Origin of the sequence: Roseovarius sp., from assembly GCF_027019125.1 — a bacterium.
In the GTDB taxonomy this organism is placed as follows: Bacteria; Pseudomonadota; Alphaproteobacteria; order Rhodobacterales; family Rhodobacteraceae; genus Roseovarius.
Genome location: NZ_JALUXE010000002.1, coordinates 1 through 56364, shown reverse-complemented (window position 1 = coordinate 56364; position 56364 = coordinate 1). Strand labels below are relative to the sequence as shown.

The following is a 56364-nucleotide window of genomic DNA, read 5'->3' as shown; positions in this document are numbered from 1 at the left end:
GGGACATGGAACCCTTCGGTATAGAGCTTGAAGTGATGAATCAGCGCTTCCATCGAACGCTTCATCTCACCACGCTTCGGCGGGGTGATCTTGCCCCGCGCCAGAATATCGCCTTGGCCCTCGGGCGCGCGCAGCTTGGCAATCGCCTGATGGATGATCCGCAAGGACTGCCGCATTTCCTCCATCCGGCAGAGGTAGCGATCATAGCAATCGCCGTTCTTGCCGACAGGAACAAGGAAATCGAACTCGTCATAGCATTCATAGGGCTGCGCCCGACGCAAATCCCACGCCATGCCAGAGCCGCGCACCATGACGCCGCTAAAGCCCCAGTCGAGCGCCTCTTGCTGGCTGACAACGCCAATATCGGCATTGCGCTGCTTGAAGATACGGTTCTCGGTCAAGAGCCCGTCGATATCATCCAGCACCTTGGGGAATTCATTGGCCCAGGTCTCGATATCGTCGATCAACTCGGGTGGCAGGTCCTGATGCACACCGCCGGGCCGGAAATAGGCCGCATGCAGGCGCGCGCCACAGGCCCGCTCATAGAACACCATCAGCTTTTCGCGCTCTTCAAAGCCCCAGAGCGGCGGGGTCAGCGCGCCCACGTCCATCGCCTGCGTCGTGACGTTCAGGAGGTGGTTCAGGATCCGGCCAATCTCGCAATAGAGCACACGGATCAGGCTCGCACGGCGCGGCACCTCGACGCCGGTCAGCTTTTCGATGGCCAGACACCAGGCATGTTCCTGGTTCATCGGCGCCACGTAATCCAGCCGGTCGAAGTAAGGCAGGTTCTGCAGGTAGGTGCGGCTTTCCATCAGCTTCTCGGTGCCGCGATGCAGCAGGCCGATATGCGGATCGCAGCGTTCCACCAATTCCCCGTCCAGCTCTAGCACAAGACGCAAAACGCCATGCGCCGCAGGGTGTTGCGGACCAAAGTTGATGTTGAAATTGCGAATCTTCTGCTCGCCGGTCAGGGCGTCATCGAACCCTTTGGTGCCGTCCATTATCCACGTCCCCCGTCCAGCTTGTCACGGAATGCCATGATCCAGAGAAGCACGAGCGCGCCAAGCGGAATGATCGCTACAAGGCTCACCCAGTTGGGCATTCCGAACTTCGGCAACAATTTCCAAAAGGGTATTACAATCAGCGCGGCGAAAATCAGCATGAAAATCACGCCACCTCCGCCCATGCCATATCCTGCGCCCATCATTTCGCCCCCTTCTCATCCCCCGGCAGGATGTATTCCGCACCCTCCCACGGGCTCATGAAATCGAACTGCCGATATTCCTGCACAAGGCTCACAGGCTCGTAGACGACGCGCTTTTGCACCTCGTCATAGCGCACCTCGGTATAGCCAGTGGTCGGGAAATCCTTGCGCAGCGGGTGCCCACGAAAGCCGTAGTCGGTCAGGATCCGGCGCAGGTCGGGATGGCCCGAGAAAAGGATGCCGAACATATCGAACACTTCGCGCTCGAACCAGTTGGCGGCGGGGTATGCCTCGGTGATCGAGGGCACCATATCCTCTTCGCGCACCGACACGCGCAGACGAATGCGGTGGTTCTGATACATGCTGAGGAAATGATAGACCACGTCGAACCGCTTGGCCCGATCCGGGTAATCCACCGCGGTAATATCAACCAGCGTGGAGAAAGCGCAGTTCTGGTCGGTTTTCAGAAACTCCGCCAACCCCGCGATGTGGTTCAGCGCCACATCCACAGTCAACTCGCCAAAGGCCACATCCCAACTCAGCACGCAATCGCCGCGCTTGTGTTCGATATAGCCGCCCAGTTCCTTGAGAGAAGCGCTCATCTGACAATCGTCCCCGTGCGGCGAATCTTGCGTTGCAACTGCAGGATGCCATAGACCAGCGCCTCGGCGGTCGGCGGGCAGCCCGGCACATAGATATCGACCGGCACGATCCGGTCACAGCCGCGCACGACCGAGTAGCTGTAGTGATAATAGCCCCCGCCATTGGCGCAGGACCCCATCGAGATCACATAGCGCGGCTCGGGCATCTGGTCATAGACCTTGCGCAGCGCGGGCGCCATCTTGTTGGTCAGCGTGCCGGCCACGATCATCACGTCGGACTGCCGCGGGCTGGCGCGCGGGGCAAAGCCGAACCGCTCCACATCATAGCGCGGCATGGCGGTATGCATCATCTCGACCGCACAGCACGCCAGACCAAAGGTCATCCAGTGCAAGGACCCGGTGCGCGCCCAATTGATGATGTCCTCGGTCGAGGTCAGCAGGAATCCCTTGTCCTGCAACTCCGCGTTCAGGGCCTGCGTTGCCACTTCGCGATCCGGCCCTGCGGTATGGGTCCCCGTCATCACTGCCATTCCATCGCTCCTTTGCGCCACTCATAGGCGAAGCCTGCGGTCAGAACGGCCAGAAACACCATCATCGACCAAAACGACGCCATGCTCAGATCCTGAAAGGCCACGGCCCAGGGAAAGAGCAGTGCGATTTCAAGATCAAAGATGATGAACAGGATCGATACGAGATAGAATCGCACATCGAACTTCATCCGGGCATCGTCAAAGGCGTTAAAGCCGCATTCATAGGCGCTGACCTTTTCGGGATCAGGGTTGCGCACGGCCAGAACGACGGCGGCGAGGATGAGAACAAGGCCCAATCCAATGGCAACGGCCAGGAAAACGAGGATGGGAAGGTATTCCCTCAGCATCTCTTCCACGAGGTGGCTCCTTTCATGCGCATGGATCGGCGCATCAAGATGGCTGCATGACTATGCCGGGTTTAAACCCGCCCTGTGCAGGGGTCAACCGAGCGCGCGCAGGTTTGCCCCTCCCAAGTACCGGATTTTCGCGTTTTGCATGCGACGGTATGCCGTATACGCCGCCATTCACCCGTCCCTTGGCCCCTCGCGCGCCGCGACACGGCCAATACGCGCGACTCAGACCGGTCTCAGCCCTGCCACTGAGGCTTGCGACGCTCGAAAAAGGCACCGATGCCTTCCCGCGCCTCCGCCCCCTCCCAACAGGTCGTCAGCGCCGCAATGGTCATGGCAATCGTGTCTTCGTCAATGCGCGGCCCAAGCGACCGCACCAGCGCCTTGGCCTGCCCCACCGCCCCCGGCGCACATTCCAGATAGGGCGCAACCTCGGCCTCGACAGCGGCATCCAGATTCGCCTCGGGCACCGCCCGCGCTAATAGTCCAAGCTGCACCGCCTCGGCGGCATCGAACCTGCGCCCAGACATGAACACGCGCCGCGCCCGTGCGGCCCCCATCCGCGCCACCACATAGGGGCCGATGGTGGCCGGGATCAGGCCCAGCCGCGTCTCGGTCAGCGCCATCAGCGCATGATCCGCGCCAATTGCCACGTCGCAGACGCTCATCAGGCCGATACCCCCGCCAAAGGCGTTGCCCTGCACCCGCCCGATCAACGGCTTGGGCAGAGTATCGAGCGCGCGCAGCATCTGCGCCAGCTTGGCCGCCTCCCGCCCGCGCACATCCGGTTCCGCCTCGAACTGTTCCCGCATCCAGCCCAGATCGCCACCGGCGCAGAATGTCTTGCCCTGCGCCGCCAGCACGACCACGCGCACCCCCGCATCCGCGCCCAACGCCTCGGCGGCCGCGTGCAATTCGGCAATCATCTGCGCCGACATGGCGTTGTGCTTTTCCTCTCGCGCCAGCGTGAGGGTCGCCACCCCGCGCGCGTCGGTCTCGAGTCTGATGGTTTCAAACATCGCCCAGCTCCTTGCCTGTTTGCCGCAACCAATCCGCATAGACCCAGTTCATGCGATCCACGAACCAGATCTTCGGCACCATCATCAGGATCGTGCCGAACACCGTCCACACCGCGTCTAGCCGCCAGAGGCCAACCGCCATGGCCAGTGCTCCGGGCAGTGAGGCCGCCGACAAAAGCGCTGCCCAATGCCGGTGATGGGCGGCAACCTCGTCGGGGCGTTTCAGAAACACCCGTTCCCCCAACACCCCGCGCGAGGCCCAGTTGTCAAGCGACGCAGGCGGCGGGAACGCGCGCGGATTGACCCATATCCAGACCATCACGGCAAGCAATCCCGCCCAGGCCCAGCCGTCGACCCAGACCCTGGACCAGATCGCGAGAGCAAGAAGCGGCAGCATCGTGAAACGGGTGTAGACCGACCACGGATTAGCATGACGCGCCCAGGTAGGGCCGTTCATCCCCATCGCGCGTTCGGCAACCCGGTAGACGCTGCTCATCCCCGCATCGCCCGCGCCATGTCCGCCGCCCGCGCCAGCACGCCGGCATCCAGCCCGGTCTCATAGCCAAGCGTGCTGAGGCGCGCATGCACGGCCTCTGTCGCCACATTGCCAGCCGCGCCCGGCGCATAGGGACAGCCCCCGAGCCCCCCCACGGCGGCATCGAACACGCGCACGCCCTGCGCCAGCGCCACCTCGATATTGTCAAGCGCGTGACCCGACGTGTCATGGAAATGCCCCGCCAACCGCTCGACCGGCACCACCTCCCGCACCGCCGCCAGCATCGCGGCGACCGCCTCCGGCTTGCCCCGTCCGATGGTATCGCCAAGGCTGATCTCGTAACAGCCCATGGCCCAGAGCGCCTCGGCCACCCGCGCCACCTCGGCCGGGGCCACCGGCCCGTCATAAGGGCATTCGACCACGCAAGACACATAGCCGCGCACACGCAGCCCTTCGGCCCCCGCCGCCTCCATTACCGGTTCAAACCGCGCGAGGCTCTCCTCGATCGAGGCGTTGATATTGGCGCGTGAAAACCCCTCGGAGGCAGAACCAAACACCGCCACCTCATCCGCTCCTGCATCAAGCGCGTCACTCAACCCCCGCATATTCGGTGTCAGCGCGGCATACCGCACCCCCGCCGCACGCCGGATCCCACGCAGCACTTCGCCCGAATCCGCCATCTGCGGCACCCATTTGGGGCTTACGAAACTCGCCACTTCGATCCGCGAGAATCCGGCACCGCTCAGGCAATCCACAAGCGCGATCTTGTCCCGCGTGGAAATGTGCCGCGCCTCGTTCTGCAACCCGTCGCGCGGACCCACCTCGAAAATCTCGACACGCTCGCCCATCACGCCCCCTCCGGCACCGGATAAAACTCCTGGATGTAGATATCCTGCTCTCCATCCCGCGCCTTGGCCCGCTGATAGGCAGGCCGCGCGCGCAACCGCTCCCAATAGGCCATAAGGCGCGGATAGGTGTCCAGATCGACGTAATACCGCGCCAATTCGAACCCATAGGCAAACATCACATCCGCCGCCGAAAACCCGGAAGGCAAGAGATAGTCGCCGTCCATCCGCGCCTCCATCGCCGCAAGGCTCGCGCGCAGCCGCGCGTTGAGCAGCTTGACAACCACTGCGGATGGCTGCGCAGGCGGGCGCAGGAACACCTGGTTGAGGTTGAGGTTTTCCAAGAGGCACCCCACCGTTTCGGCATAGGCAAACACCTCCAGCGCGCGCGCCCGCTCGGGGTTGCCGGGGGCAGGCAGCAATCCGGCCTCTGGGTAGGTCTCGCACAAGAGCTGCATGATGGCCCCACTTTCGAACCACACCGCGCCCTGATGCTCCAGCACCGGCACGCGCCCGGCAGGCGACAGCGCCAAGAACTCCGGGCTGCGCAGCGACCCGTCGCGGATCGAATAATACGCGACCTCATAGTCCAGCCCCAACTCCTCCAAGAGCCACATGACGCGCAGCGACCGCGCCATCGGCACATGATGCAGCCGGATCATGCGCTTTCCTCCTCCAACCGCACCAGCGCCGCCCCGGCGCTCACCTGATCGCCCGCCGCGACCAGCACTTCGGCCACAACCCCGTCGCGCGCCGCCAGCAGGCTATGCTCCATCTTCATCGCCTCAAGCACCGCCAGCCGGTCGCCCTTGGCCACCGCCTGCCCCGGCGCGGCATAGACCGCCTTGACCAACCCCGGCATCGGCGCCTCGATCAAGGTGGCATCGCCCCCCGCGGCCCCTTCCCGCGCCAGAGGGTCAACCAGGTCAAACGTCAGCCCATAGCGCGCGAAAACCGTGATTCGGTTGCCATCAACGGCGACCGCCGGGCCCGGTTGCCCATCCAGCCGCCAGCGCCCGTCCACGCGCCGCGCCGCGATCACCGCGTCCCCGACGCGCAAATCATGCGCATCCGCGCTCAGTGTCACCAGCCGAACAGCAATTTCCTCGCCGCCATGGATGAGCCGCACCTCGCGCTCCAGCGGCGACCACAGGACAAAGCCCGCATCCGGCGGCATCTCCCCAAGAAGACCCAGACCCGCCATCGCGGCCAGGGCCACCTCACGCGCGCCCGCCTCGGGCACCTCCACCAGCGACTCGAGATCGCGCGCGATCAACCCGGTGTCCACCTCACCTGCCGCAAATCCCGCGTGCCGCGCCAACGCCCCCAGAAACCCGAGATTCGTCACCGTTCCGGCCACCTCTGTCCCCTCTAGCGCCGCCGCCAGTCGCCGGAGCGCCACGGCGCGCGTCGGGCCATGGGTGATCACCTTGGCGATCATCGGATCGTACCAGGGGCTGATCTCGTCGCCAGCCCGCACACCGCTATCGGCGCGGGCGAGTCCCGGAAACGCCAGATGCGAGAGCGTTCCCGTGGCCGGCAGAAACCCTTTGGGCACATCCTCGGCATAGAGCCGCGCCTCAAAGGCATGTCCGTTGATCGTCAGATCCTCCTGACGCGCGGGCAGACCTTCGCCCGCCGCCACGCGCAATTGCCACTCCACCAGATCGACGCCGGTGATGGCCTCCGTCACCGGATGCTCGACCTGAAGGCGCGTGTTCATCTCCATGAACCAGAATCGGTCGGCACGCAGACCCTCAGAACCATCGACGATAAATTCGATCGTGCCTGCCCCTGAATAACCGATCGCCTCTGCCGCGCGCACCGCCGCCTGCCCCATGGCGGCACGCACCTCGGGCGTCATGCCGGGGGCCGGGGCCTCTTCGATCACCTTCTGATGCCGCCGTTGCAGCGAACAATCCCGCTCGAAGAGATGCACGGCCCGCGTGCCATCGCCGAACACCTGCACCTCGATATGCCGGGGCTTCTGGATATATTTCTCGATCAGCACGGCAGCATTGCCAAAGGCCGTGCGCGCCTCGCCCTGCGCACTCTCCAGCGCCTCGGCAAAGCGCTCGGGCCGCTCGACCAGACGCATCCCCTTGCCACCGCCGCCTGCCACGGCCTTGATCAGCACCGGATAGCCAATCGCCTCCGCCGCGCCAGCCAGATGCTCGGGGTCCTGGTTCGTGCCATGATACCCCGGCACCACCGGCACGCCCGCCTTTTCCATCAGCACTTTCGCGGCATCCTTGAGCCCCATCGCGCGGATGGCCTGCGCCGAGGGTCCGATAAAGACCAGCCCCGCCGCCTCCACCGCCTCGACGAACTCGGGGTTCTCGCTCAGAAACCCATAGCCGGGATGAATGGCCTCGGCCCCTGTCTCAAGCGCCGCCGCGATGATCGCCTCTCCCCGCAGATAACTCTCAGACGGGGCCGCCCCGCCAATCCACACCGCCCGGTCGGCCAGCGCTACATGCGCCGCCCCCCGGTCCGCGTCGGAATAGACTGCCACCACCTCGACGCCCATCGCCCGAGCTGTGCGCATGATCCGGCAGGCAATCTCGCCCCGGTTCGCGATCAGGATACGTTCAAACATGGCCCGAGCCCCCGATTTCATCGTTCTTCAAATACTCAAGTTCCACGGCGCGCCCCCTCACATCCGGAAGACGCCAAAGCGCGTCTCTTCCACCGGTGCGTTGAGGGCTGCGCGTAGCGACAGCGCCAGAACATCGCGGCTCTTGCGCGGGTCCACGATCCCATCATCCCAGAGCCGGGCGCTGGCATAGAGCGGGTGCGACTGGCGCTCGAACATCTCGACCGTGGGGCGTTTGAAGTCGGCCTCGTCCTCGGCCGACCAAGTGCCGCCCTTGCGCTCGATGGCGTCACGCCTCACCGTGGCCAGAACCCCCGCTGCCTGCTCTCCCCCCATCACCGAAATGCGGGAGTTCGGCCACGACCACATGAAGCGCGGTTGATAGGCCCGCCCCGCCATGCCGTAATTGCCCGCGCCAAACGAGCCGCCCACCACCATGGTGATCTTGGGCACAGAGGTTGTCGCTACCGCCGTCACCATCTTGGCCCCGTGCCGCGCGATGCCCTCGTTCTCGTATTTGCGGCCCACCATGAATCCGGTGATGTTCTGAAGGAAGATCAGCGGCACCTTGCGTTGGCTGCAGAGTTCGACGAAATGCGCGCCCTTCTGCGCGGCCTCCGAAAAGAGAACGCCGTTATTGGCGATGATCCCCACCGGACAGCCTTTGATATGCGCAAAGCCCGTCACCAGCGTCTCGCCGAACCGCGCCTTGAACTCATCCAGCCGCGAGCCATCGACCACGCGCGCAATCACCTCGCGAATGTCGTAGGGCGTGCGCAGATCGGCGGGCACCACGCCCAACAGCTCCTCGGGATCATAGGCCGGCTCCTCGGGGGCCTCCCACCGTAGGGTGGGTGCCAACCCACCGCCCAAAGACCCCACGGCACGCCGCGCCAGGGCCAGCGCGTGCCCGTCATCCTCGGCCAGGTAATCCGCCACACCCGACAGGCGCGTGTGAACGTCGCCACCGCCCAGATCCTCGGCGCTGACCACCTCACCCGTGGCGGCCCTCACAAGCGGCGGCCCGGCCAGAAAGATCGTGCCCTGCTCGCGCACGATGATGGTGACATCGCTCATCGCGGGAACATAGGCACCGCCGGCGGTGCAGCTTCCCATCACGACCGCAATCTGTGCGATGCCTTTCGCACTCATCCGCGCCTGATTGTAGAAAATCCGCCCGAAATGGTCGCGGTCCGGGAACACCTCATCCTGATTGGGCAGGTTCGCACCACCCGAATCTACCAGATAGATGCAGGGCAGATGACATTCCTCGGCGATCTCCTGCGCGCGCAGGTGTTTCTTGACCGTCATGGGATAATAGGTGCCGCCCTTGACCGTGGCGTCGTTGCACACCACCATGCAATCGCGCCCCATCACGCGCCCCACGCCCGCGATGACCCCGGCACAGGGGGCCGCGCCGTCATAAAGCCCATGCGCCGCCGTCGCGCCCACCTCCAGAAACGGGCTACCGGGATCGAGCAAGCCCGCCACCCGGTCACGCGGCAGCATCTTGCCGCGCGATACATGCCGCTCACGCGCCTGATCGCCGCCCCCCGCTGCCGCCCAATCTGCGGCCTCGCGCACCACGCGCAGCGCCTCCAGATGCCCGGCCCGATTGGCCTTGAACGCCTCGGACCCTGTCAGAACAGATGATGTCAGACGCATGAACGCGCTCCTCGTCTTGGCACAGTTGTTGCATATTTGCCGCATCCTTGCGGCCGCCGGGCAATTTGACCCATATCAATGTTTTCCGAGTCGGATGGGCGCATACCCCCCCTTGTAAGAACAAGAGTGGACAGACCATGAAACACATTAACGCCCTCACCCTTTCGGCGCTGCTTGCTTCGGCAGCAGTTCCCGCCCTCGCTCAGGAAAAAGGTGATTTCCTGCTCGGCCTCGGTCTCGGCTGGATCGAGCCTGACAGCGCCACGACGACCGCCGTGGGCCGCGTCAGCGCCGATGGCGCGCTCAGCCCGACGATCACCTTGGAGTATTTCATCGCCAAGAACGTCGGTGTCGAGCTTCTGGCTTCGCTGCCCTTCGAGCATGACGTGGATCTGGCCGGTGCCGGTCAGGTTGGCGAGGTCAAGCACCTGCCGCCGACCCTCTCGCTGCAGTACCACTTCACCAACTCCAGCGCCTTCACCCCGTTCGTCGGCGTAGGTATCAACTACACCTACTTCTTCGATGAAAAGGGCAAAGGCCCTCTGGCGGGTGTCTCGCTCGATCTCGACGACAGCTGGGGTCTCGCGCTCCATGCCGGTGCCGATTACGCCATCAGCGAAAAATCCGCTGTGCGCCTTGACGTGCGCTACATCGACATCGAAACCGACGTGAAGGTCGGCGGCGCCCAGATCGGCAAGGTCAAGATCGACCCGTGGGTCTTCAACGTCGCCTATGTGATGAAATTCTGATCCCCTCCCAAACCGGATCGGACGCTGAGGGCTGGCCATCGCGCCAGCCCTTTTCTCATGGCTGAAACACATCATGTCCGCCCCTCTGCCGCAGCCCGCGCCTTGAGCTCCTTGCGGATCACCTTGCCGGTGACGGTCATCGGCAGCGCGTCGAGAAAGGCGATCTCGCGCGGATAGGAATAGCCCGCGAGCCGCGCCTTGACATGCGCTTGCAACGCGCCCACCAGCGCCTCCGACGGCACCTGCCCTTCTTTCAGCACCACATAGGCTTTGACGATTTCGGTGCGCAGCGCATCCGGCTTGCCCACCACGCCCACCGTCGCCACCGCCGGATGGGTGAGCAGGCAATCCTCGATCTCTGCCGGACCGATACGGTAGCCCGCGCTCGTGATCACGTCATCCTCGCGCCCGACAAAGCGGATATGCCCACCCTCGATCACCCCCCGGTCGCCCGTGAGCAGCCAATCGCCACAGAATTTCTCCGCCGTCTCGCGGGGCCGCCCCCAATATTCCAGCATCATCGAGGCCGAACCGCGCCGCACCGCGATCTCGCCCTCAGCTTCGGTCACGGCACCCGTGGCATCAATCACCGCCACCTCATGCCCCGGCACCGCCCGACCCAGACTGCCCGGCACCGGCGGGTAAAGAGCAGCACAGGACGTGCCCACCATGTTGCACTCGGTCTGCCCATAGAATTCGTTGATCGTCACGCCAAAGGCGCGCCGTCCCCAGTCGAGCATTTCTGCCCCCAGCGGCTCGCCACCGCTGGCCACGCTGCGCAAACCCTCCATGCGCGCCTCTGCCGCCTTGAGCATCCGCAGCGCGGTGGGTGGGAAAAACACGTTCCTGACAGCGCCTTGCGCGATGATCCTGCCGCACTCCTCGGGCGAGAACTTTGCCATCCGCGCGGCCACCACCGGCACGCCGATCGCCAGCCCCGGCATCAGTACGTCAAACAGCCCCCCGATCCACGCCCAATCCGCCGGCGTCCACAGGCAATCCCCCGGCTGCCCCAGAAAATCATGGCTCATCTCGACGCCGGGCAAATGCCCGGTCAGAACCCGATGCGCATGCAGCGCGCCCTTGGGGCTGCCCGTGGTGCCGCTGGTGTAGATCAACACCGCAGGTTCTTCAGCCCCGGTGTCCGCTGTCGCGAAGCCTCCTTCGGGCAATGTCTCGTCTTCGGGGATCAGCGCCGTCACCTCCGGCAAGGCCTCCAGCATCGCGGCCCCCTCGGCATCCGTCACAACCACCTTTACCCCGGCATCGCCCACCCGGCTCGTCAAGGCATCCTGTTTGAACAGCTTGAAAAGAGGGATCGAAATCGCGCCGATCTTCCAGATGGCGATATGCGCCGCCGCGCACCACGCACCTTGACTGCGCAGCACGCCCACCCGGTCGCCCCGCCGCAGACCGCGCGCGACCAGACCATGCGCCAACCCATCCGCCATGGCCCGCAGCGCGCCATAAGTCACATCGCGCGGCCCCTCACCCGAGAGGTCGATGATCGCCACCCGCCCAGGCTCTGCCTCGGCCCAGACATCGCACACCTGCGCCGCCATGTTCAGCCGCGCCGGAATATCCCAGCGAAACCCGGCATAAAGCGCGTCATAAGGCGCAGACCGCAGCAAGGGGCGCATCCCGCTCATGATGTAGCCCCCGCCACGTTCACATGCGCCACCCGCCCATAGGCATCGACGAAATACTCATAGCGTCCACAGACCACCACCAGCCACAGATCGGCGCTTGTCGCAGGCCGCGCCGCGCAATCGCTGCGCAGCGCCCCTTGCCCTGCATCTGCCAGATACCGGGCCGCGACGCGCTCGATCACGTCTGTCTCGGTCGTCAGCACCGCCCGTCCGCCCAGCAACAGGCCGATACCGGCCACCGCCGCGATCAGCGCAACCACCGGCAAGAACAAGAGGCGGCGCGGCATGGGATCACTCCCCGAACTGGCTCGATTGCAGATAGAACAGCTGACTCGCGGTCTCGTGCAGATGGCAACTGATCGACGCCGGGCCAGCCCCCGTGCCACCGCCCCATTGCGACGCCACATAGGCGCATTTCGCATCGCGAAACCCGATCCACGCCCGCTGCATCTCGCGCAAGGCGTCGGCCTGCTTGGGCGCATGGGACATGGCCTCGGCATCCTGCGCCTTGAGCTTGGTCATCAGCGCCTGATACTCTTCATTCAGCCATCGGTCCCAGACGGCGCGCTCGTAATCGGTGCAGGCCCCCATGCCGACGGTGGTATAGCCATCAGAGGTGGCGTTGATGCACGCCTCCGCCGCGAGGCCGGGACACATTTGGCCGCCCCCCGTCGCCAGACACGCCTCGACCGGCGCGATGTCGAAAACAAGGTTCTGCGCCACCGCAGGCCAAGGCAGGATCAGCGCCGCAACAAGAAGCCCTCTCATGCCATTGCCCCCATCAGCTCGCGGCCAACCAGCATCCGCCGGATCTCGGATGTCCCTGCCCCGATCTCCATCAGCTTGGCGTCGCGGAAAAGCCGCGCGACGGGTGCATCGGCCAGAAATCCGGCACCGCCCATCGCCTGCACCGCCTGATGCGCCTGAACCATCGCCTGTTCGGAGGCATAGAGACAGCAGGCCGCCGCATCCTGACGGGTCACATCGCCCCGGTCGCAGGCCTTGGCCACCTCATAGACATAGGCACGGGCCGAATTCATCGCCGTATACATATCGGCGATCTTGCCCTGCATGAGCTGGAAATTCCCGATCGGCTGACCAAACTGCTTGCGCTCCGCGAGATAGGGCATGATCTCGTCGAGACAGGCCGCCATGATCCCCGTGCCGATCCCCGCCAGCACGACGCGCTCGTAATCGAGGCCCGACATCAGCACGCGCACGCCCTTGCCCTCTTCGCCCAGAACGTTCTCGAAGGGCACTTCCACATCATCAAAGATCAGCTCGGCCGTATTGCTGCCACGCATCCCCAGCTTGTCGAAATGGGGCGAGGTGCTGAACCCCGTCATCGTCTTCTCGATCAGAAACGCCGTGATCCCCTTGCTGCCCGCCTCTGGATCGGTCTTGGCATAGACCACCAGCGTATCGGCATCCGGCCCGTTGGTGATCCAGTATTTCGTGCCATTGAGAACGTAGCGATCATTCCGCTTCTCGGCGCGCAGCTTCATGCTGACCACATCGCTGCCCGCCCCCGCCTCGGACATGGCCAGCGCGCCGACATGCGCGCCGCTCACCAGAGCCGGCAGGTATTTCCGTTTTTGCGCCTCGGTGCCATTCAGCTTGATCTGATTGACGCAGAGGTTGGAATGCGCCCCGTAACTCAGCGAGACCGAGGCAGAGGCCCGCGCGATTTCCTCGACCGCGATGACATGCGCGAGATAATTCATCCCCGCCCCGCCATATTCCTCGGGCACGGTGATCCCCAAGAGGCCAAGCTCGCCCATTTCCTGCCAGAGCGCATGAGGAAAGGCGTTGCTGCGGTCCACCTCTGCGGCCATCGGCTTGACCCGCTCCTGCGCCCAGCGATGCACCATCTCACGCAGGGCGTTCACATCCTCGCCCAGATCAAATTGCATGACCGCATTGAACATCGCGCTTCCTCCTCCGAAACGGATTTATTGAACACTTGTTCATTTTATACCCAGTTCTCCCCATCCGTCAATCACAAGCCTGCAAAGACCTTGGGCAGAGCATTGCCAACAGCAGCCCATTTTTTAGATTTTTCAGACTTTCTCCCCTGACTTGTCATATTTCGGGTGTAATAGTTGCCGAAACCCGACTTTTGAGGTTCCCGAAAATGGCGCATGCAGAGATCAAGACCGTCGCGCAATGGGCGCGAGGCACCGACTGGCGCCTCACGCTTCAACATTCCTGCCCCGATCACGCGCTGATCTGGATCACCCGTGGTCAGGGAATCGCCATCATCGACGGGGTGCGGCGCGGCATCGGCGTGCACAACGCGCTGGCCATTCCCGCAGGCACGATGTTTTCGCTCGATCTCGGCAAGACCGGCTTTGGTCAGGTCTGTCTGCTGCCTGCCGGCGGCCCGATCCTGATGCCGGACCACGCTCAACACTTGCGCATCCGCGACGTCACCAGCCAGAACGAGCTCACCGCCATTCTCGAGGCGATGCAGCGCGAACAATCCGCCAACCGCGATTTCATGGACGAGGCGCTCAATGCCCAGGCGCGGATGCTGACCGTCTGGCTGCGCCGCGCCATGATCGCCCAAGGCCCGCAAGAGCGGCCCACATCCAGCGCCCGATTGATGCAGGCCTACGCCGCACTCGTGGCCCGCGACTACACCAGCGGGCGCGCCATGGCGGTCTATGCCCGCGCGCTGGGCGTGACTCCCACCCATCTCACACGCGTTTGCAAACAGGCTTCGGGCCTCACTGCCTCCGACCTCCTGACCGAACGCAGTCTGCATGCCGCGCGCGACATGCTCGAAGCAGGCGATTTGCCAATTGGCCAGATTGCGGCCAGCCTCGGGTTTGGCAGCGCCGCCTATTTCTCGCGCTTCGTACTGCAACACACGGGTCACACCCCCTCGGCGCTGCGACAGGCGGCGGTGACGCGCAAACCGATGGCCGCAGCACACTGATCGCACAGGATACCGCGCTACGGGTTGCGCTTTGAGCACGCCCATTATCTAATGATCCAAGACACATCGCCCCGCACTCCACGAAAGCCCCCGATGCCGCGCCAGATCCCGACCGCACCGCACCCCGCCACTCTCCGCGATGCCGAGGCGTTGCGCGCGGGCCGGATGCATCGACGCGAGTTTCTGACGCGCGCCACCGCCCTCGGGCTCAGCGCCTCGGCGGCCTACGCGCTTGGCGGCCTCACGCCCCCCGCCAAGGCCCAGACCACACCGGTCCAGGGCGGCACCCTGCGCATTCAGCAGAATGTGAAACCCCTCACCGATCCGCGCAGCTATGATTGGAGCGAGCTGGGCAATCAGACCCGTGGTTTCCTGGAATATCTCGTCGAATATCAGAGCGATGGCACCTTCACCGGCATGTTGCTCGACAGCTGGCAGGTGAACGAGGATGCCACCCGGTACCTTCTCCATCTGCGCGCCAACGTGACATGGAACAACGGCGATCCCTTCACTGCGCAGGATGTCGCCCGCAACATCGCACGCTGGTGCGACACCTCCGCCGAGCGCAATTCCATGGCCGGGCGCTTCGCCGGACTGATCGACCCAGACACCGGACAGGCCCGCACAGGTGCCATAACGGTTCTAGACGACCTCACCCTCGTGCTCAGCCTCTCGCAACCCGATATTTCGGTCATCGCCAACATGTCCGACTATCCCGCCGCCATCGTGCATCATAGCTATGAGGGCGGCGATCCCTTTCTCAATGGCATCGGCACGGGCCCCTTTCGCCCTGTCAGCCTCGAACCCGGCGCCCGATGCGTGCTCGAACGCCATCCCGACCACCGCTGGTGGGGAACGGATGTGTTTGGCGGGCCCTATCTGGACCGCGTGGAATTCATCGACCTCGGCCTCAACCCCTCGGCTTGGCTCGGGGCTGCCGAGCGCGGCGAGATCGACCTGCTCTATGAAACCGTCGGTGATTTCATCGACGCCATGGACAGCATCGGCTGGACCCGCACCCGCACCGAGACCGCCGCCACCACCGTGATCCGCGCCTCGCAGAGCGCGCGTGTTGTCGGCACCAACCCCTATCTCAACCGCGACATTCGCCGCGCCATGGCACTCGCCGTCGATAACGCGATCTGTCTTGAACTGGGCTACGGCGGGCGTGGCACCGTGGCCGCCAATCATCATGTCAGCCCGATTCATCCCGCCTATGCCGAGATCGGCCCCGCCCCCCATGACCCGGCCGCGGCCCGCGCCATCGTAGAGGCAGCAGGCCTTCGCGGCTTCGAACATGAGCTTGTGACCGTCGATGACGAATGGCAGCGCAACACTGGCGATGCCGTCGCGGCACAATTGCGCGACGCAGGCCTCACCGTGCGCCGCCGCATCCTGCCCGGGCCGGAGTTCTGGGCCAACTGGCGCGAGTTTCCCTTTTCGGCAACCCAATGGAACCACCGCCCGCTCGATGTGCAGGTGCTCAGCCTCGCCTATCGCTCCAGCGCGGCATGGAACGAGAGCGGCTTTGCGAGTGAAGAGTTCGACACATTGCTCGACGAGGCCAACCGCCTCAGCGACCCGGACCGCCGTCGCCCGGTCATGGCCCGCCTGCAAACCATCCTGCGGGAGGAGGGCGTGATCATTCAGCCCTACTGGCGCGCACTCTTCAATCACCACAACGGACAAGTGGTCAACGCCGAGAAGCATCCCGCCAACGAGATTCATCTCTACAAGATCGGATTCGCCACCTGATCCCGCGCGGGATCAGCTTCCGAGGATCACCTTCACGTAATTGCGCGTCTCTTGATAGGGCGGCACGCCCCCGTATTTCGACACGGCTCCCGGTCCCGCATTATAGGCCGCAAGCGCCAGCCGCCATGACCCGAATGTGCGATACTGCTCCGCCAGATAGCGCGCGCCGCCTTCCAGGTTCTCGCGCGGATCATGCGGGTTGACCCCCAGATTGCGCGCGGTCTCCGGCATCAACTGTGCCAACCCAATCGCGCCCTTGTGCGAGCGCGCATCCGCCCGCCAGCCCGACTCCTGCTGCACCAGCCGCAGGAACAGGTCCTCGGGCACCTGATAGCGCCGCGCCGCCTGCTTAGCCATGTCGAGATAGGGCCCGCGATAGACACCCCGGAAAACCGGGCTCAGATCGTCCCACATCGTTGGCGTCTTGACCCGCTCCGGCTGAAGCCGCACCGAATTGTTGTATTGCTGCCGCGCCCTGGTATCCAAAACCTTGGTCTGTGACTTGAAGAGGCTCACCCGGCTCTTGCTCGAAAGCACATCCGCCTCCGCAAAACTCGGCACAACCAGCCCAAAGGCCACAAGCGCGCTTGCGATCCACCGCATTCCTGTCCTGCCCCCATCCGTCTATCTGGCGGCACTATAGGCAATTCAACACGAATTTCGAGACTTCTTTTACGGCTTCGCACGGCATCGGCGGGTTTCGTCGCATTTATCGACAATTTTAACCTTTCCTTCACGCCGATGCGGTGGTGTAACCGTCAGACGCGAACCACGACATGATTCAAGGAGGGCGCGATGTCCGGCTCTGTCAACAAGGTAATTCTCATCGGCAATCTGGGCCGCGACCCCGAGGTCCGGACATTCCAGAACGGTGGCAAGGTCTGCAACCTGCGCATCGCCACCTCTGAAACATGGAAAGACCGCAACACCGGCGAACGCCGCGAGCGCACCGAATGGCACACCGTCGCCATCTTCTCCGAAGGGCTGGTGCGCGTGGCCGAACAGTATCTGCGCAAAGGTTCCAAGGTCTATCTCGAGGGCAAGCTGCAAACCCGCAAATGGCAGGATCAATCCGGTCAGGATAAATACAGCACCGAAATCGTGCTTCAGGGCTTTGATTCAACCCTCGTCATGCTCGATGGCCGCGGCGAAGGCGGGTCCACCGGCGGTGGCGGCGGCAGCTACGGCAGCGGTCAGGGTCAGGGCTATGGCAACGACTATGGCAATGATTACGGCGGGGCCCCCGCGTCAGGGGGCGGTCGCCCCTCGCGCGACATGGATGACGAAATTCCGTTCTGAAGCCCCGGCTTTTACGCGTCCTCAAAGGTCCATGCGCCCTGATTGCGCGCATGGACCTGTATCTCGCCGATCCCACGCACACCCCGGGCCTTGCCCGCTTCTAACTGGGCAGCGGTGCCTTGGCACAACGCCTCGGTCCGAGTATGCTGGCGCTGCCCCGCATCCCCCCCTGTTCCCAAAGCGACACAAACGCGCGGCATGATCCGGCCTTGGGGGCGCTTTGCCTCTGGTCTTTCCGCGTCGCGGCGTATAGGGCGCAGGCGAACAATGTCAGGACAGCTACACCCCATGGATCTGCGCAATATCGCCATCATCGCCCACGTCGACCACGGCAAAACCACGCTCGTCGACCAATTGCTGAAACAATCCGGTGCCTTCCGCGCCAATCAGGCCGTGGACGAACGCGCCATGGACAGCAACGATTTGGAACGCGAGCGCGGCATCACCATCTTCGCCAAACCCACCAGCGTTCTCTATAAAAAGACGCGCATCAACATCGTCGACACCCCCGGCCACGCCGATTTCGGCGGCGAGGTCGAGCGTATCCTGTCCATGGTCGACGGGGTTGTCCTTCTGGTCGACGCCGCCGAAGGGCCGATGCCGCAAACGAAATTCGTGACCTCCAAGGCGCTGCGCCTCGGGCTGCGCCCCATCGTCGTGCTCAACAAGGTCGACAAACCCGATGCCGAACCCGATCGCGCGCTGAACGAATGCTTCGATCTCTTCGCCTCGCTCGACGCCAATGACGATCAGCTCGACTTTCCGCATATGTATGCCTCTGGCCGCGCCGGTTGGGCCGACCACGAGCTTGACGGCCCGCGCAAGGATCTCTCGGCGCTCTTCGAACTGATCGTCAACCATGTGCCCGCGCCCAAGCAGCTCGCCCATCTCGACGACGATTTCCGCATGCTGGCCACCACGCTCGGGGCTGATCCCTTTGTCGGCCGCCTGCTCACAGGGCGCGTCGAATCGGGCCGCCTCAAGGTGGGCCAGACCGTGCAGGCGCTCAGCCGCATTGGCCAGAAAATCGAACAATTCCGCGTAACCCGGATCCAGGCCTTCCGCGGTCTCTCCAGCCAGGACATCGAAGAGGCCACCGCCGGTGACATCGTCAGCCTTGCAGGCATGTCCAAGGCGACCGTCGCCGACACGATCTGCGCCCTCGCCGTCGAGGACCCGATCGCGGCACAGCCGATTGATCCGCCCACCATCACCGTCACTTTCGGCATCAACGACAGCCCCTTGGCCGGCCGCGAAGGCAAGAAGGTCCAGAGCCGCGTGATCCGCGAACGCCTGATGAAAGAGGCCGAGTCGAACGTCGCCATCAAAGTGACCGACACCCCCGGCGGCGACGCCTTCGAGGTGGCCGGTCGCGGCGAATTGCAGATGGGCGTTCTGATCGAGAACATGCGCCGCGAAGGGTTCGAGCTCAGCATCTCCCGCCCGCAGGTGCTCATGCGCGATGGCGAGAATGGCGAACGTCTCGAACCGATCGAAGAAGTCACCATCGACGTCGACGACGAATTCACCGGCGCCGTGATCGAAAAGATCACTGGCCCGCGCAAGGGCGATCTGGTCGAGATGAAACCCTCGGGCGCAGGCAAGACGCGTATCATCGCGCATGTGCCGTCGCGCGGCCTGATCGGCTATCATGGCGAATTCCTCACCGACACGCGGGGCACTGGCGTGCTCAACCGGGTGTTCCATTCCTGGGCCCCGCATCGCGGCCCCATTCCCGGTCGGCGTGCGGGCGTCCTCATCTCGATGGAAAACGGCGAGGCGGTAGCCTATGCGCTCTGGAACCTCGAAGAGCGCGGCCGCATGTTCCTTGGCGCGCAGGCCAAGGTCTATACCGGCATGATCATTGGCGAGCACAGCCGCGACAACGACCTCGAAGTGAACCCGCTCAAGGGCAAGAAGCTGACCAACGTCCGCGCCTCGGGCACCGACGAGGCCGTGCGCCTGACCACGCCCATCACGATGACGCTGGAAGAGGCCATCGCCTATATCGACGATGATGAACTGGTCGAGGTGACACCGCAGTCGATCCGCCTGCGCAAACGCTATCTCGACCCGCATGAGCGCAAGCGCATGTCGAAGAAAGACTGACACCAATCGCCCCGGCCCTCGCGCCGGGGCTTTTGCTTTCAGGGGGCAATCACATAGCGTCCCACGGGGATCAGCCCCTCCGGACCCCGCCGCGTCACGATGATCTCGCCCGATCCGACACCAAGGCCGGTCAATGCCGTGATATTGACCTGATGCGTCACGATCAGCACCCGCGCGGTCTCTGGCAGCGCGTCGATCATCCGCAATGTCGCCTCGGTTTGACCTTCGGGATCACCCTGACCAGCGTAAAAGGAATCAAGCGGCGGCTTTTCCACCACCTCTCCCATATCCATCAACCGCGCCGTGTCACGCGCCCGGCACCAGCGGCTTGACCAGACCTGATCAAACGTGATCCCCGCCGCCCGCAAGGCCGCGCCGGTCTCTTGCGCCTGCGCCCGCCCCCGCGCATCCAGATTGCGCTGCGTCGCACAGTCGCCCAGCCGAAACGCCGCAGGATCACCCGTCCCCGGCGCCAGGGCATGCCGCATCAAGGCGACGACACCCGGCGCCTTGAGCGCGGATAGCTCCGCGGCAAGGGCCAGGTTGACCGCCATCAACAGCCAGATTGTCAGTAAAATCCGCATCGCCCACTCCTGCTTCTCATGCAGGACCTAGGGCCAAGCGTCTGCCGGTCCAGACTATTCGGTGATCTCGACGATCACCAATTCCCGCTCGGATGCGCCCCGCGCATGATCGAGCGCGGCCTGATACTCGGGGCTGTGGTAACAGGCCTCCGCATCCTCGACACTGGGAAAGCGCGCCACCACATTGCGCGGGCGCTCCTTGCCCTCCAACTGCACGAACCGGCCCCCGCGCGCGACAAAGACGCCGCCATGCTTGGCAATCGCAGGCCCGGCCAGAGCGGCATAGCGCCCATAGGCCTCGCTATCGGTCACGGTCACATGGGCAATCCAGAGGGCAGGCATCGCAGAATTCTCCTGTTTTTTCAGTTAAATACCGTCCACAAGGACGATATCACGCTCGCTGCTGTTCAGCGCCAGCGGCAAGATGCGCCGATAGGCGTCAGAGCCATACCACGCCAGCGCCGTCGCCCGGTCGGGGAATTCGATGATGACATGCCGGTCGGGGCAATTGCCCTCCAGCACCTCTTGCGCGCCCCCCTTGACCAGAAACCGTCCGCCGAATTTCTCGGCCGTGGCGACGGTCTGACTGGCATAGGATTGATAATCCTGCGGATTTGTCACGGTAATCCGGGCAATGATATAGGCGCTCATCCATCCTCCCTAGGAGGTCATGACCCCCTCGATAACCCCGGTCGCCGCCGCGATCGCCGCCTCGGCCCCGTCCATGCTCGTGCCGCCACCCTGTGCCAGGTCCGGACGGCCACCGCCGCCCTTGCCGCCCAGTTCGGCCACCGCCGCGCGCACCATCTCCACCGCCGAAATCCGGTCGGTCAAATCCTCGGTCACGCCCGCTGCCACAGCCACCTTGCCGCCGGTATCGGCAATAAGCAAGACCGCACCAGAGCCAAGCCGCGCCTTAACCTCGTCAATCAGCGGCGGCAGATCCTTGCCCTGGACGCCCGAGAGCACCTGCGCGATGAGCTTGACACCGCCTACCTCACGCGGCGCGGCACCGCCGCCCTGCCCGGCCCCGCCCGCCATCGCCAGTTCGCGGCGCAGTTGCGCCACCTCATTGGCCAGGGCCCGCCGCTCGTCCATCAGCGCCTTCACGCGCTCTGCCACATCCTCGGGCCGCGCCTTCAACTCCGAGGCCACCTGCCCCAGACGCGCCGCCTGTCCGCTCAGATAGTCGAACGCCGCAGCCCCGGTCAGCGCCTCGATCCGCCGCACACCGGCACTGGACGCAGAATCGCCAAGCGCCACGAATACACCGATATCGCCCGTGCGCCGCACATGCGTGCCGCCACACAGCTCGATCGAATAGGTCCGCCCATCGGCCCCCTTGCCCGATCCCTCGGCCTGCCCCATCGACACGACCCGCACCTCGTCGCCGTATTTCTCACCAAAGAGCGCCTGCGCCCCAAGCGCCCGCGCGTCATCGGGGGTCATGATCCGCGTCTCGACCGCCGCATTCTGACGGATATAGTCGTTGACCTCGCGCTCGACCTGCTCCAGCTCCTCGGCACTCAGCGCCTTGGTGTGGCTGAAATCGAACCGCAACCGATCTTCGGCATTGAGCGATCCACGCTGCGCCACGTGCTCGCCAAGCGCACCGCGCAACGCCTCATGCAAGAGATGCGTCGCCGAGTGATTGGCCCGGATGGCGCCGCGGCGGGTGTGATCCACCTCCAACTGCGCGGCCTGCCCTGCCTTGACCTCGCCCGTTTCCACCACGGCGACATGCACGAAAACGCCCGCCACCTTCTTGGTGTCGGTCACACGCACCTGGCCACTTTCGGTCCTGAGCAGACCGCTATCGCCAACCTGCCCGCCGGATTCCGCGTAAAACGGCGTCTGGTTCAACACGATCTGCACGCTTTCGCCCGCGGCTGCTGCGGTCACACGCGCCCCGTCGCGCACCAAGGCCACGATCTGCCCCTCGGCCCGCTCCGTGTCATAGCCGAGGAAATCCGTTCCGCCTTTTTCCTCTGCAATATCGAACCACACCGCCTGATCCGCCGCCTCGCCGGTGCCGGCCCAGGCCGCCCGCGCCTTGGCCTTCTGCTCGGCCATCGCGGCGTCAAAACCGTCGGTATCCACCTCGCGCCCCTTCTCGCGCAGCGCATCCTGCGTGAGGTCGAGGGGAAAACCATAGGTGTCATAGAGCTTGAATGCCGTTGCCCCCGGCAGCGCCGCCCCCTCTTCCAGCCCTGTCACCTCCTCATCGAGCAGGCGCAAACCGCGCTCCAGCGTCTGCTTGAAGCGCGTTTCTTCCAGCTTCAATGTCTCTTCGATCATCGCCTGCGCCCGACCCAGTTCGGGGAATGCCTGCCCCATCTGCGCCACCAGCGCCGGCACCAGCCGATGCATCACAGGATCCTTCGCGCCCAGCATATGCGCATGCCGCATCGCCCGCCGCATGATCCGCCGCAGCACATATCCGCGCCCCTCGTTCGAAGGCATCACCCCATCCGCCATCAGGAACGAGGTCGAGCGCAGGTGATCCGCGATCACCCGGTGATGCACCCGGCCCGGCCCGTCCGGGTCCTGGCTCGTCACATGCGCGCTCGCCTCGATCAGGCTGCGCATCAAATCGGTGTCGTAATTGTCGTGCTTGCCCTGCAACAGCGCCCCGATCCGCTCAAGCCCCATGCCCGTGTCGATCGACTGCATGTCAAGCGCCCGCATCGAGCCATCCTCGAACCGCTCGTTCTGCATGAAGACGAGGTTCCAGATTTCGATGAACCGATCACCATCTTCCTCGGCGCTGCCCGGAGGGCCGCCCCAGATGCTGTCCCCATGATCATAGAAAATCTCGGTGCAGGGGCCACAGGGGCCGGTCGGGCCCATCGACCAGAAATTGTCATCCGTCTTGATCCGGATGATCCGGTCATCGCTGAGGCCCGCGTATTTCTTCCAGATGCCCGCCGCTTCGTCATCGGTATGGTAAACCGTGACCAAGAGCTTGGATTTGTCGATCCCGAAATCCTTGGTCAGAAGGTCCCACGCATAGGGGATCGCCTGTTCCTTGAAATAATCACCAAAGCTGAAATTGCCCAGCATCTCGAAAAACGTGTGATGCCGCGCGGTATAGCCCACATTGTCCAGATCGTTATGCTTGCCACCCGCGCGCACACATTTCTGGCTGGTGGTGGCGCGGACATAATCGCGATGCTCCACCCCGGTAAAACAGTTCTTGAACTGCACCATGCCGGAATTGGTGAACATCAACGTCGGATCGTTGCGCGGCACAAGCGGCGAACTGTCGACGACGCGGTGATCGTTGCGCTCGAAGAAGCTCAGAAAGGTGGAACGGATTTCATTCAGCGTGGGCATGGGCATCTCTTTCCGGGGCGTGTGTGGGCCTGCGTTCTGCTGATTTAACGGGGCCGTCCGGGCATGTCCACCGCAAGAAAAAGGCCCGGGCATCGCCCGAGCCTTTTGCGTCCCGTCAGGGTCCGCCCAGGCGGCCCTCAGGCCTCCATGACATCGCTGTCGTCAGAGCTGTCGCTCATGTGGAAATCGAGCCCATGCGAGGCGCGGATCTTGTCCTCGATCTCGATCGCGACGGCGGGATTGTCACGCAGGAAGGTCTTGGTATTCTCGCGTCCCTGCCCGATCCGTTGGTCGCCATAGCTGTACCAGCTGCCGGATTTTTCCACCACGCCGGCCTTGACCCCGAGATCAATCAATTCTCCCGTCTTGCTGATCCCCTCGCCGAACATGATGTCGAACTCAACCTGCTTGAAGGGCGGGGCCACCTTGTTCTTGACCACCTTGACGCGGGTTGAATTGCCCACCACCTCGTCGCGATCCTTGATCGAGCCGATGCGCCGGATATCCAGACGAACGGAGCTGTAGAATTTCAGCGCATTGCCCCCGGTGGTGGTTTCGGGGCTGCCGAACATCACGCCGATCTTCATCCGGATCTGGTTGATGAAAATGACGGTGCAATTGGTGCGGCTGATCGACCCCGTGAGCTTGCGCATCGCCTGGCTCATCAGCCGGGCATGAACGCCGACGCTGCTGTCGCCCATATCCCCCTCAAGCTCCGATTTGGGCGTCAAGGCGGCCACGGAATCGACCACGATCATGCTCACCGCGCCCGAGCGCACCAATGTGTCGACAATCTCGAGCGCCTGTTCGCCCGTGTCCGGTTGCGAGATCAGCAACTCGTCGAGATCGACCCCAAGCTTGCGGGCATAGACCGGATCAAGCGCATGTTCGGCATCGACAAAGGCGCAGACCCCGCCCTTTTTCTGCTCTTCCGCCACGCAATGCAGCGTGAGCGTGGTCTTGCCAGAGCTTTCGGGGCCATAAATCTCGATGATCCGGCCTTTGGGAATCCCGCCGATGCCAAGGGCAATATCAAGACCCAGAGAACCGGTCGAGGTGGCCTCGATGTCCTTGACGACATTGTCGCCCCCCAGCTTCATGATCGAGCCTTTACCGAACTGCCGTTCGATCTGCGCCAGCGCGCTGTCGAGCGCCTTTTGCTTGTCCGCGTTCCGCTTGTTGTCCATCGAGAGAAGATCTGCCGTTGCCATTTGTTCAGCCCCTTATTCCACACCCTGTCACGGGCGGCAATCATTGCCTGCGTTCACCTCTTGTTCTCACCTCTATGCGGACAAAATGCGAACATTTCAAGAAAATTCTGGTAGCCCCACTTTCCGCTTGCAAGATTAACAAGTAGTTTACGCGCAACGACACCTGTGAAAATTGACGGCGAGAGGCGTAAATGTTGGTCTTTTCCACGGCGCGGTTGGTGCTCCTCTCGGTTCCCAAGACCGGCAGCACCGCCTATGAGACCGCCCTCGCGCCTCATGCCGCCATGGTCGTGTCGGCCCCGCCCGAGCTCAAACATGCGCCGGTGTTTCGCTACAACCGATTCTTCCGCCCGATGATCGAGCGGTTTTTCGACGGGCCCTTTGACATCGTGGCCGTGATGCGCGAGCCGCGCGACTGGCTCGGGAGTTGGTATCGCTACCGTCAGCGCCCGGAGCTTGCCGGTCACGTCAACAGCACCGAGGGGCTCAGCTTCGATGACTTCGTAAGCGCCTATTGCACCGGCGAGCCGCCGCCCTGCGCGCGGGTCGGCAGTCAGGCAAAGTTCCTGGAACCCCAACGCAGCGGGGCCCATGTCACCCATCTTTTCCGCTACGAAGATCAGCCGGGGCTGCGCGGCTTTCTCGCGGCCCGGCTCGGCGTGGCGGTCGAACCTGCGCCGCTCAACCGCTCACCCGCCCTGCCACTCACCCTCTCGCCCCGGATCGAGGCGCGGTTGCAGCGCAAATATGCCGCGGATTTCACGCTCTGGTCCGGAATCGGCGCAGGTGGCAGCTACACGCCCTTGCCCCCCCGCGCAAAGCCGGAACCAGACGCGCGGCCCTGAGCAGGGCGCCTCTCCGGCCCGGGCCGCCACCGTCACCGCAACTGGCGCTGCACCGTCTCTGTCAATTCATTGAGAGAAAAAGGTTTGGGCAGGAAAACCGACTGCGGAATGCACGCCTGCCGGTCGCCGAAGGTTTCTTCGGCATAGCCCGACATGAACACCACCCGCGCCGCGGGCCGGCGCGTCAGCGCCTGCCGCACCCAGCCGGGCCCGTCGATGCCGGGCATCACCACATCGGTGACGAACACATCCACATGCAGATCCGCATCGTCGAGAATCTCCAGCGCATCTTCGGCCGATTCCGCCTCGAGCACGGTAAAGCCACGCAGTTGCAGCGCCCGGCTGGCAAATGCCCGCACCGGGGCCTCATCCTCCACCAGCAGCACCACGCCACTGCCACGCGCCTCAGAGGGCATCAGACCCGGCCGCTCACGTGGGCCGGGCTCTTCGCCCAGGTAGGCCGGAAACAGCAACTGGAAACAGGTGCCCTCGCCCGGCGTGCTATCGACAAAGATGAACCCGCCGGTCTGCTTGACAATGCCATAGGCGGTAGAAAGGCCAAGCCCGGTGCCCTCGCCGATGCGCTTGGTGGTAAAAAACGGCTCGAACACCTTTTGCAGCTTGTCCGGCGCGATCCCCGCGCCTTCGTCGATCACCTGCACCGAGACATAGCGCCCCGGCTGCACCACCGCCCGGTCCCGGCGCAGCGGCTCGGTCAAGGTCACATTCTGGGTGACGATCCGAATATCGCCCCCCTTCGGCATGGCATCGCGGGAATTCACCACGAGGTTCATCAGCACCTGCTCCAACTGCCGCTTGTCGGCGCGAATGGCCGCCAGCGTTGGATCGTGGCTGAGCGAGAGCGCGATCTTCTCTCCCACCAGCCGGTTGAGCAGATGCGTGAGGTCCGCCAAGGTATCGCGCAGGTCGATCACCTCCGGGCGCAGCGTCTGCTTGCGCGAATAGGCCAGCAATTGACTGACCAGGGCGGCTGCACGGTTGGCATTCTGATTGATCTGGATGAGATCGCCGAAATCGGGATCGCCCTGATCGTGCCGCAAGAGCAAGAGGTCGCAATGCCCTGAAATCGCGGTCAGGAGATTGTTGAAATCATGGGCAACCCCCCCGGCGAGCTGGCCGATGGCCTGCATCTTCTGACTCTGGACAAATTGCGCCTCCAGCGTCTTGAGCTCGGTCGCATCGCTCAGCACTGCGATCAGGATCGGCTCGTCCGCTTCCATCGTGCGGTTCAGCGTCACCTGTACGAAGACCTCGCGATCCTCTCGCCGCACGCGCAGAAATTCGGCATGTACCGTGCCGCGCCCCGCCGCCGCATCCCCCAACCAGTCGGTGATCGACCGCCCCAACCCCTCGAGCGTATCACCGAGGCTCAGACCCGCCACGCTCTCAACCCCCAGCACCTCGCGCGCGGGCCGGTTCGAGAGCTGGATCAGCCCCTGCGCCGAGAGCTTCAAGAGAGGGACCGGCAAGGCATCGAAGAATGTCCAACCGTCCGGCGCACGCGCGCCCGCCTCGACCCCGGGCAAGAGGAATATCTCGCGCCGCCCCGCCATGCCCTCGCGCGCCACCACGAGGCAGGGCGAAGGGCCGTCAGGCGTGGCGATGTCATTGACCTCACCGGGGCGCAGCGGCGGCGTGACACATAGCCGGTCCAGCGTCCGCACCCGTTCCCCCACCAGATCGCGCGCCGCGGCATTCATGAACAATACAGCATCGCGACGGCCCAGGGTCAGCATCGGCAGGGCCTGCGCCTCGGCATCGCGCGGGGCATGTTCGGTGGAGGTCTCGATCCGCCATAGAAAGTGATCGGCCCCGGAGCGATGCACGCTGATCCGCATATGTCCGCCCCGCGTCACCAGATCCTCCACCGAGGCCCCCTTGGCCAGGGCACGCGTTTCCATGCGAAAGAGAATGGGGCCGGGATTGGCCAGAACCTCGCGCAGCGCCCCCGCGAGCGTGGTGGCCCGGTCCGCCCCCAGCACCCGCCGTGCCGCGGCGTTGGCAAGCACGATATGCCCTTCGACCTCGGCCAGAACAAGCGGCACCGGGTCCGCCTCGAGCATCTCTTGCGCCAGTCGCGCCACGGCTTGCCGCTGCCCCGTGACACGCCGCTTGAGGCGCGCATTGAACAGCACGACCCATACCGCGGCAAACCCGAGCGTGGCCCCGACCAGCCAGAGCAGGCGCTGACCCTGCCCGGACGGCAGCAGCACCGCCGTACCCGCGAAGAGCACCGCCGCCAGGCCCAGCGTGCCCGCACGCGGGCCAAGCCGCAGCGCCGCTTGCTGAAACTGCCCCCCTGACTGCGGGAAAAACGCCACGCCGTACCCTCGCTTCACGATTCCTGCACCCTGAATAAGGGCGAAGAGTTAAACGAGACTTAACGACCGCGAGAATCACACGTCAAGATTGCCGGATTCTCAGGAAACCCTCCTGAGTTGCGCGAGATAGAAACCATCTCCCGCTTCAGAAATCGGCCAGCGCTGGGCCCCCTGCAGCGCCCATTCGGGATGATCACGTGAGAAGCGACTGATAACTTCTTGATTTTCCGCATCAAGAACAGAACACGTCGCATAGGCCAATAGCCCGCCCGGTGCGACCAGAGAGGCCGCCTTTGACAGAATCTGCCGCTGGATTTCGGTCAATTCCGTCAACCGCGTCGGCGTCAGAGCCCATTTCGCTTCGGGGCTGCGCCGCCAGGTGCCGCTGCCCGAGCAAGGCGCATCGCACAAGACCACGTCAAAAGACCCCTCCGGCTGCGTGACAAGACGCACCTCGGCCCCCGCGCGCGCCGCCCGCACGGGCAGGTCGCGCATCCGCTGCGGGGCCGCGTCATGGGCAAAGAATGCGCCGTCCACGCGCGCCGCGAGGGCCAGCGCTTTACCACCGCCCCCCGCGCAATAATCCAGCACCCGCGCGCCTTCCGGCACGTCAAGCACCTCCATCGCCGCCTGGCTGCTGCCATCCTGAAGCTCGATCCAACCATCGGCATAGCACTGCGAGGTTGTGATTTTTCGCTCCCCTTCAAGAACTTGCAGCGCGGTCTTGGCAATATCCACCGGCTGCGCAACGACGCCCTCAGCCGCCAACCGCGCCAGCGCCGCTTCGCGCGTCGCGCGCCGCGCATTCACCCGGAGCATGATCGGCGCCCGCAGGCGCAATGCGGCGGCCGCCGCCTCCGCCGTGGGGCCCAAAGACGCCTCGAACTGCGGCCAGAGCCAATCCGGCAGATCGCGCGCGGCAGCCTTATCCGGCACACCCGCCACGCGCTCTGTCTCCGTCAGACGTGCGGGCGCATGACCCTCACCTGTGAAAATCTCATCTGGATCAATCCCTTGCCCGCGCAAACTGCCCAGCATGAGCGCGCGACCATCCGCGCCGCCACCGCGCGCTGCACAGGACCGCCAACAGCGCAACACCGAGAACACATGATCGCGCAGCGCAGCGCGATCCTTGGACCCGGCATAGCGCGCGCCCCGCGCCCAATTGGTCAGGGCCTTTTCCGCAGGCTCACCCGCGCGGATCCGGTCCAACACCTCGATCGCGGCCGAAACCCGCGCGCCGGGGGTCATCGCACCACCTCAGGAATGCCGCGCAACAGCCTGAAACCCTTAGCCAATCCGATAATTCGGGCTCTCGCGGGTGATCTGCACATCATGCACATGGCTTTCCTTGAGGCCCGCGCCGGTAATCCGCACGAATTGGCAATTGTGGCGCATTTCCTCGACTGTGGCACAGCCGGTATAGCCCATCGCGGCCCGCAACCCGCCCACAAGCTGATGGATCACGCTGCCCGCAGCGCCCTTGTAGGGCACCTGCCCCTCGACGCCTTCGGGCACCAGCTTGTCGCTGGCGGCATCTTTCTGGAAATACCGATCCGCCGAACCGCGCGCCATGGCACCCAGACTGCCCATGCCGCGATAGGCCTTGAACGACCGCCCCTGATAGAGAATGACCTCGCCGGGGCTCTCATCCGTGCCCGCCAGCATGCTGCCCACCATGGCGCAGGAGGCGCCCGCCGCGATCGCCTTGGCAAAATCGCCCGAGAACTTGATCCCGCCATCGGCGATCACCGGCACGTCTCCGGCGGCGCGCGCGCTGTCCATCACGGCGGTCAATTGCGGCACGCCCACACCCGCGACCATCCGCGTGGTGCAGATGCTGCCCGGCCCAATACCCACCTTGACGGCATCGGCCCCGGCGCCGATCAGGGCGCGCGTAGCCTCGGCGGTGGCGACATTGCCCGCAACAACCTGCACGGCATTGGACAGCGCCTTGATCCGCTCGACCGCGCGCGCCACACCCTCGGAATGGCCATGCGCCGTGTCGATCACCACCATATCGACGCCCGCGTCAATCAGCGCCTGCGACCGTTCGAACCCGGCATCGCCCACGGTCGAGGCCGCCGCCACCCGCAACCGCCCCAGATCGTCCTTGCAGGCCGTCGGATTAAGCACCGCCTGCTCGGTGTCGCGCAGCGTCAAGAGGCCGGTCAGCTTGCCAGACTTATCCGTTACCAGCAGCTTCTCGATCCGCCGCGCCTTCATCAGGCTCTTGGCCTCGTCACGATCGGCGGGCTCCTGCAGGATCGCCAGATCGTTGCTTGTCATCATCACCCGCACCGGGGTGCGGTCATCCTCGGCAAAGCGCATGTCGCGATTGGTCACGATCCCGACCACGCGCCCTGTCTCATCCACCACCGGAAAGCCGGTGACGTTGTAACGGTCCTGCAGCGCCTTGGCATCGGCCAGCGTCTGATCGGGCGTGAGCGTGATCGGGTTATAGACGATCCCGCTCTCGAACCGTTTGACGCGGCGCACCTCGCGGGCCTGCTCCTCGATGGTCAGGTTGCGGTGAATCACCCCCATGCCGCCCGATTGCGCCATCGAAATCGCCATGCGCGCCTCGGTCACGGTATCCATGGCCGAACTCAGGAGCGGAATGTTGAGCGTGATGGATTGCGTCACGCGCGTCCGTGTGTCCGCCGTATTGGGCAGAACAGTCGATGCCGCCGGCACCAGCAGAACATCATCAAAGGTGAGGGCCTCGCGAATCTCCATCGCATATCTCCATGGACAGCTCGTTTGGCGCTTCCCTATTGCATGGATAGGCTTGGGGTAAAAGGGCGATTCGACCTTTTATTCTGCGCGGTGCCGCCTCTGCCGCGGCTCCGGCACCGGGTCATGCCCACACTGCCCCCAGGGATTGCAGCGCAGGATGCGCCAGCCCGCCAACAGCCCCCCGCGCAGCGCGCCGTGCTTCTCCAACGCCTCCAGCGCATAATGGCTGCATGTCGGATGATAGCGGCAGTGCCAGCCCACCCAGGGGCTCAGGATCAAACGATAGGCCCGAACAGGCAGCGCCAGCACATGCGCGAGCGGGCTCATGAACCGCCCGCCAGCTTGCGCAACGCGTAGGACAGGTCACGTCTGAGCGCGTCATAAGGGCGCGCGCCGGTCTCTTCCGCCTTGCCGATCAGCACATAATCCCAGCCCGGAATGCCCTGAACCGGCAAGAGCTCGCGCGCGAGCGCCCGCAACCGCCGCTTGGCGCGATTGCGCGCCACGGCATTGCCGACCTTCTTGGAACAGGTAAACCCGACCCGGATCGCCGGATCACCATCCCGCCGGTCACGCCCCTGAACCAGCATTGTGCCCGTGCCCTGCCGCCGTGCCCGCGCGGCCGCCAGAAAATCGGCGCGCTTGCGCAGCACCGTCCATTCCCGCGGCTCGTTCGGCTGCGGCGCACATGACGAAACCGCCGGGGGCATCGTCCCTGCATCGCTGCGAGGGGCCTCCGGCGGTGTCACTGTCGTCTCGTTGTCGCGTGCGCTTATGCGCAGAGCGACTTGCGACCCCGGGCGCGGCGCGCGTTCAGGATCTTGCGGCCGGCTTTGGTGGCCATGCGCGCACGGAACCCGTGGCGATGCTTGCGAACGAGGTTCGAGGGTTGAAAGGTGCGTTTCATCGCTCCGTCTCCGACTTATTGGGCCACGCGTCTGAGGAATCGCGCAACGATCATATCTATCCGAAGCCCGTCCTATAGAGCGCCCCTTTTGCGGTGTCAAACCCCGCTCCGGGTATTTGCAACAAAAACATGCCGCAAACCCGCCCGCGAATGTTACAACACCCCCATAACACAGGGTCAACGCGGCGTCATTCCTTCACCCCCGATCACCCCCGCGTGAGGCCACTGGCGCCGGAGGCTCCCAGCGTGCAACTAGAGGTCACAGGCCCCAGGCAGAGCAACTTGAGAGACACCATGGATCACAGCACAGGCGAGAGCAAACCGGCCAAACCCTCCATTGCGCGGCACCTGCCGCTGGCCATCATCCTGATCGTGGCCGTGGTGGGCTTTCTCACCCTGCGCGATTACCTCACCTTCGACACGCTGCGCAACAACCGCGAGGCGCTCTTGGCCTATCGCGACGCCAATATCACCCTGATGGCACTGGCCTTCATTGCGATCTACTTCGTGATCGTCGCTTTCTCCCTGCCCGGTGCGGCGGTGGCTTCGGTCACGGGCGGCTTTCTCTTTGGTCTAGTGCTCGGGACCGGCTTCAACGTGATCGCCGCCTCGCTCGGGGCCAGCGCCATCTTCATCGCCGCGCGCGCCGGGCTGGGTCAGACCCTTGCCGCCAGGATCGAAACCTCCGACGGCACGCTCAAGCGGCTGAAACAGGGGCTGCATGACAATGAAATCAGCGTGCTCTTTCTCATGCGCCTCGTGCCCGCCGTGCCGTTCTTCGTGGCCAATCTTCTGCCTGCCCTCGTGGGCGTGCGCTTTTTCAACTTCGCTTTCACCACGGTTCTCGGGATCATTCCGGGGGCCATCGTCTTTACCTGGATCGGCGTGGGCCTCGGCGAGGTCTTTGACCGCGGCGAGAATCCCGATCTTTCCCTCTTGTGGGAACCGCAAATCATCGGCCCTATTCTGGGGCTGAGCGCACTCGCCGCCCTGCCGATGATCCTCAAGGCCCTGCGTGGCAAAAAGGAAATCTGAACATGACACGACTAAAGACTGATCTTCTGGTCATCGGGGCCGGGTCTGGCGGCCTGTCCCTCGCCGCAGGTGCGGTGCAGATGGGCGCGAGCGTCATCCTGCTCGAAGGTCACAAGATGGGCGGCGATTGCCTGAATTTCGGCTGTGTGCCGTCCAAGGCGCTGATCGCCAGCGGCAAGGCGGCCTATGCCCAATCCCACGCCGCCCAATACGGCATCGCCAACCAGAGCCCGCAGGTGGACTATGCCGCCGCCAAGGATCACGTCGCCGATGTCATCGCCCAGATCGAACCCGTCGACAGCCAGGAGCGCTTCGAAGGCTTGGGCGTGCGCGTGATCCGAGAGTATGGCGAATTCCTCTCGCCGACCGAGGTCAGGGCCGGGGATCACATCATCACCGCCCGCCGCATCGTCATCGCCACCGGCTCGTCGCCCTTTGTCCCGCCCATTCCGGGGCTCGACACCGTGCCCTATGAAACCAACGAAACCCTCTTTGACCTGCGCGAGCGGCCCGATCACCTGCTGGTCGTCGGCGGCGGCCCCATCGGCATGGAAATGGCACAGGCGCACCGCCGCTTGGGCTGCGCCGTGACCGTGATCGAAGGGGCCAAGGTGCTTGGCAATGACGATCCCGAAATGGCCGCCGTCGTCATCGACCAGTTCCGCGCCGAGGGTATCCAGATCGAAGAAGGCGCCATGGCCGCCGAAATTCGCGGCCAGGCTGGCGCCATCGAGATTCACGCCAAGGACGGGCGCGTCTTCAAGGGCAGCCACCTGCTCATGGCCGTGGGCCGCAAGGCCAATACAGGCCGCCTCAACCTCGACGCCGCAGGCATCGAGACCACCAAGCGCGGCATCAAGGTCGACGCCTCCATGCGCACCACCAACCGCCGCGTCTATGCCATCGGCGATGTCGCGGGCGGGCTGCAATTCACCCATGTCGCAGGCTATCACGCGGGGCTCATCATCCGTCAGGCCCTCTTGGGCCTGCCCGCGAAGATGCGCAGCGACCATATCCCATGGGCCACCTATACCGATCCCGAACTGGCCCAGGTCGGGCAGACCGAGGCACAGGCCCGGCAGGAACACGGCGGCAATCTCGAAGTGGTCCGCTTCCATTACAACCACAACGACCGCGCCATCGCCGAACGCAAGACCGCCGGTCTGATCAAGGTCATGGTCGTGCGTGGCCGCCCCGTCGGCGTCTCCATCGCTGGCGCGCAGGCGGGCGAGTTGATCAACCTCTGGGCGCTCGTCCTCGCCAACGGGCTCAAGATGAAACACGTGGCCAACATGGTCGCCCCCTACCCGACGCTGGGCGAGATCAACAAACGCGCGGCAGGTGCGTATTTCTCGCCTCGTCTGTTTGACAGCGCGGGCGTCAAGCGTATCGTCGGCTTCGTGCAACGCTGGCTGCCCTAACCGGCGCCATCCTCGGGAGGGGACACCTTGCTCAACTCACTCTCCGGGCGCTTCCTGATCCTGACGGCCATCTTCGTGATGCTGGCCGAGGTGCTGATCTTTGTCCCCTCCATCGCCCGCTTTCGCGAAGACTACCTGCTCACGCGCCTCGAGCGCGCCCAGATCGCCTCGCTGGTGCTTCTGGCCGATGACGAGGTCACGCCCGAGTTGCAAGAAGAGCTTTTGCTCAATGCCGAGGTGTTCAACGTCGTTCTGCGCCGCGACGAGGCACGCCAGCTTGTCCTCTCCTCGCCCGTGCCCGAACCGATATCGCAGACCTACGATCTGCGCGATGCCCCCGCCTTCACCCTGATCCGCGACGCCATGCACCGCCTCGCCATGCCAGAGCCCGAGATCATCCGCGTCATCGGTCAGCCGGTGCGCATGGGCGGCCTGCTGATCGAGATCACCCTCGATACCACCGGCCTGCGCGCCGCGATGATCGACTATGGCCTGCGCATCCTCTGGCTCTCGCTGGTGATTTCGATCTTTACCGCCGTGCTGCTGTTCCTGGCCGTGCGCCTGACCCTCGTGAAACCGATCAAGCGTGTCGTGGGCGCGATGCAGGCCTATGCCGCCGCCCCCGAGGATGTGCGCCGCGTGCTGCGCCCGACCGCCCGCGTCAAGGAACTGCGCGAGGCCGAGGAAACCCTGCAATCCCTGCAAACCCAGCTCACCGGCGCGCTCAAGCAGAAAGAGCATCTCGCCCAGTTGGGCGGCGCCGTGGCCAAGGTCAATCACGACCTGCGCAATATCCTGACCTCGGCCCAGCTTTTCACCGACCGGATCGAGACCAGCGAAGACCCCACCGTCAAACGCCTCGCGCCCAAGCTCATCAATTCCCTCACCCGCGCCGTGCACCTCTGCGAAGCCACCCTCGCCTATGGCAAGGCCGAAGAGCCGGGGCCGACCTTTGCTCGGCTGCATCTCGCCGATGTTGTCGCCGATGTGATCGACAGCGAACGCCTCGCCGCCGGTGACGCCGATGTCAGCTTTGCCGAAGACGTGCCCGGCGATCTTGTGGTGCTGGCCGATGCCGAGCAGCTGTACCGCATCATCGGCAATCTCGTGCGCAACGCACGGCAAGCCATCGTCAACAGCGGCCGCCCCGGCGAGATCAGCGTCATGGCCGACGAGGACCACGCCGAATGGATGATCCGCGTGGCCGACACCGGGCCGGGCCTGCCCGCACGGGCGCGCGAACATCTCTTCAAACCGTTTCAGGGCGGCACCACCAAGGGCGGCAGCGGCCTTGGCCTGACCATCGCCGCCGAACTGGTGCGCGGTCATGGCGGCACGCTCATCCTCGAACGCAGCGACGCCAGCGGCACCTCATTCTGCATCACCCTGCCCAAGGGAAATTTCGGCGCGCCGTCATAATTTCTTCCAAAACGCCCTTGCAATGCCCGACGCCAGAGTCTAATTGCTGCCCTCACGGACCGATAGCTCAGCTGGATAGAGTACTTGACTACGAATCAAGGGGTCGGGGGTTCGAATCCTCCTCGGTCCGCCACTTACCCCCTTGATCCAGCTGACATTCCCACACATCGCTGACCCTCTGTGCCGCGTCCGCCAAGGCGTGACTCCGCCCGCGCAAACGCCCGGTTTCTGACCGCCTTGGACCTGTCGCGCCCCATCGAAACCACAGCCCTCCCGCGCTTGATCCCGGACCTCGCCGAGGCGGCATCAACGCCCCATCTCGGGTGAATCCGACCAGACGAAATGCGCCAAAAACGAAACAACCCCGGCATTACACCGGGATTGTCCACGTTTTGATAACAATCTGACGCGCCGTTCAGCGCACCAGCAATTGCGCCTCATGCCGCTTGAGCGAGCGCCGCGCCGCCTGATAGGCCTCAAGCCCCTCAATGGCGCGCAGTTCCGGGAAGAGGTCATAGATCTCATCCCGCTGCGCGGCACCCATCCCGTCCATGACCTGCGCACCGGGCTGGAAGCTCTCGGTCCAGGTGCCGTTGGACAGAACCACCTCGTGCTGATCGCACATGAAGTGGATATAGGTGGCCGCGCGGGTCTCTACCTGGCTCACGCCCTCGATCCCGACCAGATGCTTGGCCGCGGCCAACACCTCGCGCTCTTCGAAATAGAGCGCGGCCCGATCCGAATTGAGCAGGATGCGATGCTGCGGGCTGAGCAGCATGTCACGCTCCGGCAATCCATGCCCGAGCGATCCGGCGCGGATCAAGACCGGGCGCAGATTCGGCGACCGGGCAAGCTCTTCGCCGCTCAGCGCCCGCTGACCGATCCAGCGGATTTCCTGCAAACCGTTGTCGCGGGTGATCACCTTGTCCCCAACCTTCAACTCTTCCACCAGCTTTTCGCCACGCGGCGTGGCAATCGCCGTGCCGGGGGTAAAGCAAGGAATGAGGTTCTCGATCTCGCCAAAGACCAGCGACCCGGTGACGGTGCCATCGCGGTCCATGAAATTGACCGTGCCCGAGGTGGAATCGCCATCCGGATCCGTCGTCTGGCCGACAATCTCGAACCGTCCCAGACCGCGCAGGTCCAGCGTGTCAAAGTCGTCGTCGATCCCGTCCGCCGTGCTGTCGCCGGTGCCACCATCAATAAAGTCCCCGGCACCGACGTTCAGGAACACATCGCGATCATCGCCACCGACCAGGCTGTCATCACCCTGCCCGCCGCTGATCGTGTCGTTGCCCGCGCCACCAAGAACGGTGTCGTTGCCATCGCCCCCGGTCAGGATGTCATTGCCGGTGCCACCGTCAATCAGGTCATTGTCGATGCCGCCGTCGATCACGTCGTCGCCGGCACCGCCCAGAATGGTGTCGTTGTCGTCCTGACCAAAGATCGTGTCATTGCCGTTGCCGCCGTCGATAAAGTCCCGCCCATTGTTCGGTTCAGGATCAATCGCATCGGGAATATTGAGCGAGTCGGGAAAGCCCGGTTCCAGACCGCCAAAGATCGAGTCGTCTCCGTCCCCGCCGTTGATGGTGTCAGAGCCTTCGCCGCCAATCAGCGTGTCATTGCCCTCATCCCCGTCGATGACATCGGCATCAATGCCACCGTCGATGAGATCCGCCCCGGTCCCGCCAGAGATCGTATCCGCATCGTCGCCGGTCATGATCACATCGTCGCCGTCTCCGCCAAAGACCAGATCACGGTCGTTCTCGGGATCAAGGTCGGCCGGCACCGTGGTGCCAAATCCGAGATCGGGCAAAGGCACGCTCGAGGGCGAGGTGCCCGCGTCAATCGTGTCATTCCCCGCGCCACCAAAGATCGTGTCAGAGCCATCCTCGCCAAACACGAGGTCCGCCCCGTCGCCGGCCTCAACCTGATCGTCCCCGACCCCGGCAAAGACTACGTCATCGCCCGCACCGGCACGAATGCTGTCGTCATTCGGCGCAGCCCCCGGCAAGAGCGCGTCATTGGCATCCACGAAATCGCCATCCGGATCGCCCGCATAAGCCAGGTCGATCAGATCGTTTCCAGCAGTGCCCAGGACAATCCCGTCACGGGTCGGCGGCGGGGCCACGCCCACCGTGACCGTCACAGTCGCGGTATCGGTGCCACCATTGCCGTCCGAAATCGAATAGTCGAACGTATCCGTGCCGCTGAACCCGGCGTTCGGCGTATAGGTCACGGTGCCGTCGCCATTGACCGTGGTGGTGCCATTGGCCCCATCCGTGGCCCCCGTCACCGTCAACGGATCGAAATCCGGATCGGTATCATTTGCCAGAACCGGAATGATAACCTCTGTTTCGAAATTCGTCGTCACGCCATCGTCATTGACGGCATCCGGCGCGGTATTCTCCGGCAAGAGCAGGTTTTCGATCTCGGCAAAGGTCATGTCGCCGGTCACAGCCCCGTCGCTGCCCAGAAACTCGATCCGCCCGGATGTGGAATTGCCATCCGCGTCGACGGTCTCATCCACCACCCGCAGCGGGCCAGAGCCGCGCAGGTCGAGCGTGTCATTATCGACGCCCGTGCTGCCACCATCGACCACATCGCCGGCATTGCCCCCGATGATCAGATCCTGGTCTGCCCCGCCGGAAATGCTGTCCGCACCGGCCCCACCGGTCAGCACATCATTGCCCGCCTCGCCTAGGAGCGTGTCGTCGCCCTCGTCGCCCACCAGCGTATCATCGCCCGGCAGGCCGCTATCCACCACGCCACCCGGAAGGCCGAAATACACATCCGTGACGTTGATCCCATCCGAGGTGCCAGCGACATCCGAGTAACGGATCACCAGTTGCGAGACCGGGCCCGCAATCGTGACCGTGAGACTGTGCGCCGCGTCGTCATCGGTGCCCGTGCCCGCGCCCATCGCCTCTTCCGCGCTCAGAACCGTGACGGCAGCGCCAGCGGTCAGGGTCACGGGAATCAGGTTGTCCGCCGCGTCAAAGGCAAAGATCTGCACATGCTCCGTGCCGTCCAGATCGTTGATATTGAACGATACATTCTCGACTTCCGACGAGAATTCGAGCTTGATATCCGTCTTGCCCGGTGCGGACAGATCCGCCGAAAGCGAACTGTTGGCGTCAGCCGGGGTGCCATCGGTGGTCAGGCCCGTCACATTCTGCGTATTGTCCGCAAAGGTGGTATCATCGGTCACAGTGCTGCTCAGCACCGAGAATGTCACATCGACCGAGCCGGTATTCTGCACAAAACCCGTGATCGGATCGCCAGAATCGATCGGATCGGCATCATTGGGATCGGGCGCCTCGCTCCACTGGAACACTTCCCGCCCGCCAGCGGTCGGATCGGGCGTATCGCCCACCAACAGGTCGTCGCCCGCGCCCCCTTCAACGGAATCGCTGCCAGACCCGGCAAAAACCGTATCGTTGCCTTCCCCGGCCAGGATCGTGTCATCCCCGCCGAACCCATCTACGACATCATTGTTGGACCCGTCAGGCGCGTCGTTCGCGTCAATCCGATCCCCTTCAGGATCGCCCGCATAGGCTATGTCAATGCGATTTCCGGTATTGTCACCGTCAACTCTGTTAATTGCCATGTTCCATCTCCCGTGCCTCAACGACACATGCTTGCGACCCAGTTCAAATATGCCTGCGTCGGTCTCGACGATGCGAGACAAGAGCGACCGGCACAGAACCATGGGAAGCAATGCCGGAACGGCATTACACAGAGGGGCGAAAGGCCCAAAACTTCCAGTGTTCGCGTTTGGCAGCATCAGGAATTGCGGCAGCGTTCCCAGACACATCGCGTCGGTTTTGTGCGGCCGCCCCCGCGACCTACAGACATGACCCCCCAGATGGGCTGTTCAGACATTATCCTTTTGCATAGTCTGCCCCAAGTGGAATCTGGCACAAACGTGTTGAAAATGCGCAGCTTGGATTAATTCACGCCATGTTCTTGCCACAAATCAGACCGCCATTCGGGCATGAATGTTTCCGGCAAATTCGGGAGAAATCCTGAAATTCACGCAAAAGTGAAAAAAACCTGCAAATAACAAAATGGAAAACACGCATAGCGTGCATTTGTTCAAGACCCGGGAACAAAGCCACCCCGCGCCCCTCCCCGAGAGTTTCCTGTGTCCGAAATAAGGCGGACAGAGAATTTCGGCAACAATGCGCCACCCCAAAGCCATCTGTTTCCCGCTTGGAAACATCACTCTCCAAAGATACCCGCGAATCTCCGAATACCTGTGGATAACCCCACGAGGTCAGCCGCACAGAGGCCCGGGCCATACCCGCCGCCGTATTCTTCGCATTCAGGGAAATGGTGCCCCCACACGGACTCGAACCGCGGACCTACTGATTACAAATCAGTTGCTCTACCAGCTGAGCTATAGGGGCTTGCGCGCCTGATTATCCAAGCACTTCCGCCTCTGCAAGCGGAAATCGCGCGCTCAGGGCGCGATCACCTGCACGCCCTGCATCCGTTGGATCGTATACATGTCCTCATCATAGAGTTCGCTCAGCGTGGCCACAAAGGCATCGGTCCATCCGGGCGCGTCCAACTCTTCCTCGATGGCCGCCTCATCGGCGAACTTGTCCAGGAACGCCGCCACCACCCGCCGCTTCTGCACCTCGGTGAGGCCGGGATGCGACGCCAGATACCCGCGAAACCGCTCACGCCCCGCCGGGGTCATGATCTCTTCGATCAGGCTGAACTCGCCATCAAAGCGCACGGTCGGATCAATGCCCGCCAGTTCCCGCACCACTTGGCTCCAGATCAGCGGCGTATCCTCGTTGCACCAGACGGTGATCGGAATATCCGGATGATGCCTGCGCACCCGCGTGATCAGTTCGGACCAGCGCAGATCCGTGGCCGCGTACCCCCGCAAGAGCGCCTCGACCGTATCAAACTCCGTATTCTTCAGCAGCGGCGGCAGGAACGTCGCCGGATTGACCACCCCGATGAACAGCTCCAGATGATCATCCGGAAACAATTGCCGAAACAGGTTCAGCCGATGCTCGGCCGCGCCATAGAACACGCCACCGCCCACCGCCATCTTGGGCGTGCCGAAAAACCCCGGATTGGACAGGACAAGCCGGTCCACCGCGCCGTCGTTGCTGATCGCATCCACCAGAACATCGCGCGCATCAGGCGCCAGCTCCGCATCCTGCGCGTGATGCAAGACATCGCGCACCAGACGGCGATAGCGCTGCGGATCGGGAACATTGGTTCCGTGGCGCGCCAGCATCTCGCGATTGTTGGAAAGGCAGTTGATCAGCCTGTCCTCGTCGGTGTGATGGGCGCCTGCGTGAATGACAACCTGCATCCGTTTTCCGGCCTCTTGGATCATTTGCCCTCACTATACGGTCTTTGCGCCTGAGTGAAACAGCAATTGCCATGCCATCTGGACAAGTGAACCGTTCAGTTTATTGTTCCTCAAAGGGCTGCAAAAGGGGCGCGCCATGCAACTCACCGTCAACGGCACCGATCATTCCTTGGAGGGCCTCGAACCCGACATGCCGCTCCTCTGGGCGCTGCGCGACATCCTTGGCCTCACCGGGGTGAAATATGGCTGCGGCATCGCCCAATGCGGCGCCTGCACGGTGCATATCGACGGGGTTGCCACCCGCTCCTGTCAGGTGGCGGTGGGCGATGTCTGGGGGCCTGTCACCACCATCGAGGGGCTGGGCACGCCCGAGGCTCCGCATCCGGTGCAATCCGCCTGGATTTCACATCAGGTGGCGCAATGCGGCTATTGTCAGTCCGGCCAGATCATGCAGGCCGCAAGCCTCCTGTCCGAGATCCCAGACCCCACCGACACCGAGATTGACGACGCCATGTCCGGCAATCTCTGCCGCTGCGGCACCTATCCGCGGATCCGCGAGGCCGTGAAAACCGCCGCCCGCAACCTCCGGGGTGCGTGATCCATGGGCCGCGTCAAAACCATCGCCCGCCGCACGTTTCTCATTGGCTCGGTTGCCATCGCCGGTGGCGTGGCCTTCGGCGTCTGGCGCTACAAGACGCCCTATGCCAACCCGCTCCTTTCCGACCTGCCGGATGGGGCCGCGGCCCTAACGCCCTATGTGCTGATCACATCTGACGCGATCACCCTCATCACCCCGCGCGCCGACAAGGGCCAGGGGGCGATTTCCGTTCAGGCGGCCCTCCTTGCCGAAGAGCTGGACGTCGATCTCGACCAGATCAAGACCGATCCCGGCCCCCCCAGCCCCGCCTATTACAACACCGCACTCTCTGGCGACGCCGTGCCCTTCCGCGCCACCGACGAAAGCTGGCTGGCCGACACCACGCGCAGCCTCGCGGATGCCCCGATGAAATTCCTGGGCATGCAGATCACCGGCGGCTCCACCACCGTCCCCGATGGATTCGACAAACTCCGCCATGCCGGGGCCGTGGCCCGCGAAACGCTCAAGGCCACCGCCGCCCGGCTGCATACCCTCTCCGTCACCGATTTGAGAACCGAACGCGGCGCGGTGATCCTGCCCGACGGCACACGCCTCAGCTACCAGAGCCTCGCCGCCGAGGCAGCGACGACCGATCCCGTCACCGATGTGACCCTGCGCGCGCCCTCCGACTGGCGCCTCCTTGGCAAACCGATGCAGCGGATCGACATCGTCGCAAAATCCACCGGCACGCAGGACTACGGCATCGACGTGACGCGCCCCGACATGGCCCATGCCGCCCTCCGCCTCAACCCCGCCATCGGCGGCGCGCGCCTCAGCCATGATCCGGCCCCCGCTCTCGCCATGCGCGGCGTGATCAAGGTGGTGGCCCTGCCCGACGGCGTCGCCGTGATCGCCGATAACACATGGCGCGCGATGCAGGCGGTCGCGGCCATTCCCGTCGAATGGGGCCCCGCCCGCATTCCGCCCGAGATGGACACCCATTGGCAAACCCTCTCCGACAGCTTCACCCCCGAGCGGCAGGACAGCCGGTTCCGCGATGAGGGCGACATCGACACGGCTCTTTCCGATGGCACCGATCTGACGGTCGAATACCGTGCGCCCTACGTCGCCCACGCGCCGCTCGAACCGCTCAACGCCACTGTCCTCTACACGCCCGAGCGCGTGGATATCTGGACCGGCACCCAGGTGCCGCGCTTTGTACAAAACAACGTGGCAAAGCTTACAAACCTTACACCCGACGCCGTCCAGATCCACGCCCTGATGATCGGCGGCAGCTTTGGCCACCGGCTCGAAGATGAGGTCACGCGCCACGCCACCCGCATCGCGATGGAATTGCCGGGGCGGCCGGTGAAACTGACCTATTCGCGCGAAGAGGACATGACCCACGACTTTCCCCGCCAGATCGCACTGGCGCGCGGGCGGGGCCGGGTCGCCAATGGTCAGGTCGCGGCCTATGATCTGGGCATCGCCATGCCGTCGGTTCTTTCGTCACAGATGGGCCGCCAAGCCATCCCCGCGCTGGGACCCGACCTGCAAATCGTGGCCGGAGCATGGGATCAACCCTTTGATATTCCTCACTATCGCGTGACGGGCTACCGCGCGCCAGAGCTTGCGCCGATCTCCTCCTGGCGTTCGGTCGGGGCGTCGTCCAACGGGTTCTTTCACGACAGCCTGCTTGACGAACTGATCCACGCCGCCGGGGCCGATCCGCTGGCCGAACGCCTGCGCCTGTGCAATCACACCCCCTCGCGAAAGGTGCTGGAGGCCGTGGGCGAGATGTCCAACTGGGGCAGCCCCCTCGCCCCGAACCAGGGGCGCGGCGTGGCCTTCTGCCTGTCGTTCGGCGTGCCCTGCGCGCAGGTGGTCGAGGTCACGAACACCGAAGGCGGCCTGCGCCTTGACCACGTCTATGTCGCCGCCGATGTGGGCCGCATCCTGGATCCCGTCAACTTTGACGGGCTGGTCAAAGGCGGTGTGCTCTTTGGTCTGGGCCATGCGATGCACGCCCAGATCACCTATGCGGACGGTGCGGCGGAACAGACAAATTTCGATACATTTCAATCGCTTCGCCTCTATGAATGCCCAGAAATCACCGTGCGCGGGCTACAGAACGGAACGCGGATCAAGGGCATCGGCGAGCCGCCTGTGCCCCCCGCCGCCCCCGCGCTGGCCAATGCGATCTTTGCCGCCACAGGCCGACGCCTGCGCGAAATGCCCTTCGACAAATTCGTCACATTCATCTGAGCGCCCCTTGCCCCTGCCCGCGCCCGGTGCTTGAACAGGCACCATGCCGATCCACGCGACCACCCTCCTGCTGCTGATAATCTCTGCCCTCTCCGGCTTTGCGGGTCAGGCCATCGGCCTGCCCTTGCCCTTAATGCTCGGTCCGCTGGCCATCTCGGCCGTCATCGCCACCGCCCGGCCCGAACGCCTGCCCGCAGGCTACCGCTTTCCGCAGAAACTGCGCCTCATGTTCATCGCCATCATCGGCCTCATGATCGGCGCGCAAGTGACACCAGCCCTCTTCACCGAGGCGCATCACTACGCGCTAACCTTCGGCGCGGTCACGCTTTTTGTCGGACTGGCACATGCCATGGGCTATGCCATCTTTCGCCATCTTGGTGGCTATGATCCGACAACCGCCTTCTACGCCAGCACCCCCGGCGGGCTCTATGAAAGCATCGAACTGGGCGAGGCCGCCGGCGCCGATGTGACCCGCCTGATGATGCAGCAATTCCTGCGCATCATCGTCGTGGTGACCGCCCTGCCCCTTGGTCTCTCGCTTTGGCTGGGCGCGCCCGTGGGCAGCTCAGCGGGCATGACCATGGCGCGCCCCGATGTGCCCTGGTCCGACCTGCCGCTGATCGTGCTGGCGGGGCTGGGGGGCCTCACTCTGGGCCGTGTGCTGCGCTTGCCAGCCGGGCAGATGACCGGGCCAATGGCCCTTGCGGCGGCGCTGTCGCTCACCGGATGGCTCAGCTTCGACATACCGCAATGGCTTGTAAACATGGCGCAAATCGTGCTCGGCACGGCGCTCGGGATGCGGTTTACCGGGCTCAGCCGTCGCCTCTTGCTGCGCGGGACAGCGCTCGCCATGGCGGCGGTGGGGGCGATGCTCGGTCTCGGCGTGGGGCTGGCCGTGACCCTGCATGAGATGACCGGCGAGGCGGTGGACGTGCTGCTGATCACCCTCGCCCCCGGCGGCGTCACCGAAATGGCCCTCGTCGCCCTGAGCCTTCATGCCAACCCGGCCTTCGTGACGATCCACCATATCTACCGCATCGTGCTCACCGTGTTGACGCTCGGGGTGATCACCCGCTGGCGACAACGCAAGGGCTAAGCCCGAATATGAGTATTTATACCAAGAAGAAATCCAGACAGTCTTTGACAGGTCGGAGCGCAGAGAGTATTTGAACGTATGTTCATTTAAATAGGCGAGGGCACCATGCGCATAGAGGATACAGCCGCGATCATCACGGGCGGCGCGTCAGGGCTCGGCGAGGCGACCGCCCGCCATTTTCGCAGCCTTGGCGCAGAGGTGACACTGTTCGACCGCGATGCAGAGCGCGGGACGGCCATCGCCGCCGAAATCGGCGCGCATTTCGTGGCCACCGATGTCACGGATGAGGCCTCCGTTGCAGCCGCGATCGCAGCCGCCACATCCGCCATGGGCCGGATCACGGCGGTGGTAAACTGTGCTGGCATCGCCACCGGCGCCAAGGTGCTGGGCCGTGATGGCCCCCACCCGCTCGACCTGTTTCGACGCACGCTCGACATCAACCTCGTGGGCTCGTTCAACGTGGCACGCCTTGCGGCGGTGGAGATGGCAAAGAACGCCCCCGACGCGGATGGCGCACGCGGGGTGATCATCAACACCGCCTCCATCGCCGCCTTTGACGGGCAGAAGGGTCAGGCCGCCTATGCCGCCTCCAAGGGGGGAATCGTCGGCCTGTCGCTGCCCATGGCCCGCGACCTCGCGCGCGAGGGGATTCGCGTCATGGCGATCGCCCCCGGCACCTTTGCCACACCGATGCTGCGCGGCCTGCCGCAAGAGGTCCAGGATAGTCTGGCCGCAGAGGTGACATTCCCCAAACGTCTCGGCGATCCGGTCGAATATGCCCGGCTTGCGGCCTTCATCATCGCGTGCGGGTATCTCAACGGCGAGGTGATCCGCCTCGATGGCGCGCTACGGATGCAATAATCAGCCCTCGGCACGCTCAGCCAGGGCCAGCCATTCCTCTTCCGCCTCGGCCAAGGCGCTTTGCCGCGTTGTCAGCGCCTCGGTCGCCTTCTTGAACTTGAGCGGCTCGCGGGTAAAGAGCGCGGGGTCCGAGAGCAGGTCCTCAAGTTTCCCAATCTCGGCCGTCAGCCGCTCCATCAGAGCGGGCAACTCCTCGAGCCGGTGCTTCTCGGTAAAACTGAGGCGCGCAGCAGCCGGTTTCGATTGCTTCGACTCCGGCGTTTTAACCTCTGTTTTATTGATCTTTTTACCGGCATCAACCGCCGAATCCGCGCCCCGCTGCGCGCGGTAATCCGACCAGCCCCCGGCATAGGTCGTGGCCCGCCCATCCCCCTCCATCGCGATGGTCGTGGTCGCCACGCGATCCAGAAAGTCGCGGTCGTGGCTGACCAAAAGGACGGTGCCATCGAAATCGTCGAGCAATTCCTGAAGCAGATCGAGAGTCTCGATGTCGAGATCGTTGGTCGGTTCGTCCAGCACCAGGAGATTGCTCTCGCGCGCCATGAGTTTCGCCAGCAAAAGCCGCGCCTTCTCGCCCCCCGAGAGGGATTTGACCGGCGCGCGCGCCTGCCGTTCGTCAAAGAGGAAATCCTTGAGATAGGCCACCACATGCCGGGGCTGCCCCCGCACCAGAACCTGATCCGCCTGCCCGGATACGCGCATGTCGACGTCGCCCGTCAGGCTTTCCCACAGGGTCATCTCGGGATCAAGTTGCGCGCGCGCCTGATCGAACACCGCCGGGACAAGATTGGTGCCATGGCTTACGGTGCCACTGTCGGGCGCGATCTCCTGAAGCAGCATCTTAAGCAGCGTCGTCTTGCCCACGCCATTGGGGCCGACAAAGGCCACGCGATCCCCGCGCAGGATCTTGATGCTGAACTTTTGCAGGATGAGCTTGTCGCCATAAGCCTTTGAAATATCGACTGCCTCGATCACCTTGCGCCCCGAGGTCGGACCAGAGTCAAGCGCCATCGCCGCCGTGCCCTGCCGCCGGATCTGGCTGCTGCGCTCGGCCCGCAATTCAGCCAAGGCGCGCACCCGGCCCTGATTGCGCTTGCGCCGCGCGCTGATGCCTTCGACGGCCCACCGAGCCTCGGACTTGATCTTGCGATCGAGCTTGTGACACTGCTGATCTTCCTCTTCCCAAACCTTGTCGCGCCAGGCCTCGAAATGCTCAAAACCCTTCTCCTGCCGCCGCGTCATTCCCCTGTCAATCCAGAGGGTTGCGCGCGTCAGTTCACGCAAGAATGCGCGGTCGTGGCTGATCAAAACATAGCCTTTGCGCGTCTCGCGCAGCTCGTTTTCCAGCCAGGCAATCGCCTCGATATCCAGATGGTTGGTCGGCTCGTCCAGAAGCATGAGGTCCGGCGCCTCGGCCATGAGCTTGGCCAAAGCCGCCCGTCGGCGCTCACCGCCCGAGGCGGTGCTGACCGGGCGCGCGGGGTCGAATTTCAGCCCCTCGCCCGCCATTTCGACTCGGTAGAGTTCGCCCGGGTCCAACGCGCTCGCGGCATAGTCGCCCAATGTGGCAAACCCGGTCATGTCCGGGTCTTGTTCCATATAGCCCACGTTCACGCCGGGCGTGACGATCCGCAATCCCCGATCCGGCTCGACCAGACCGGCCATCACCTTCATCAGCGTGGATTTGCCCGATCCGTTACGCCCCACAAGCGCCACCCGGTCGCCGGGCTGCACCACAAGCGAGAGGTCGTGAAACACAGGCTCCCCGCCAAAGGTGAGCGAAATGTCGGTAAGCTGGAGAAGAGGTGCGCGTGCCATGCGCGCGGGCTATCCTGCCGCCCTGTCAGCGTCAAGGGACCTCAGCCAGCAAGCGCGCGCAACAACCGCTTGCGCGTGGGCGGAATGGCCCCGATTTCAACGCCGGTGAACACATGCAGCGTGTTGAGATGCCGGTCGATCACCGCATGATCGCTGACCCATCCCCCCATCAAAAGGTAGGTGCGCAGAAGTGGCGGCATATGCCGCATCGCGAGCTTCAGGTCAGGTTTGTGCCGCCGCAGCCGCTGCGCAAAGCGGAATACGGCCGGGGCCTTGACCCGCGGCCACCAGCGACGCGGGGCCAGATGCCGCTCGCGCAGCATGGCAAAGGCATCGAGATAGGTCTCGGTCTCGGTGCCGTGGAAGGACGAACAGCCAAACAGCATCTCGATTCCATTCTCATCGACAAACCGCGTCATCGCCGCCCAGGCCACCCGCAGGATATCCGGATCAAGCCGCCCCGGCGCGATGCAGAACCGGCCCATTTCGGCCATTTTGCCTTCGAATCCCGCAAGCGCCGACAATTCATAGAATTGCGCCGAATAGCTCTGCGCAATCTCGGCCCCACCATTCAGCATCAACATCCGAAAGCAGCAGACCAGCGTTCCGCTGCTTGTCTCTTCGATCAGAACATGGGTGCAGATGTCGTCAAAGCTGTCGCAATCCAGCTCTTGCGAGCCCCCGAGAAAGGCATTGGCCCGCAACTGTTGCGCGGCGCGGCGATCCTCGGGCGTGCTGCCGATCCTTGCCGTGTATCGCTGATTGCCAAGCCCTGCCATGCCGCGACCCCGTCTGCGCTGAGCGACCCTAGTCCCGGTCGCTCTACCACGCAAGCTGTGACAGCGGCATGACCGCTCTCACTCGAAGGCGGAGGCAGGATTGATATTGCCGATGTTGCTCAGGAGCTGGCGAATAAAGCCGTTGCTGACCACAGATGTCTCGGTCACGCGCCGCGCGATCGGAACCACCTGACCATCTTCCAGCCCGAATTCCTCGATATTGGCGATGGTGTCATCGTCATTGAAGGAAATCGCCAGAACCCGGCGCTCGACCACCTGCGGGCGGAACATGCCATATTCCCGCACCCGGCTGCGCACATAGTAATAATCACCATCCGCCAACACGCCCGACAACGACGGCGGCCCGATCACATCATCCACCGTCGCGCGGGTATCCACCCCAACGACGAGGTTTTGCAAATCCTCTTCGGGGGGAACATAGCCGTGATTGCGGTAGGTGGCAGAGCAGCCCGTAACGACAATCAGACAGCAAAGCGCCAAGGCGCTGATCACTCGGTTTCGGATCGCTGTCATCTCTGCCCTCTTGTATCGGCCGGTCGCGGCTTTTATCCCGCTTACAACAAGGTGATGCAATGGTTCAAGAAAGGAAGCGAGGGGAAAGATGTCACAGCACCCGCAAAACACCCGAGCGATCCGCGTGTCCGACCTGTCGGCGCGGCACCCCGTGAACTTTGATCTTGCCCCCGACGCGGCCGAGATGGCGCGCATTTCAGAGGATCTCGGGCTGCTTGGCCTGCGCAAGCTGCGCCTGCGCGGCAGCCTCACCGCCGAGGGGCGCACGGACTGGCTCTTGCGCGCCGATCTCGGCGCCACCGTGACCCAAGCCTGTGTCGTCACGCTTGATCCGGTGCAGACCCGCATTGACGAACCGGTGATCCGGCGCTTTTCGCCCGATGCGGCGCTTGAAACACCCGAACCCGGTGCCGAAATTGAAATGCCCGAGGATGATACGCTCGAACCGCTGGGCACGGAAATCGACCTGTGGCGCGTGATGGTCGAGGCGCTCAGCCTCGCCCTGCCCCCCTATCCACGCAGCGACGGTGCCGAACTTGGCCAATTGACCGTGGCCGAAGAGGGCGTGACACCCATGCAGGACGAGGACACCAAGCCCTTTGCCGCCCTTTCAACTCTGCGCGACAAGCTGGGCAAGCCGGACGAGAACTGATCACCGACTTACCCCCAAGAATCGCTTGCCCCCGCATCAAATCTCTGTATTTTCCCGCTCTCACCGGAATTTGGGGTTGAACCGGCGGCTCGTAACATATTAAGAGCCGCGAACACCCGTGAAACAGGGCCATATCGGCCCACAGGAATTGAGGTTGCGACATGGCCGTCCAACAGAACAAAGTATCGAAATCGCGCCGCAACAATCGCCGCGCACATGACGCGCTGGTTGCAGGCAACCCGAACGAGTGCACCAACTGCGGCGAACTGAAGCGCCCGCACCACGTGTGCCCGGCGTGCGGACACTATGCCGACCGTGAGGTCGTGGCATTGGTGGAAGAAGTCGACCTGGAAGACGACGCGGCCTGAACCCGCAATAGGCGATTTGCTGCATGACCGCTCGCAGGGACCATTCCAAGGCGGGTGCAGGACGCACCATCATCTCGGTTGACGCCATGGGCGGGGATCAGGGGCCGGCAACGGTTGTTGCCGGCATTGCCCATTCTGCGTCCATAAACCCCGATATCGGCTTTATCGTGCACGGCCCCAAGGACGAGCTCGAACGCCTGATCGCAAAGCGTCGTGGCCTGGCCGAGCGGTGCGAGGTGCGTCACGCGCCCGAAGTCGTCAACATGACCGACAAGCCCTCGCATGTGGTGCGCCACGGGCGCGACACGTCGATGTGGTCTGCGCTTGAATCGGTCCGTCTGGGCGAGGCAACCGTCTGTGTTTCTTGCGGGAACACGGGCGCGCTCATGCTCATGTCGGTGCTGCGCCTGCGCAAGCTGCCGGGCATCTACCGTCCCGCCATCGCGGTGATGTGGCCCTCGCAGAACCCGCAAAAGCACAACATCATGCTCGACGGCGGGGCCGACATCCGCGCCGACGCCAAGGACCTCATGCAATACGCCCTGATGGGGGCCTCTTATGCGCGCAACGGCTTCGGTCTCGAACGCCCGCGCATCGGCCTCCTCAACGTCGGCACCGAAGAGCACAAGGGCCGCGCCGAGTTGAAAGAGGCCTATGATCTCATTGCCGCCAATGCGCGCATTGCCGATTTCGACTTCGTGGGCTTTGTCGAAGGCCGCGACCTGCCCGGCACCAAATGCGATGTGATCGTCACCGACGGATTCACCGGCAACGTGGCGCTCAAGACCGGCGAAGGTATTGCCAAGCTCATCGCGGACCTGCTGCGCGAGGCCTTTGCCTATTCGCTGCTGTCGCGGCTGGCTTCGGTTCTGGCCTATACCTCGCTCGCGCGCCTGAAAAAGCGGATCGACCCGCGCCGGGCCAATGGCGGGGTGTTCCTCGGGCTCAATGGCACCGTGGTCAAATCCCACGGGGCCGCCGATTACATGGGCGTATCCTCCGCGATCAAGCTGGCGTTCGAGCTGGCGCAATCGGGCTTTTCCGAACGTCTGGCGGCACGGGTTGCCTCTGCCGCCCTGCTGGATCAGGATGCCCCTCCAGAGCCCCAACCAGAGGCCGAATCTGAATGACACTGCGCGCCGTCGTCCAAGGCATCGGACATTATCTGCCTGACCGCATCGTTCCCAACGCGGAATTCGAGAAAACGCTCGATACGTCAGATGAATGGATTCGCACGCGCTCGGGTATTGAACGCCGTCATTTCGCCGCCGAGGATCAACCCACTTCGGACCTCGCCGTGCGCGCCGCCCGTGCCGCACTGGAAAACGCGGGCCTCGGACCCGATGACATCGACGGCATCGTCGTGGCAACCTCGACCCCGGACCTGACCTTTCCCTCGGTCGCGACGATGGTGCAAAGCGAACTGGGTATGACGCGCGGCTTCGGCTTTGACGTACAGGCCGTCTGCGCGGGCTTCATCTATGCCCTCACCACCGCCAATGCGCTGCTTCTCTCGGGCCAGGCACAGCGCGTGCTGGTGATCGGTGCCGAAACCTTCAGCCGCATCATGGACTGGACAGACCGTTCGACCTGCGTGCTCTTTGGCGATGGCGCAGGCGCGCTCGTCCTCGGTCTGGAAGAAGGCGCCGGCACCTCCGAAGATCGCGGCATTCTCTCTGCCGACCTCAATTCCGACGGGCGCTACCGCGACATGCTCTATGTCGATGGCGGGGTCTCGACCAGCGGCGAAGCGGGCAAATTGCGGATGCAGGGCAATGCCCTGTTCCGGCAGGCGGTCGAGAAACTCGCCTCCACCGCCGAGACCGCACTCGCGAAAATCGGGCTTGCCGGGTCCGATGTCGACTGGATCGTGCCGCATCAGGCCAATATCCGCATCATCCAGGGCACGGCCAAGAAACTGGGCCTGTCGATGGATCGCGTGATCGTCACGGTGCAGGATCACGGTAACACCTCCGCCGCCTCCATCCCGCTTGCCCTGTCGGTGGGCGTCGCCTCGGGCAAGATCAAGCGTGGCGATCTGCTCCTCGCCGAGGCAATCGGCGGCGGTCTCGCCTGGGGTGCAGTCGCCCTTCGCTGGTAAAACGCCAGAAAATGCGCGAAAACTCGCAGGTGAACGGCTGCCGCTAAGTGGTTGAGATTGACTCGGAAAATTCTTCGCCGCAAAGTGTGTGAAAAAAATCGCGGGGATGTGATGACTGACAAGACATTGACACGAATGGATTTGAGCGAGGCCATCTTTCGCGAGGTGGGTTTATCTCGCAACGACGCGGCCCAGCTGGTCGAGAGCGTTCTGGGCCATATGTCCGACGCCCTCGTGCGCGGCGAGCAGGTCAAGATTTCGTCCTTCGGCACATTCTCGGTGCGTGACAAGACGGCGCGCGTGGGCCGCAACCCCAAGACGGGCGAAGAAGTGCCGATCAACCCCCGCCGGGTTCTGACCTTCCGGCCCTCCCACCTGATGAAAGACCGCGTCGCCGACGGCACCAAGAGCTGAGGAAAACGTCGCCCATGGGCAAAGCCGCCGACGCCTTTCGAACCATAAGCGAGGTCGCGGATTGGCTGGACGTTCCAGCGCATGTGCTGCGGTTCTGGGAGAGTAAATTCACCCAGGTCAAGCCCGTCAAACGTGCAGGCGGACGGCGCTATTACCGTCCCGCCGACATGGCACTTCTTGGGGGCATCAAGGTGCTGCTGCACGATCAGGGCATGACCATCAAGGGCGCGCAGAAATACCTGCGCGAGAATGGTATCCAGCAGGTCGCCAACATGTCACCGCCGTTGGAAGATTCTTCTCAAGGCGAAGTTAGCGACATCGCACTCGACGTGGCCCCCAGCCCGGCAAAACCGGCCGAAGTCGTGGCCTTCACGCGCCCCGCCGAGCCTCAGGACACGGAAACCGACACGTCCGCCGACGAGATCAACACAGACCCTCAGGGCAACCTGTGGTCAGAGGGCGACGCAACGACGGAGGCTGCCGCCCCGCTTTCCGACCCGACACCGGAAACGGCCCCAACAGACCCGACAACCGATCCAGAAGTCGAGCAACTCTCGACCGAACCATCCCCTGCGCCAGAGCCCGAATCCGTAGTGGAACCGGTGCCCGCAGCAGAGACGACCGAACTCTCCTCGTCCGAAGAGGAAAACCCGGTCACCGCAGAACCAAGCCTTGACGACAGCGCGGCAGCCTCACCGCCCGCGCTCGACCTGCCCGCCGATCCATCGGACCAGATCGACGCGGCTCCGGGTCTGCTCACAGCCATCGGCACCCTGCCCCGGCCGGTATCGCACGAGTGCGCCGCGCGGCTTGCGCCGCTTGTCGCCAATCTCCGCGCGCATGTCGCCGCTCACACAAAAGACCGCTAAATCCCTGCCCGATTTCGGGATTTCCCTCTTGCCCCGGCGGTCAAAATCGCTATGAACACCCCATCGTCGGGCTATAGCGCAGCCTGGTAGCGCGTCCGTCTGGGGGACGGAAGGTCGCAGGTTCAAGTCCTGCTAGCCCGACCATAACTACCGACGATCCCGCCCGCCTCGGCCCCTCGGGCACCCTGACCAGATAGCGGGGCGCAACGAGAGGGGGCAGAGATGACCGGGGTTCTTTCCAGCCAGCAAATTCGGGCGATGATCGACGCGGGCACGCTTTCCGCGGCACCCGCCATCCTGCCTGAACAGGTCCAACCCGCCAGTCTAGACCTGCGTTTGGGTAAGGTTGCCTACCGCGTGCGCGCCTCCTTTCTCACGGGCGCGGGGCGCACGGTCACGGACCGCCTCGCGGAATTCGAAATGCATCGCATCGACCTGAGCGCTGGGGCCGTTCTGGAAAAGGGCTGCGTCTATGTCGTGCCCTTGATGGAAACGCTCGCCCTGCCCAAGGGCGTGCAGGCGGTGGCCAATGCCAAATCCTCGACCGGGCGGCTTGACCTGCTGACCCGCCTCATCACCGATGGCGGCGTGGAATTCGACCGCGTAAGCCCCGGATACACCGGCCCGCTCTATGCCGAGATTTGCCCGCGCTCCTTTTCCGTGCTCGTGCGCCCCGGTATGCGGCTCAACCAGATCCGCTTTCGCGCCGGTCAGGCCGTGCTTTCGGACGATGCCCTGCGCGCGCTCCACGCGCAAACGCCGCTGGTGGATGGGGACGCGATGATCGACGATGGGCTTGGCTTTTCCGTCGATCTGCGCCCGGACTCGGGAACGCTGGTCGGCTACCGCGCCAAGCCCCATACCGGCGTGATCGACCTAGACCGCATCGGCCATTACGATCCCGCTTCCTATTGGGAAGAGGTGCATTCCGACAACGGCCAGATCATCCTTGATCCCGGTGCGTTCTACATCCTCGTCAGCCGCGAATCCGTGCATATCCCCCCTGAATGCGCCGCAGAAATGGCTCCTTATGTGGCCATGGTCGGCGAATTCCGGGTGCATTACGCGGGCTTTTTCGATCCCGGGTTTGGCCATGCGGCGGCGGGCGGCACCGGCTCACGCGGCGTGCTGGAAGTGCGCTGCCACGAGGCCCCGTTTGTCCTGGAACATGGCCAGATCGTCGGACGCTTGGTCTACGAGCACATGGACAAGGTGCCCGACCAACTCTACGGCGCAGGCATCGCGTCGAACTATCAGGGTCAGGGCCTGAAGCTCTCCAAGCATTTCAAGGCTTAAAAGCGCCCCATCTTGCGGCCAATTTTCATCACCTGCCGTCCGCGTTGCATGGTCTTGCGCGCGGCCGCATCGTCGCCGCCGCTCATGCGCTTGCTCACCGCGTCCATGCCGCTGCGCATCACCCGCTGCAGAATCATCCGCATAACCATGTTGATCATCTGGTTGACGTTCATCGCGTCTCTCCTCTTGCTGCCTCAGACGTCCAGATAACCCCGAAACATGCCGATTTCATGGCGTGCTATGTAAATTCTCTGAATTTCGTGTCTTTAGCGCCCCAACTCCCCTCCACGGGCTTATCGTGCCGGCGTCCGACGTCTGAAGGGCGTGTCACAGGAACTGGTATCCCCAGAGCGAGAACATGGTACTATCCCAAGGTGCCCGGGTCGGCCTGTCGAGATGCGTCATGCGCAGACCCGCCGCTCGACGAGCAATGTTTGACGTGTCCGCCGGTGCCGAATGTCCCGCTTGGGTAACTTCTCACCAGAACCTGACAGAAACTTTATTTGGCTGTGGCCAGCATTAAGTGATTAATTCCACAGCAAGAACTGCACAGCCTTGGAGGTGGAACCATGCGTATGAGACTGTTAACGGCAGCACTGTTGCTGCCTATGCCAATGGCCGCTTTGGCGGCCGAAGGCGAACGCATTCAAGTCCGGGGCGAGATCATTGATACGTGGTGCTATTACTCCGGCGTGATGGGTGGCCCCGACGCGGTAACTGGCACGGCGCATCATACCTGTGCGCTCTGGTGTTCGGCCGGGGGTATCCCTGTGGGCCTGCTGGGCGAAGACGGTCAGGTCTACATGGTGCTCAAGATCAAGGGGGACGATGGCTCTGCCGGGGGCGATACGCAACTGCGCCTTGCCAGCCACGAGATTACGGCGGATGGCCTGCTCTATCATCGCGACGGGCTGAATTATCTGGTGGTAGAAGACGTGGTCACGGATCACGGGATCACGAAACTCAACCACGAGGATTACGGGCCCGTCCCCCCCTTTGCCATTCCGAAGCCGGGCAAGTGAGGGGGCGCACAATGAAAAATGTTCTGATGACTCTCGCGTTGACCGCCCTGGCATTGCCTGCTGGCGCGCAGGACTTTTCCCAAGGGTCCGAGGCGAAAACATGGAACCTCTACGCCGAGCAACCCGCGCGGTTCGAGGCCAAGGTGGTGGATATCCTGTGCGAACTCACCGGCGATTGCCCCGCGGATTGCGGTGGCGGTGCGCGCCAGATGGGTTTGCTGCGCGACGTTGACAATGTTCTGGTCTATCCCAACAAGAACGCGCAGGCGGCGTTCACAGGGGCCGCAGTTGAACTGCTGCCCTTCTGTGGCAGGCAGGTCGAGGTTGATGGCCTCTTGATCGAGGACCCCGACCTCAAGGCGACCAACATCTACCTGGTGCAAAAAATCCGCGCTGTGGGCGATGCTGAATGGACCGCTGCCAACCGCTGGACCGCAGAATGGGCAAAGAACCACCCCGAGGCGGCTGGCAAGGGACCATGGTTCCGCCGCGACCCGCGCGTCAAGGCAGAGATTGCCGCAGATGGCTACACCGGCATCGGCGTCGAAGAAGAACAGCAATTCATAAAGGAACTGTTTGAATGACACTTCGAAAACTCCGATGACCATTCGTCAAGAGGATAAGCACAGCTTTCCCGCCGCCCGGCTTGAATGCCGCTCGTCATGATAGTTCTCCTTGCGATGTTGGCAGAGGTCAGGGCACCCGACTTATTCGACGGTT

At 63.7% G+C, this 56364-nt stretch carries 55 protein-coding genes and 3 tRNA genes (1 of these 58 only partly in view); 24 read left to right on the top strand and 34 right to left on the bottom strand.

Features of this window, described 5'->3' with window-relative positions:
- From MVC20_RS00450 to MVC20_RS00400, 11 genes are all read right to left on the bottom strand, one after another.
- Positions 1–1004, bottom strand: partial view of an NADH-quinone oxidoreductase subunit D gene (locus MVC20_RS00450; protein WP_297537387.1) — the 5' portion only. The gene continues 217 nt to the left of window position 1, outside the view; only the first 1004 of its 1221 coding nucleotides appear in the window; the start codon lies at positions 1002–1004; the stop codon falls past the left edge of the window.
- On the bottom strand, positions 1004–1210 hold the full coding sequence (locus MVC20_RS00445) for a hypothetical protein (RefSeq protein WP_297537385.1): 207 nt from the start codon (positions 1208–1210) through the stop codon (positions 1004–1006). Before MVC20_RS00445 ends, MVC20_RS00450 begins: the two co-directional genes overlap by 1 nt.
- On the bottom strand, positions 1207–1809 hold the full coding sequence (locus tag MVC20_RS00440; RefSeq protein ID WP_297537383.1) for an NADH-quinone oxidoreductase subunit C: 603 nt from the start codon (positions 1807–1809) through the stop codon (positions 1207–1209). Before MVC20_RS00440 ends, MVC20_RS00445 begins: the two co-directional genes overlap by 4 nt.
- On the bottom strand, positions 1806–2339 hold the full coding sequence (locus MVC20_RS00435) for an NADH-quinone oxidoreductase subunit B (protein ID WP_297537381.1): 534 nt from the start codon (positions 2337–2339) through the stop codon (positions 1806–1808). The genes MVC20_RS00440 and MVC20_RS00435 overlap by 4 nt, the downstream gene beginning before the upstream one ends.
- Entirely contained in the window at positions 2330–2695 is a 366-nt protein-coding gene (locus tag MVC20_RS00430) for an NADH-quinone oxidoreductase subunit A (protein WP_037271593.1), read from the bottom strand. The genes MVC20_RS00435 and MVC20_RS00430 overlap by 10 nt, the downstream gene beginning before the upstream one ends.
- Before the next feature lie 230 nt (positions 2696–2925).
- Positions 2926–3708 (bottom strand): crotonase/enoyl-CoA hydratase family protein, encoded by a 783-nt coding sequence (locus MVC20_RS00425; protein WP_297537378.1) that lies wholly within the window; start codon positions 3706–3708, stop codon positions 2926–2928.
- Positions 3701–4204 (bottom strand): DUF6653 family protein, encoded by a 504-nt coding sequence (locus tag MVC20_RS00420; protein WP_297537376.1) that lies wholly within the window; start codon positions 4202–4204, stop codon positions 3701–3703. The genes MVC20_RS00425 and MVC20_RS00420 overlap by 8 nt, the downstream gene beginning before the upstream one ends.
- Complete coding sequence (locus MVC20_RS00415; RefSeq protein ID WP_297537374.1) at positions 4201–5052, bottom strand: hydroxymethylglutaryl-CoA lyase; 852 nt, start codon at positions 5050–5052, stop codon at positions 4201–4203. The genes MVC20_RS00420 and MVC20_RS00415 overlap by 4 nt, the downstream gene beginning before the upstream one ends.
- The gene (locus MVC20_RS00410) at positions 5052–5711 is read right to left on the bottom strand and encodes a glutathione S-transferase family protein (protein WP_297537372.1); all 660 of its coding nucleotides are present in this window, start codon (positions 5709–5711) and stop codon (positions 5052–5054) included. The genes MVC20_RS00415 and MVC20_RS00410 overlap by 1 nt, the downstream gene beginning before the upstream one ends.
- The gene (locus tag MVC20_RS00405) at positions 5708–7648 is read right to left on the bottom strand and encodes an acetyl/propionyl/methylcrotonyl-CoA carboxylase subunit alpha (protein WP_297537370.1); all 1941 of its coding nucleotides are present in this window, start codon (positions 7646–7648) and stop codon (positions 5708–5710) included. Before MVC20_RS00405 ends, MVC20_RS00410 begins: the two co-directional genes overlap by 4 nt.
- A 57-nt stretch (positions 7649–7705) precedes the next feature.
- On the bottom strand, positions 7706–9310 hold the full coding sequence (locus MVC20_RS00400) for a carboxyl transferase domain-containing protein (RefSeq protein ID WP_297537368.1): 1605 nt from the start codon (positions 9308–9310) through the stop codon (positions 7706–7708).
- A gap of 137 nt (positions 9311–9447) precedes the next feature.
- On the opposite strand from MVC20_RS00400, the gene MVC20_RS00395 reads away from it, so the two are divergent.
- A complete protein-coding gene (locus MVC20_RS00395; protein WP_297537366.1) occupies positions 9448–10059 on the top strand; it encodes an OmpW family outer membrane protein in 612 nt (203 codons plus the stop codon).
- Positions 10060–10130: 71 nt separating this feature from the next.
- Here MVC20_RS00395 and MVC20_RS00390 read toward each other — a convergent pair whose 3' ends face one another.
- The 4 genes from MVC20_RS00390 to MVC20_RS00375 are packed head-to-tail and all read right to left on the bottom strand — an operon-like array spanning position 10131 to position 13636.
- Positions 10131–11708: an AMP-binding protein gene (locus tag MVC20_RS00390; protein ID WP_297537364.1), complete on the bottom strand. Its 1578-nt coding sequence runs from the start codon at positions 11706–11708 to the stop codon at positions 10131–10133.
- Entirely contained in the window at positions 11705–11995 is a 291-nt protein-coding gene (locus MVC20_RS00385; protein ID WP_297537362.1) for a hypothetical protein, read from the bottom strand. The genes MVC20_RS00390 and MVC20_RS00385 overlap by 4 nt, the downstream gene beginning before the upstream one ends.
- 4 nt (positions 11996–11999) lie before the next feature.
- On the bottom strand, positions 12000–12476 hold the full coding sequence (locus tag MVC20_RS00380; RefSeq protein ID WP_297537360.1) for a lysozyme inhibitor LprI family protein: 477 nt from the start codon (positions 12474–12476) through the stop codon (positions 12000–12002).
- The gene (locus MVC20_RS00375) at positions 12473–13636 is read right to left on the bottom strand and encodes an isovaleryl-CoA dehydrogenase (protein ID WP_297537359.1); all 1164 of its coding nucleotides are present in this window, start codon (positions 13634–13636) and stop codon (positions 12473–12475) included. The genes MVC20_RS00380 and MVC20_RS00375 overlap by 4 nt, the downstream gene beginning before the upstream one ends.
- Before the next feature lie 206 nt (positions 13637–13842).
- Here MVC20_RS00375 and MVC20_RS00370 point away from each other — a divergent pair, with 206 nt between their 5' ends.
- Together MVC20_RS00370 and MVC20_RS00365 are read left to right on the top strand one after the other, a co-directional pair.
- Positions 13843–14649: a helix-turn-helix domain-containing protein gene (locus tag MVC20_RS00370; protein WP_297537357.1), complete on the top strand. Its 807-nt coding sequence runs from the start codon at positions 13843–13845 to the stop codon at positions 14647–14649.
- 93 nt (positions 14650–14742) lie between these two features.
- Entirely contained in the window at positions 14743–16404 is a 1662-nt protein-coding gene (locus tag MVC20_RS00365; protein WP_297537355.1) for an ABC transporter substrate-binding protein, read from the top strand.
- A gap of 12 nt (positions 16405–16416) precedes the next feature.
- Here the strand turns inward: MVC20_RS00365 and MVC20_RS00360 are convergent, their stop codons facing one another.
- On the bottom strand, positions 16417–17007 hold the full coding sequence (locus tag MVC20_RS00360) for a lytic transglycosylase domain-containing protein (protein ID WP_297537353.1): 591 nt from the start codon (positions 17005–17007) through the stop codon (positions 16417–16419).
- Between the two features lie 192 nt (positions 17008–17199).
- Here MVC20_RS00360 and MVC20_RS00355 point away from each other — a divergent pair, with 192 nt between their 5' ends.
- Positions 17200–17703 carry a single-stranded DNA-binding protein gene (locus MVC20_RS00355; protein ID WP_297537351.1) on the top strand — a complete coding sequence of 168 codons (504 nt, stop codon included), beginning with the start codon at positions 17200–17202 and terminating at the stop codon, positions 17701–17703.
- A gap of 288 nt (positions 17704–17991) precedes the next feature.
- Positions 17992–19812: a translational GTPase TypA gene (gene typA, locus MVC20_RS00350; RefSeq protein WP_297537349.1), complete on the top strand. Its 1821-nt coding sequence runs from the start codon at positions 17992–17994 to the stop codon at positions 19810–19812.
- Between the two features lie 38 nt (positions 19813–19850).
- On the opposite strand, the gene MVC20_RS00345 is transcribed toward typA, so the two are convergent.
- From MVC20_RS00345 to recA, 5 genes are all read right to left on the bottom strand, one after another.
- Positions 19851–20396 carry a histidine phosphatase family protein gene (locus tag MVC20_RS00345; RefSeq protein ID WP_297537347.1) on the bottom strand — a complete coding sequence of 182 codons (546 nt, stop codon included), beginning with the start codon at positions 20394–20396 and terminating at the stop codon, positions 19851–19853.
- A 54-nt stretch (positions 20397–20450) separates the two neighbouring features.
- On the bottom strand, positions 20451–20738 hold the full coding sequence (locus MVC20_RS00340) for a DUF1330 domain-containing protein (protein WP_297537346.1): 288 nt from the start codon (positions 20736–20738) through the stop codon (positions 20451–20453).
- A 24-nt stretch (positions 20739–20762) separates the two neighbouring features.
- Positions 20763–21047 (bottom strand): DUF1330 domain-containing protein, encoded by a 285-nt coding sequence (locus MVC20_RS00335; RefSeq protein WP_037271553.1) that lies wholly within the window; start codon positions 21045–21047, stop codon positions 20763–20765.
- A gap of 9 nt (positions 21048–21056) precedes the next feature.
- Positions 21057–23732 carry an alanine--tRNA ligase gene (gene alaS, locus MVC20_RS00330; RefSeq protein ID WP_297537343.1) on the bottom strand — a complete coding sequence of 892 codons (2676 nt, stop codon included), beginning with the start codon at positions 23730–23732 and terminating at the stop codon, positions 21057–21059.
- A gap of 137 nt (positions 23733–23869) precedes the next feature.
- Positions 23870–24943, bottom strand: a complete 1074-nt coding sequence (recA, locus tag MVC20_RS00325) for a recombinase RecA (RefSeq protein ID WP_297537341.1) — start codon at positions 24941–24943, stop codon at positions 23870–23872.
- 191 nt (positions 24944–25134) lie between these two features.
- On the opposite strand from recA, the gene MVC20_RS00320 reads away from it, so the two are divergent.
- Positions 25135–25788: a gamma-glutamyl kinase gene (locus MVC20_RS00320; RefSeq protein WP_297537339.1), complete on the top strand. Its 654-nt coding sequence runs from the start codon at positions 25135–25137 to the stop codon at positions 25786–25788.
- A gap of 32 nt (positions 25789–25820) precedes the next feature.
- On the opposite strand, the gene MVC20_RS00315 is transcribed toward MVC20_RS00320, so the two are convergent.
- The 6 genes from MVC20_RS00315 to rpmH all read right to left on the bottom strand — a co-directional run bounded on the left by MVC20_RS00315 (position 25821) and on the right by rpmH (position 31776).
- Positions 25821–28130: an ATP-binding protein gene (locus MVC20_RS00315; RefSeq protein ID WP_297538071.1), complete on the bottom strand. Its 2310-nt coding sequence runs from the start codon at positions 28128–28130 to the stop codon at positions 25821–25823.
- Positions 28131–28229: 99 nt separating this feature from the next.
- Complete coding sequence (locus MVC20_RS00310) at positions 28230–29381, bottom strand: RsmB/NOP family class I SAM-dependent RNA methyltransferase (protein ID WP_297537338.1); 1152 nt, start codon at positions 29379–29381, stop codon at positions 28230–28232.
- Positions 29382–29420: 39 nt separating this feature from the next.
- On the bottom strand, positions 29421–30869 hold the full coding sequence (gene guaB, locus MVC20_RS00305; RefSeq protein WP_297537336.1) for an IMP dehydrogenase: 1449 nt from the start codon (positions 30867–30869) through the stop codon (positions 29421–29423).
- A 78-nt stretch (positions 30870–30947) separates the two neighbouring features.
- Positions 30948–31196: a membrane protein insertion efficiency factor YidD gene (gene yidD, locus MVC20_RS00300; protein WP_297537334.1), complete on the bottom strand. Its 249-nt coding sequence runs from the start codon at positions 31194–31196 to the stop codon at positions 30948–30950.
- Complete coding sequence (gene rnpA / locus MVC20_RS00295; RefSeq protein WP_297537332.1) at positions 31193–31618, bottom strand: ribonuclease P protein component; 426 nt, start codon at positions 31616–31618, stop codon at positions 31193–31195. The genes yidD and rnpA overlap by 4 nt, the downstream gene beginning before the upstream one ends.
- Positions 31619–31641: 23 nt before the next feature.
- Positions 31642–31776 (bottom strand): 50S ribosomal protein L34, encoded by a 135-nt coding sequence (gene rpmH / locus MVC20_RS00290; protein ID WP_008281032.1) that lies wholly within the window; start codon positions 31774–31776, stop codon positions 31642–31644.
- Positions 31777–32070: 294 nt separating this feature from the next.
- Between rpmH and MVC20_RS00285 the strand changes: the two genes are divergently transcribed.
- The 4 genes from MVC20_RS00285 to MVC20_RS00270 all read left to right on the top strand — a co-directional run bounded on the left by MVC20_RS00285 (position 32071) and on the right by MVC20_RS00270 (position 35784).
- Complete coding sequence (locus tag MVC20_RS00285; protein ID WP_297537330.1) at positions 32071–32811, top strand: TVP38/TMEM64 family protein; 741 nt, start codon at positions 32071–32073, stop codon at positions 32809–32811.
- 2 nt (positions 32812–32813) lie between these two features.
- Positions 32814–34232, top strand: a complete 1419-nt coding sequence (locus tag MVC20_RS00280) for an FAD-dependent oxidoreductase (RefSeq protein WP_297537328.1) — start codon at positions 32814–32816, stop codon at positions 34230–34232.
- Positions 34233–34259: 27 nt separating this feature from the next.
- Entirely contained in the window at positions 34260–35651 is a 1392-nt protein-coding gene (locus MVC20_RS00275) for a HAMP domain-containing sensor histidine kinase (RefSeq protein ID WP_297537326.1), read from the top strand.
- Between the two features lie 56 nt (positions 35652–35707).
- A tRNA-Arg gene (locus MVC20_RS00270) sits at positions 35708–35784 on the top strand.
- Positions 35785–36066: 282 nt separating this feature from the next.
- On the opposite strand, the gene MVC20_RS00265 is transcribed toward MVC20_RS00270, so the two are convergent.
- The 3 genes from MVC20_RS00265 to MVC20_RS00255 all read right to left on the bottom strand — a co-directional run bounded on the left by MVC20_RS00265 (position 36067) and on the right by MVC20_RS00255 (position 41016).
- A complete protein-coding gene (locus MVC20_RS00265; RefSeq protein WP_297537324.1) occupies positions 36067–39261 on the bottom strand; it encodes a Hint domain-containing protein in 3195 nt (1064 codons plus the stop codon).
- Positions 39262–39987: 726 nt separating this feature from the next.
- Positions 39988–40063 (bottom strand) — tRNA-Thr (locus MVC20_RS00260).
- A gap of 53 nt (positions 40064–40116) precedes the next feature.
- On the bottom strand, positions 40117–41016 hold the full coding sequence (locus MVC20_RS00255; RefSeq protein ID WP_297537322.1) for a hypothetical protein: 900 nt from the start codon (positions 41014–41016) through the stop codon (positions 40117–40119).
- A 112-nt stretch (positions 41017–41128) separates the two neighbouring features.
- On the opposite strand from MVC20_RS00255, the gene MVC20_RS00250 reads away from it, so the two are divergent.
- The 4 genes from MVC20_RS00250 to MVC20_RS00235 all read left to right on the top strand — a co-directional run bounded on the left by MVC20_RS00250 (position 41129) and on the right by MVC20_RS00235 (position 45791).
- A complete protein-coding gene (locus MVC20_RS00250) occupies positions 41129–41590 on the top strand; it encodes a (2Fe-2S)-binding protein (protein WP_297537320.1) in 462 nt (153 codons plus the stop codon).
- Between the two features lie 3 nt (positions 41591–41593).
- Positions 41594–43834, top strand: a complete 2241-nt coding sequence (locus MVC20_RS00245; RefSeq protein WP_297537318.1) for a molybdopterin cofactor-binding domain-containing protein — start codon at positions 41594–41596, stop codon at positions 43832–43834.
- Positions 43835–43877: 43 nt separating this feature from the next.
- Positions 43878–44930, top strand: a complete 1053-nt coding sequence (locus MVC20_RS00240) for an AbrB family transcriptional regulator (RefSeq protein WP_297537317.1) — start codon at positions 43878–43880, stop codon at positions 44928–44930.
- A gap of 105 nt (positions 44931–45035) precedes the next feature.
- Positions 45036–45791 carry an SDR family NAD(P)-dependent oxidoreductase gene (locus tag MVC20_RS00235; protein ID WP_297537315.1) on the top strand — a complete coding sequence of 252 codons (756 nt, stop codon included), beginning with the start codon at positions 45036–45038 and terminating at the stop codon, positions 45789–45791.
- On the opposite strand, the gene MVC20_RS00230 is transcribed toward MVC20_RS00235, so the two are convergent.
- The 3 genes from MVC20_RS00230 to bamE form a co-directional block, all read right to left on the bottom strand.
- Positions 45792–47609 (bottom strand): ATP-binding cassette domain-containing protein, encoded by a 1818-nt coding sequence (locus MVC20_RS00230; RefSeq protein ID WP_297537313.1) that lies wholly within the window; start codon positions 47607–47609, stop codon positions 45792–45794.
- Between the two features lie 41 nt (positions 47610–47650).
- Positions 47651–48388: a GNAT family N-acetyltransferase gene (locus tag MVC20_RS00225; protein ID WP_297537311.1), complete on the bottom strand. Its 738-nt coding sequence runs from the start codon at positions 48386–48388 to the stop codon at positions 47651–47653.
- Between the two features lie 78 nt (positions 48389–48466).
- The gene (bamE, locus tag MVC20_RS00220; protein WP_297537309.1) at positions 48467–48922 is read right to left on the bottom strand and encodes an outer membrane protein assembly factor BamE; all 456 of its coding nucleotides are present in this window, start codon (positions 48920–48922) and stop codon (positions 48467–48469) included.
- Positions 48923–49010: 88 nt separating this feature from the next.
- On the opposite strand from bamE, the gene MVC20_RS00215 reads away from it, so the two are divergent.
- The 8 genes from MVC20_RS00215 to MVC20_RS00180 all read left to right on the top strand — a co-directional run bounded on the left by MVC20_RS00215 (position 49011) and on the right by MVC20_RS00180 (position 54622).
- Complete coding sequence (locus MVC20_RS00215) at positions 49011–49574, top strand: DUF177 domain-containing protein (RefSeq protein ID WP_297537307.1); 564 nt, start codon at positions 49011–49013, stop codon at positions 49572–49574.
- Positions 49575–49735: 161 nt separating this feature from the next.
- Positions 49736–49942 (top strand): 50S ribosomal protein L32, encoded by a 207-nt coding sequence (gene rpmF / locus MVC20_RS00210; RefSeq protein ID WP_297537305.1) that lies wholly within the window; start codon positions 49736–49738, stop codon positions 49940–49942.
- Positions 49943–49965: 23 nt separating this feature from the next.
- Positions 49966–51072 (top strand): phosphate acyltransferase PlsX, encoded by a 1107-nt coding sequence (gene plsX, locus MVC20_RS00205; protein WP_297537303.1) that lies wholly within the window; start codon positions 49966–49968, stop codon positions 51070–51072.
- Positions 51069–52043 (top strand): beta-ketoacyl-ACP synthase III, encoded by a 975-nt coding sequence (locus MVC20_RS00200; RefSeq protein ID WP_297537301.1) that lies wholly within the window; start codon positions 51069–51071, stop codon positions 52041–52043. Before plsX ends, MVC20_RS00200 begins: the two co-directional genes overlap by 4 nt.
- A 111-nt stretch (positions 52044–52154) precedes the next feature.
- Positions 52155–52457: an integration host factor subunit alpha gene (ihfA, locus tag MVC20_RS00195; RefSeq protein ID WP_008281053.1), complete on the top strand. Its 303-nt coding sequence runs from the start codon at positions 52155–52157 to the stop codon at positions 52455–52457.
- Positions 52458–52471: 14 nt separating this feature from the next.
- The gene (locus tag MVC20_RS00190; RefSeq protein ID WP_297537298.1) at positions 52472–53326 is read left to right on the top strand and encodes a MerR family transcriptional regulator; all 855 of its coding nucleotides are present in this window, start codon (positions 52472–52474) and stop codon (positions 53324–53326) included.
- 67 nt (positions 53327–53393) lie between these two features.
- Positions 53394–53470, top strand: a tRNA-Pro gene (locus tag MVC20_RS00185).
- A 78-nt stretch (positions 53471–53548) separates the two neighbouring features.
- Positions 53549–54622, top strand: coding sequence for a 2'-deoxycytidine 5'-triphosphate deaminase (locus tag MVC20_RS00180; RefSeq protein WP_297537297.1), 1074 nt, complete (start codon positions 53549–53551; stop codon positions 54620–54622).
- Here the strand turns inward: MVC20_RS00180 and MVC20_RS00175 are convergent.
- Positions 54619–54795 carry a hypothetical protein gene (locus tag MVC20_RS00175; RefSeq protein WP_297537295.1) on the bottom strand — a complete coding sequence of 59 codons (177 nt, stop codon included), beginning with the start codon at positions 54793–54795 and terminating at the stop codon, positions 54619–54621. The genes MVC20_RS00180 and MVC20_RS00175 overlap by 4 nt on opposite strands.
- 402 nt (positions 54796–55197) lie before the next feature.
- Between MVC20_RS00175 and MVC20_RS00170 the strand changes: the two genes are divergently transcribed.
- Together MVC20_RS00170 and MVC20_RS00165 are read left to right on the top strand one after the other, a co-directional pair.
- Positions 55198–55644, top strand: a complete 447-nt coding sequence (locus MVC20_RS00170) for a hypothetical protein (RefSeq protein ID WP_297537293.1) — start codon at positions 55198–55200, stop codon at positions 55642–55644.
- An 11-nt stretch (positions 55645–55655) separates the two neighbouring features.
- Positions 55656–56228, top strand: coding sequence for a hypothetical protein (locus tag MVC20_RS00165; protein ID WP_297537291.1), 573 nt, complete (start codon positions 55656–55658; stop codon positions 56226–56228).
- Positions 56229–56364 lie beyond the last annotated feature (136 nt).

Coding starts and splice junctions, on each gene's coding strand:
- MVC20_RS00320 (WP_297537339.1), top strand. CDS start 25,135: ATGTTGGTCTTTTCCACGGCGCGGTTGGTGCTCCTCTCGGTTCCCAAG.
- MVC20_RS00385 (WP_297537362.1), bottom strand. CDS start 11,995: ATGCCGCGCCGCCTCTTGTTCTTGCCGGTGGTTGCGCTGATCGCGGCG.
- MVC20_RS00255 (WP_297537322.1), bottom strand. CDS start 41,016: ATGATCCAAGAGGCCGGAAAACGGATGCAGGTTGTCATTCACGCAGGC.
- guaB (WP_297537336.1), bottom strand. CDS start 30,869: ATGGAGATTCGCGAGGCCCTCACCTTTGATGATGTTCTGCTGGTGCCG.
- MVC20_RS00345 (WP_297537347.1), bottom strand. CDS start 20,396: ATGCGGATTTTACTGACAATCTGGCTGTTGATGGCGGTCAACCTGGCC.
- MVC20_RS00375 (WP_297537359.1), bottom strand. CDS start 13,636: ATGTTCAATGCGGTCATGCAATTTGATCTGGGCGAGGATGTGAACGCC.
- MVC20_RS00310 (WP_297537338.1), bottom strand. CDS start 29,381: ATGACCCCCGGCGCGCGGGTTTCGGCCGCGATCGAGGTGTTGGACCGG.
- MVC20_RS00215 (WP_297537307.1), top strand. CDS start 49,011: ATGTCACAGCACCCGCAAAACACCCGAGCGATCCGCGTGTCCGACCTG.
- plsX (WP_297537303.1), top strand. CDS start 49,966: ATGACCGCTCGCAGGGACCATTCCAAGGCGGGTGCAGGACGCACCATC.
- MVC20_RS00380 (WP_297537360.1), bottom strand. CDS start 12,476: ATGAGAGGGCTTCTTGTTGCGGCGCTGATCCTGCCTTGGCCTGCGGTG.
- MVC20_RS00280 (WP_297537328.1), top strand. CDS start 32,814: ATGACACGACTAAAGACTGATCTTCTGGTCATCGGGGCCGGGTCTGGC.
- MVC20_RS00285 (WP_297537330.1), top strand. CDS start 32,071: ATGGATCACAGCACAGGCGAGAGCAAACCGGCCAAACCCTCCATTGCG.
- MVC20_RS00440 (WP_297537383.1), bottom strand. CDS start 1,809: ATGAGCGCTTCTCTCAAGGAACTGGGCGGCTATATCGAACACAAGCGC.
- MVC20_RS00180 (WP_297537297.1), top strand. CDS start 53,549: ATGACCGGGGTTCTTTCCAGCCAGCAAATTCGGGCGATGATCGACGCG.
- MVC20_RS00175 (WP_297537295.1), bottom strand. CDS start 54,795: ATGAACGTCAACCAGATGATCAACATGGTTATGCGGATGATTCTGCAG.
- MVC20_RS00420 (WP_297537376.1), bottom strand. CDS start 4,204: ATGAGCAGCGTCTACCGGGTTGCCGAACGCGCGATGGGGATGAACGGC.
- MVC20_RS00355 (WP_297537351.1), top strand. CDS start 17,200: ATGTCCGGCTCTGTCAACAAGGTAATTCTCATCGGCAATCTGGGCCGC.
- MVC20_RS00435 (WP_297537381.1), bottom strand. CDS start 2,339: ATGGCAGTGATGACGGGGACCCATACCGCAGGGCCGGATCGCGAAGTG.
- ihfA (WP_008281053.1), top strand. CDS start 52,155: ATGACTGACAAGACATTGACACGAATGGATTTGAGCGAGGCCATCTTT.
- MVC20_RS00395 (WP_297537366.1), top strand. CDS start 9,448: ATGAAACACATTAACGCCCTCACCCTTTCGGCGCTGCTTGCTTCGGCA.
- MVC20_RS00230 (WP_297537313.1), bottom strand. CDS start 47,609: ATGGCACGCGCACCTCTTCTCCAGCTTACCGACATTTCGCTCACCTTT.
- MVC20_RS00225 (WP_297537311.1), bottom strand. CDS start 48,388: ATGGCAGGGCTTGGCAATCAGCGATACACGGCAAGGATCGGCAGCACG.
- MVC20_RS00370 (WP_297537357.1), top strand. CDS start 13,843: ATGGCGCATGCAGAGATCAAGACCGTCGCGCAATGGGCGCGAGGCACC.
- rpmF (WP_297537305.1), top strand. CDS start 49,736: ATGGCCGTCCAACAGAACAAAGTATCGAAATCGCGCCGCAACAATCGC.
- MVC20_RS00405 (WP_297537370.1), bottom strand. CDS start 7,648: ATGTTTGAACGTATCCTGATCGCGAACCGGGGCGAGATTGCCTGCCGG.
- typA (WP_297537349.1), top strand. CDS start 17,992: ATGGATCTGCGCAATATCGCCATCATCGCCCACGTCGACCACGGCAAA.
- MVC20_RS00245 (WP_297537318.1), top strand. CDS start 41,594: ATGGGCCGCGTCAAAACCATCGCCCGCCGCACGTTTCTCATTGGCTCG.
- MVC20_RS00265 (WP_297537324.1), bottom strand. CDS start 39,261: ATGGCAATTAACAGAGTTGACGGTGACAATACCGGAAATCGCATTGAC.
- MVC20_RS00410 (WP_297537372.1), bottom strand. CDS start 5,711: ATGATCCGGCTGCATCATGTGCCGATGGCGCGGTCGCTGCGCGTCATG.
- recA (WP_297537341.1), bottom strand. CDS start 24,943: ATGGCAACGGCAGATCTTCTCTCGATGGACAACAAGCGGAACGCGGAC.
- rpmH (WP_008281032.1), bottom strand. CDS start 31,776: ATGAAACGCACCTTTCAACCCTCGAACCTCGTTCGCAAGCATCGCCAC.
- MVC20_RS00400 (WP_297537368.1), bottom strand. CDS start 9,310: ATGCGTCTGACATCATCTGTTCTGACAGGGTCCGAGGCGTTCAAGGCC.
- MVC20_RS00200 (WP_297537301.1), top strand. CDS start 51,069: ATGACACTGCGCGCCGTCGTCCAAGGCATCGGACATTATCTGCCTGAC.
- MVC20_RS00165 (WP_297537291.1), top strand. CDS start 55,656: ATGAAAAATGTTCTGATGACTCTCGCGTTGACCGCCCTGGCATTGCCT.
- MVC20_RS00390 (WP_297537364.1), bottom strand. CDS start 11,708: ATGAGCGGGATGCGCCCCTTGCTGCGGTCTGCGCCTTATGACGCGCTT.
- MVC20_RS00240 (WP_297537317.1), top strand. CDS start 43,878: ATGCCGATCCACGCGACCACCCTCCTGCTGCTGATAATCTCTGCCCTC.
- yidD (WP_297537334.1), bottom strand. CDS start 31,196: ATGAGCCCGCTCGCGCATGTGCTGGCGCTGCCTGTTCGGGCCTATCGT.
- MVC20_RS00415 (WP_297537374.1), bottom strand. CDS start 5,052: ATGGGCGAGCGTGTCGAGATTTTCGAGGTGGGTCCGCGCGACGGGTTG.
- MVC20_RS00340 (WP_297537346.1), bottom strand. CDS start 20,738: ATGCCTGCCCTCTGGATTGCCCATGTGACCGTGACCGATAGCGAGGCC.
- MVC20_RS00365 (WP_297537355.1), top strand. CDS start 14,743: ATGCCGCGCCAGATCCCGACCGCACCGCACCCCGCCACTCTCCGCGAT.
- MVC20_RS00250 (WP_297537320.1), top strand. CDS start 41,129: ATGCAACTCACCGTCAACGGCACCGATCATTCCTTGGAGGGCCTCGAA.
- alaS (WP_297537343.1), bottom strand. CDS start 23,732: ATGCCCACGCTGAATGAAATCCGTTCCACCTTTCTGAGCTTCTTCGAG.
- MVC20_RS00445 (WP_297537385.1), bottom strand. CDS start 1,210: ATGATGGGCGCAGGATATGGCATGGGCGGAGGTGGCGTGATTTTCATG.
- MVC20_RS00360 (WP_297537353.1), bottom strand. CDS start 17,007: ATGCGGTGGATCGCAAGCGCGCTTGTGGCCTTTGGGCTGGTTGTGCCG.
- MVC20_RS00425 (WP_297537378.1), bottom strand. CDS start 3,708: ATGTTTGAAACCATCAGACTCGAGACCGACGCGCGCGGGGTGGCGACC.
- MVC20_RS00335 (WP_037271553.1), bottom strand. CDS start 21,047: ATGAGCGCCTATATCATTGCCCGGATTACCGTGACAAATCCGCAGGAT.
- MVC20_RS00170 (WP_297537293.1), top strand. CDS start 55,198: ATGAGACTGTTAACGGCAGCACTGTTGCTGCCTATGCCAATGGCCGCT.
- bamE (WP_297537309.1), bottom strand. CDS start 48,922: ATGACAGCGATCCGAAACCGAGTGATCAGCGCCTTGGCGCTTTGCTGT.
- MVC20_RS00235 (WP_297537315.1), top strand. CDS start 45,036: ATGCGCATAGAGGATACAGCCGCGATCATCACGGGCGGCGCGTCAGGG.
- MVC20_RS00190 (WP_297537298.1), top strand. CDS start 52,472: ATGGGCAAAGCCGCCGACGCCTTTCGAACCATAAGCGAGGTCGCGGAT.